The sequence below is a fragment of the Microbacterium sp. CCNWLW41 genome, from assembly GCF_037083505.1.
In genome coordinates this window covers 1-57387 of the sequence record NZ_JBAOJP010000018.1, presented here as the reverse complement: position 1 = coordinate 57387, position 57387 = coordinate 1, and the positions used below count along the sequence as shown (strand labels likewise).

At 73.1% G+C, this 57387-nt stretch carries 49 protein-coding genes; 23 read left to right on the top strand and 26 right to left on the bottom strand.

Annotated elements, in window-relative coordinates; translation table 11 throughout:
- The first annotated feature begins 240 nt into the window (after positions 1-240).
- Positions 241-1350, top strand: a complete 1110-nt coding sequence (locus V6R91_RS35690) for a DUF998 domain-containing protein (protein WP_336399265.1) — start codon at positions 241-243, stop codon at positions 1348-1350.
- 499 nt (positions 1351-1849) lie between these two features.
- On the opposite strand, the gene V6R91_RS35685 is transcribed toward V6R91_RS35690, so the two are convergent.
- Together V6R91_RS35685 and V6R91_RS35680 are read right to left on the bottom strand one after the other, a co-directional pair.
- On the bottom strand, positions 1850-4372 hold the full coding sequence (locus V6R91_RS35685; RefSeq protein ID WP_336399264.1) for a DEAD/DEAH box helicase: 2523 nt from the start codon (positions 4370-4372) through the stop codon (positions 1850-1852).
- A gap of 52 nt (positions 4373-4424) precedes the next feature.
- Positions 4425-4778 (bottom strand): zinc ribbon domain-containing protein YjdM, encoded by a 354-nt coding sequence (locus V6R91_RS35680; protein ID WP_336399263.1) that lies wholly within the window; start codon positions 4776-4778, stop codon positions 4425-4427.
- A gap of 63 nt (positions 4779-4841) precedes the next feature.
- On the opposite strand from V6R91_RS35680, the gene V6R91_RS35675 reads away from it, so the two are divergent.
- Entirely contained in the window at positions 4842-5204 is a 363-nt protein-coding gene (locus tag V6R91_RS35675) for an ArsR/SmtB family transcription factor (protein ID WP_271062482.1), read from the top strand.
- Positions 5201-6829 (top strand): SulP family inorganic anion transporter, encoded by a 1629-nt coding sequence (locus tag V6R91_RS35670; protein WP_336399262.1) that lies wholly within the window; start codon positions 5201-5203, stop codon positions 6827-6829. Before V6R91_RS35675 ends, V6R91_RS35670 begins: the two co-directional genes overlap by 4 nt.
- Positions 6830-6984: 155 nt before the next feature.
- On the opposite strand, the gene V6R91_RS35665 is transcribed toward V6R91_RS35670, so the two are convergent.
- Entirely contained in the window at positions 6985-7662 is a 678-nt protein-coding gene (locus V6R91_RS35665) for a DNA alkylation repair protein (RefSeq protein ID WP_271062480.1), read from the bottom strand.
- A gap of 164 nt (positions 7663-7826) precedes the next feature.
- On the opposite strand from V6R91_RS35665, the gene V6R91_RS35660 reads away from it, so the two are divergent.
- Genes V6R91_RS35660 through V6R91_RS35645 form a run of 4 tightly spaced genes read left to right on the top strand, consistent with a single transcriptional unit; the run spans position 7827 to position 11348 of the window.
- Positions 7827-9593, top strand: a complete 1767-nt coding sequence (locus V6R91_RS35660) for a glycoside hydrolase family 35 protein (RefSeq protein ID WP_336399261.1) — start codon at positions 7827-7829, stop codon at positions 9591-9593.
- A gap of 53 nt (positions 9594-9646) precedes the next feature.
- On the top strand, positions 9647-10303 hold the full coding sequence (locus tag V6R91_RS35655; protein WP_336399260.1) for a hypothetical protein: 657 nt from the start codon (positions 9647-9649) through the stop codon (positions 10301-10303).
- Positions 10300-10860 carry a hypothetical protein gene (locus V6R91_RS35650; protein ID WP_336399259.1) on the top strand — a complete coding sequence of 187 codons (561 nt, stop codon included), beginning with the start codon at positions 10300-10302 and terminating at the stop codon, positions 10858-10860. Before V6R91_RS35655 ends, V6R91_RS35650 begins: the two co-directional genes overlap by 4 nt.
- The gene (locus tag V6R91_RS35645) at positions 10857-11348 is read left to right on the top strand and encodes a hypothetical protein (protein ID WP_336399258.1); all 492 of its coding nucleotides are present in this window, start codon (positions 10857-10859) and stop codon (positions 11346-11348) included. Before V6R91_RS35650 ends, V6R91_RS35645 begins: the two co-directional genes overlap by 4 nt.
- Here the strand turns inward: V6R91_RS35645 and V6R91_RS35640 are convergent.
- Both V6R91_RS35640 and V6R91_RS35635 read right to left on the bottom strand, forming a co-directional pair.
- Positions 11268-12524 carry a hypothetical protein gene (locus V6R91_RS35640; RefSeq protein WP_336399257.1) on the bottom strand — a complete coding sequence of 419 codons (1257 nt, stop codon included), beginning with the start codon at positions 12522-12524 and terminating at the stop codon, positions 11268-11270. The genes V6R91_RS35645 and V6R91_RS35640 overlap by 81 nt on opposite strands.
- Positions 12525-12603: 79 nt before the next feature.
- Positions 12604-13638 carry an FUSC family protein gene (locus tag V6R91_RS35635; protein WP_336399256.1) on the bottom strand — a complete coding sequence of 345 codons (1035 nt, stop codon included), beginning with the start codon at positions 13636-13638 and terminating at the stop codon, positions 12604-12606.
- 167 nt (positions 13639-13805) lie between these two features.
- On the opposite strand from V6R91_RS35635, the gene V6R91_RS35630 reads away from it, so the two are divergent.
- Both V6R91_RS35630 and V6R91_RS35625 read left to right on the top strand, forming a co-directional pair.
- On the top strand, positions 13806-14237 hold the full coding sequence (locus V6R91_RS35630) for a hypothetical protein (protein WP_271061746.1): 432 nt from the start codon (positions 13806-13808) through the stop codon (positions 14235-14237).
- A gap of 322 nt (positions 14238-14559) precedes the next feature.
- On the top strand, positions 14560-17442 hold the full coding sequence (locus V6R91_RS35625; RefSeq protein ID WP_336399255.1) for a helix-turn-helix transcriptional regulator: 2883 nt from the start codon (positions 14560-14562) through the stop codon (positions 17440-17442).
- A gap of 205 nt (positions 17443-17647) precedes the next feature.
- Here the strand turns inward: V6R91_RS35625 and V6R91_RS35620 are convergent, their stop codons facing one another.
- Positions 17648-18718: a siderophore-interacting protein gene (locus V6R91_RS35620; RefSeq protein WP_336399254.1), complete on the bottom strand. Its 1071-nt coding sequence runs from the start codon at positions 18716-18718 to the stop codon at positions 17648-17650.
- 132 nt (positions 18719-18850) lie between these two features.
- Between V6R91_RS35620 and V6R91_RS35615 the strand changes: the two genes are divergently transcribed.
- From V6R91_RS35615 to V6R91_RS35605, 3 genes are all read left to right on the top strand, one after another.
- Positions 18851-19675 carry an ABC transporter ATP-binding protein gene (locus tag V6R91_RS35615; protein ID WP_271061014.1) on the top strand — a complete coding sequence of 275 codons (825 nt, stop codon included), beginning with the start codon at positions 18851-18853 and terminating at the stop codon, positions 19673-19675.
- Positions 19676-19742: 67 nt separating this feature from the next.
- On the top strand, positions 19743-20771 hold the full coding sequence (locus tag V6R91_RS35610; protein WP_271061010.1) for an iron-siderophore ABC transporter substrate-binding protein: 1029 nt from the start codon (positions 19743-19745) through the stop codon (positions 20769-20771).
- 7 nt (positions 20772-20778) lie between these two features.
- Positions 20779-22902, top strand: a complete 2124-nt coding sequence (locus tag V6R91_RS35605) for an iron ABC transporter permease (protein WP_336399253.1) — start codon at positions 20779-20781, stop codon at positions 22900-22902.
- Positions 22903-22938: 36 nt separating this feature from the next.
- On the opposite strand, the gene V6R91_RS35600 is transcribed toward V6R91_RS35605, so the two are convergent.
- From V6R91_RS35600 to V6R91_RS35565, 8 genes are all read right to left on the bottom strand, one after another.
- Positions 22939-23619: a response regulator gene (locus V6R91_RS35600; RefSeq protein WP_067250382.1), complete on the bottom strand. Its 681-nt coding sequence runs from the start codon at positions 23617-23619 to the stop codon at positions 22939-22941.
- Positions 23616-26303 carry a sensor histidine kinase gene (locus V6R91_RS35595; RefSeq protein WP_336399252.1) on the bottom strand — a complete coding sequence of 896 codons (2688 nt, stop codon included), beginning with the start codon at positions 26301-26303 and terminating at the stop codon, positions 23616-23618. Before V6R91_RS35595 ends, V6R91_RS35600 begins: the two co-directional genes overlap by 4 nt.
- Positions 26300-26932, bottom strand: a complete 633-nt coding sequence (kdpC, locus tag V6R91_RS35590; protein WP_231819263.1) for a potassium-transporting ATPase subunit KdpC — start codon at positions 26930-26932, stop codon at positions 26300-26302. The genes V6R91_RS35595 and kdpC overlap by 4 nt, the downstream gene beginning before the upstream one ends.
- 21 nt (positions 26933-26953) lie before the next feature.
- Positions 26954-29143, bottom strand: a complete 2190-nt coding sequence (kdpB, locus tag V6R91_RS35585) for a potassium-transporting ATPase subunit KdpB (RefSeq protein WP_336399251.1) — start codon at positions 29141-29143, stop codon at positions 26954-26956.
- A gap of 1 nt (position 29144) precedes the next feature.
- Positions 29145-30827 carry a potassium-transporting ATPase subunit KdpA gene (gene kdpA, locus V6R91_RS35580; RefSeq protein ID WP_336399250.1) on the bottom strand — a complete coding sequence of 561 codons (1683 nt, stop codon included), beginning with the start codon at positions 30825-30827 and terminating at the stop codon, positions 29145-29147.
- Positions 30827-30916, bottom strand: a complete 90-nt coding sequence (locus V6R91_RS35575; protein WP_067247885.1) for a potassium-transporting ATPase subunit F — start codon at positions 30914-30916, stop codon at positions 30827-30829. The genes kdpA and V6R91_RS35575 overlap by 1 nt, the downstream gene beginning before the upstream one ends.
- Positions 30913-31053 (bottom strand): hypothetical protein, encoded by a 141-nt coding sequence (locus V6R91_RS35570; RefSeq protein ID WP_336399249.1) that lies wholly within the window; start codon positions 31051-31053, stop codon positions 30913-30915. The genes V6R91_RS35575 and V6R91_RS35570 overlap by 4 nt, the downstream gene beginning before the upstream one ends.
- A 138-nt stretch (positions 31054-31191) precedes the next feature.
- Entirely contained in the window at positions 31192-31788 is a 597-nt protein-coding gene (locus V6R91_RS35565; protein ID WP_271061005.1) for a GNAT family N-acetyltransferase, read from the bottom strand.
- A 61-nt stretch (positions 31789-31849) separates the two neighbouring features.
- On the opposite strand from V6R91_RS35565, the gene V6R91_RS35560 reads away from it, so the two are divergent.
- Positions 31850-32650, top strand: coding sequence for a MerR family transcriptional regulator (locus V6R91_RS35560; RefSeq protein WP_336399248.1), 801 nt, complete (start codon positions 31850-31852; stop codon positions 32648-32650).
- Between the two features lie 45 nt (positions 32651-32695).
- Here the strand turns inward: V6R91_RS35560 and V6R91_RS35555 are convergent, their stop codons facing one another.
- Positions 32696-34780 (bottom strand): APC family permease, encoded by a 2085-nt coding sequence (locus tag V6R91_RS35555; RefSeq protein WP_336399247.1) that lies wholly within the window; start codon positions 34778-34780, stop codon positions 32696-32698.
- Positions 34781-34911: 131 nt separating this feature from the next.
- On the opposite strand from V6R91_RS35555, the gene V6R91_RS35550 reads away from it, so the two are divergent.
- Both V6R91_RS35550 and V6R91_RS35545 read left to right on the top strand, forming a co-directional pair.
- Positions 34912-36012 (top strand): VanZ family protein, encoded by a 1101-nt coding sequence (locus V6R91_RS35550; RefSeq protein WP_271061002.1) that lies wholly within the window; start codon positions 34912-34914, stop codon positions 36010-36012.
- A 10-nt stretch (positions 36013-36022) separates the two neighbouring features.
- The gene (locus tag V6R91_RS35545; protein WP_271061001.1) at positions 36023-36724 is read left to right on the top strand and encodes a GTP pyrophosphokinase; all 702 of its coding nucleotides are present in this window, start codon (positions 36023-36025) and stop codon (positions 36722-36724) included.
- 42 nt (positions 36725-36766) lie between these two features.
- On the opposite strand, the gene V6R91_RS35540 is transcribed toward V6R91_RS35545, so the two are convergent.
- Positions 36767-37981 (bottom strand): amidohydrolase, encoded by a 1215-nt coding sequence (locus V6R91_RS35540; RefSeq protein ID WP_336399246.1) that lies wholly within the window; start codon positions 37979-37981, stop codon positions 36767-36769.
- Between the two features lie 119 nt (positions 37982-38100).
- Here V6R91_RS35540 and V6R91_RS35535 point away from each other — a divergent pair, with 119 nt between their 5' ends.
- A complete protein-coding gene (locus tag V6R91_RS35535) occupies positions 38101-39321 on the top strand; it encodes an MFS transporter (RefSeq protein ID WP_336399245.1) in 1221 nt (406 codons plus the stop codon).
- 39 nt (positions 39322-39360) lie between these two features.
- On the opposite strand, the gene V6R91_RS35530 is transcribed toward V6R91_RS35535, so the two are convergent.
- The 6 genes from V6R91_RS35530 to V6R91_RS35505 all read right to left on the bottom strand — a co-directional run bounded on the left by V6R91_RS35530 (position 39361) and on the right by V6R91_RS35505 (position 45411).
- Positions 39361-40362: a LacI family DNA-binding transcriptional regulator gene (locus V6R91_RS35530; protein ID WP_067247905.1), complete on the bottom strand. Its 1002-nt coding sequence runs from the start codon at positions 40360-40362 to the stop codon at positions 39361-39363.
- A gap of 267 nt (positions 40363-40629) precedes the next feature.
- Entirely contained in the window at positions 40630-42291 is a 1662-nt protein-coding gene (locus V6R91_RS35525) for a glycoside hydrolase family 13 protein (RefSeq protein ID WP_336399244.1), read from the bottom strand.
- Positions 42292-42674: 383 nt separating this feature from the next.
- On the bottom strand, positions 42675-43622 hold the full coding sequence (locus V6R91_RS35520; RefSeq protein ID WP_336399243.1) for a 2-hydroxyacid dehydrogenase: 948 nt from the start codon (positions 43620-43622) through the stop codon (positions 42675-42677).
- A gap of 70 nt (positions 43623-43692) precedes the next feature.
- Positions 43693-44400: a phosphoribosylformylglycinamidine synthase subunit PurQ gene (purQ, locus tag V6R91_RS35515; protein WP_336399242.1), complete on the bottom strand. Its 708-nt coding sequence runs from the start codon at positions 44398-44400 to the stop codon at positions 43693-43695.
- Positions 44397-44645: a phosphoribosylformylglycinamidine synthase subunit PurS gene (gene purS / locus V6R91_RS35510; RefSeq protein WP_336399241.1), complete on the bottom strand. Its 249-nt coding sequence runs from the start codon at positions 44643-44645 to the stop codon at positions 44397-44399. Before purS ends, purQ begins: the two co-directional genes overlap by 4 nt.
- Before the next feature lie 229 nt (positions 44646-44874).
- Positions 44875-45411, bottom strand: coding sequence for an adenine phosphoribosyltransferase (locus V6R91_RS35505; protein WP_067247923.1), 537 nt, complete (start codon positions 45409-45411; stop codon positions 44875-44877).
- 200 nt (positions 45412-45611) lie between these two features.
- Between V6R91_RS35505 and V6R91_RS35500 the strand changes: the two genes are divergently transcribed.
- Both V6R91_RS35500 and V6R91_RS35495 read left to right on the top strand, forming a co-directional pair.
- A complete protein-coding gene (locus V6R91_RS35500) occupies positions 45612-47069 on the top strand; it encodes a glycoside hydrolase family 1 protein (protein ID WP_336399240.1) in 1458 nt (485 codons plus the stop codon).
- Positions 47070-47207: 138 nt separating this feature from the next.
- Complete coding sequence (locus V6R91_RS35495; protein WP_336399239.1) at positions 47208-48212, top strand: LacI family DNA-binding transcriptional regulator; 1005 nt, start codon at positions 47208-47210, stop codon at positions 48210-48212.
- Positions 48213-48222: 10 nt separating this feature from the next.
- Here V6R91_RS35495 and V6R91_RS35490 read toward each other — a convergent pair whose 3' ends face one another.
- A complete protein-coding gene (locus tag V6R91_RS35490) occupies positions 48223-48864 on the bottom strand; it encodes a GntR family transcriptional regulator (RefSeq protein ID WP_067247928.1) in 642 nt (213 codons plus the stop codon).
- Positions 48865-48987: 123 nt separating this feature from the next.
- Between V6R91_RS35490 and V6R91_RS35485 the strand changes: the two genes are divergently transcribed.
- The 4 genes from V6R91_RS35485 to V6R91_RS35470 are packed head-to-tail and all read left to right on the top strand — an operon-like array spanning position 48988 to position 54465.
- Complete coding sequence (locus tag V6R91_RS35485) at positions 48988-50277, top strand: NRAMP family divalent metal transporter (RefSeq protein ID WP_231819248.1); 1290 nt, start codon at positions 48988-48990, stop codon at positions 50275-50277.
- 1 nt (position 50278) lies between these two features.
- Positions 50279-51049, top strand: coding sequence for a LamB/YcsF family protein (locus V6R91_RS35480; RefSeq protein ID WP_336399238.1), 771 nt, complete (start codon positions 50279-50281; stop codon positions 51047-51049).
- A gap of 57 nt (positions 51050-51106) precedes the next feature.
- A complete protein-coding gene (locus V6R91_RS35475; RefSeq protein WP_336399237.1) occupies positions 51107-52750 on the top strand; it encodes an urea amidolyase family protein in 1644 nt (547 codons plus the stop codon).
- The gene (locus tag V6R91_RS35470) at positions 52747-54465 is read left to right on the top strand and encodes an acetyl/propionyl/methylcrotonyl-CoA carboxylase subunit alpha (RefSeq protein ID WP_336399236.1); all 1719 of its coding nucleotides are present in this window, start codon (positions 52747-52749) and stop codon (positions 54463-54465) included. Before V6R91_RS35475 ends, V6R91_RS35470 begins: the two co-directional genes overlap by 4 nt.
- 60 nt (positions 54466-54525) lie before the next feature.
- On the opposite strand, the gene V6R91_RS35465 is transcribed toward V6R91_RS35470, so the two are convergent.
- From V6R91_RS35465 to V6R91_RS35455, 3 genes are read right to left on the bottom strand one after another with little or no spacing between them, the layout of a single operon-like run.
- Positions 54526-55575 carry a hypothetical protein gene (locus tag V6R91_RS35465; protein WP_336399235.1) on the bottom strand — a complete coding sequence of 350 codons (1050 nt, stop codon included), beginning with the start codon at positions 55573-55575 and terminating at the stop codon, positions 54526-54528.
- The gene (locus V6R91_RS35460; protein ID WP_336399234.1) at positions 55572-55958 is read right to left on the bottom strand and encodes a DUF1266 domain-containing protein; all 387 of its coding nucleotides are present in this window, start codon (positions 55956-55958) and stop codon (positions 55572-55574) included. Before V6R91_RS35460 ends, V6R91_RS35465 begins: the two co-directional genes overlap by 4 nt.
- Positions 55898-56446, bottom strand: coding sequence for a hypothetical protein (locus V6R91_RS35455; RefSeq protein WP_336399233.1), 549 nt, complete (start codon positions 56444-56446; stop codon positions 55898-55900). Before V6R91_RS35455 ends, V6R91_RS35460 begins: the two co-directional genes overlap by 61 nt.
- Positions 56447-56554: 108 nt before the next feature.
- Here V6R91_RS35455 and V6R91_RS35450 point away from each other — a divergent pair, with 108 nt between their 5' ends.
- Positions 56555-57295: a TetR/AcrR family transcriptional regulator gene (locus tag V6R91_RS35450; RefSeq protein WP_336399232.1), complete on the top strand. Its 741-nt coding sequence runs from the start codon at positions 56555-56557 to the stop codon at positions 57293-57295.
- Positions 57296-57387: the final 92 nt, after the last annotated feature.

Below are 57387 nucleotides of genomic sequence, written 5' to 3'. Positions count from 1 at the left end.
CGCGGTCCCCCGCCGTCCTTCGGTCGGCTCCCGCCAGGCCCGATGCCAGCGCGTCGGACGAGGCCATCGCTCCGCTCCGCTCCGGGTCACCCCTTCCGGTCACCTTCCGGTCGTTGAGCGAGGAGCGCAGCGACGAGTCGAGACGCGGTGACCCGGCGTCGATCGATCAACGGCCGACTCGTCCCCGGGCGCGCCGCGTCGAGGGCGTTCGGCGTCGGCGGTGCGTGCTTCGATGGCCGCATGGACGTGCAGGCGAGGCTCCGACGCGAGGGACAGGCGACCGTGGCGACGGCCGTCTCCTTCGTCGCGGCCGCAGTCGTCGCGGTGCCGGTTCTTCAGGGCGCGCCCCGTCCGCTCAGCGGAGTCGCGTCGCTGAGCACTCCCGCCGCCGTCATCGCCGGGATGACGGCAGCGCTCGCCTTCGCGGTGAGCGCCGTGCGTCACCACCGCGGCGAGACCGCCGCCATGCCGCGCTGGCAGGCGACGGTGTCGAACGTCTCCGCCGTCGCCCTGGCGCTCGCGATCGGCGCGGTGACGGGCTACGCCGTCCTCCTCGCCGGGGCCGTGCTCGCGACGGGATTCCGCGGGCTCGAGCTCTCGCCGCTCGGCGGGGCTCTGCTCGTCGGAGCTGCCGCGGCAGCGGGCGGGCGTGCGGGGTTCCTCGCCGGCGTCGGGCTCCGGACACGGGACCTGTCCGTGCTGCTGTTCGCGTTCCTCGCGATCGGGACGCTCTTCGCGATGCTGACGGCGTCGGATCCACGGTGGTGGGAGCGCAACTTCTCCCAGTTGGGGATCGGACCCGGCGGGTGGGCGTTCAACGGAACCCTGGTGGTCGCCGGTCTCCTCGTCGCCACGGTCGGTTCCTACGTCGGCCGGGATCTGCACCGCCTCTGCGGAGACCCGGATATCGGGCGGATCGGCCGCACCGTCGTGCTGTGGGCGCTGGCGGGCGCGGCTTTGGCGGGCACCGGCATCACGCCGCTGCCCGCCGAGATCGCGACGGCGTCGGCGGTGGACCCGCCGTCGGTCGGGAGCGCGACGGACGTCCGCACGATCGTGCACCTCGCGTTCGCCCTGGCCGCGCTCGTGCTGTTCGCCGCGGCAACGGTCCAGACCGTCCGGGTCCTGCCGCGGCGCCCGCGGTTCCTCGGTGTCACCCAGGGTGGGCTGCTCGCGGTCCTCGCCGCGGGGATCCTGCTCTGGTGGCCCGTCGGCTTCGCCACCGCGACCGTCTTCGAGGGCATCGCCGTGGGTCTCGGGCTCCTCGGCATGACGACCATCGTGCGGGTGCTCGCAATCCTCGCCCCGGAGACCTCTCGCGTCTCCGCGCGCTCGCACCTGCGCGCCTGATCCCGAGTCCGCCGCGCGCGCATCCGTCGCAGCGCCCATCCGGTCGTAGCGCCCGCCGGTCGCAGCGCCCACCGTGCGCCTCGGCACCGCCCGCGCGGAGTTCTGCGTTCGCGGCGGAGGGATCGCGAGAACGCGTCCGCGGGAGCGTGAGTTCTCCGCGCGAGGGTGAGGCATCCGTGTGAGTGGAGATCTGTGTGCGAGGGGGAGGTCTCCGCGGGAGCGTGCATCGCGCGGGTCACTGCATGGATCTGCGGAGTTCTATGTTCGTGGCGGAGGGATCGTGCGGATGTGTCCGCGGGAGGGTGTGACTTCCGTGGGAGGCTGTGACTTCCGTGGGAGGCTGTGACTTCCGTGCGGCTGCGAGATTTCCGCGCGAGTGCGAGCTCTTCGTGGGAAGGGGGAAGATTCCGCGGCAACGACAGATCCCCGCAGCAGCGCCCGCCGTGCCCCGCGCGCCGTGCGCCGTGCGCCGCGCGCTGTCCTCCGGCCGTTCGCCTACTTAGAGGCGGTCGACGGCCGTCAGCGTCACGACGGCCTCGCCGGCCTCGTCCGAGGCGTCCAGGTCGACCTCCGCGGCGATCCCCCAGTCGTGGTCGCCCGCAGGGTCGTCCAGGATCTGGCGGACGCGCCAACGGCGTCCGCCGTCCGTCTCCTCGATGAGGAGCAGCGCCGAACTGCGGGCGTCCGCACCGGTGAGGATCTCGTCGTGCTCGGCGAAGTATCCGTCGAGCGCCGCGTCCCACGCCTCCGCTCCGAACTCCGGGTCCAGCGCCGCCAGGGCGTCGACGTCCTCGCGCGCGGCGAGCTGGACGCGGCGGAACAGCTCGTTGCGCACGAGGATCCGGAAAGCCCGCAGGTTCGTGGTCACCCGCTTCGGCGCCGGCGGCACGACGGGCCCGTCCTCGTGATCGACGGGGTGTCCCGCGACGAGCTCCTCCCACTCGTCGAGCAGCGATGAGTCGACCTGGCGGACCAGTTCGCCCAGCCACTCGATCAGGTCACGCAGATCCTCGGTCTTCAGGTGCTCCGGGATCGTCTGCGACGCCGCACGGTATGCGTCCGACAGGTATCGCAGCACCACGCCCTCCGATCGGGCGACCTTGTACTGGGCGACATATTCCCCGAACGACATGGCCCGCTCGTACATGTCCCGCACGACGGACTTCGGGCGCAGCGCGAAGTCCCGGATCCATGGCTGCGCCGCGCTGAACGTCTCGAAGGCCGCTCCCAGCAGCTCCTCCAGCGGCTTCGGGTACGTGATCTCCTCGAGCGCCTCCATGCGCTCGTCGTACTCCATCCCCTCCGCCTTCATCGCGGCGACGGCCTCTCCGCGAGCGAGGAACTCCTGCTGGCTGAGGACGGCGCGCGGGTCGTCGAGCGTCGCCTCCACGATGGACATCATGTCCAGGGCGAACGACGGGGCATCCGGATCCAGCAGCTCGAAGGCGGCCAGGGCGAACGGCGACAGCGGCTGGTTCAGCGCGAAGTTCGGCGGCAGGTCCACCGTGAGCCGGACGCTCGTGCGCCCGGTCTCCTCGTCGACGACCTGCTCCACGACGCCGGACTCGCGAAGCGTCCGGTAGATCCCGATCGCGCGGAGCGCGAGGATCCGCTGCCGCTGACGGGGTTCATGGTTGTCGTATACCAGCGCGCGCATATTGGCGAAGACGTCGCCCCCGCGACCGATCGCGTTGAGGATCATGGCGCTCGTGATCTGCATGTGCGAGGTGAGCGTCTCGGGCTCGGCGGCGATGAGCTTCTGGAACGAGGGCTCGCCCCAGGAGACGAAGCCGTCGGGCGCCTTCTTGCGGATGATCTTCCGCTTCTTCTTGGGATCGTCGCCCGCCTTGCGGATCGCCGCCAGGTTCTCGGTCTCGTGCTCGGGAGCCTGAGCGATCACGGTGCCCGCCGTGTCGAAGCCCGCCCGGCCGGCGCGCCCGGCGATCTGGTGGAACTCGCGGGCGGTCAGGTGACGCATCCGCGTGCCGTCGAACTTCGTGAGCGCCGTGAGCAGCACGGTGCGGATCGGGACGTTGATGCCGACGCCGAGCGTGTCGGTGCCGCAGATGACGCGCAGCAGCCCGCGCTGGGCGAGCTGCTCGACGAGGCGGCGGTACTTCGGCAGCATGCCGGCGTGGTGCACGCCGATCCCGAGCCGCAGCAGCCGCGAGAGCGTCTTGCCGAAGGACGTCGTGAAGCGGAACCCGCCGATGAGCTCCGCGATCTCGTCGCGCTGCTCGCGGGTGGCGATCTTCGCACTGGCCAGGGCCTGGGCCCGCTCCATCGCGGCGGCCTGGGCGAAGTGCACGACGTAGACGGGGGCGCGGTCCGTGTGCAGCAGATCGTCGATGGTCTCGTGGATCGGGGTCGTCTCGTAGGAGAAGTGCAGGGGAACCGGCCGCTCGACCCCGGTGACGACGGCCGTCTCGCGTCCTGTACGGCGTGTGAGGTCGGCGGCGAGGGCCGTGACGTCGCCGAGCGTGGCGGACATCAGCACGAACTGCGCCTGGGGGAGCGTGAGGAGCGGGACCTGCCAGGCCCAGCCCCGATCCGGGTCGCCGTAGAAGTGGAACTCGTCCATCACGACCTGACCGACGTCGGCCTGCGGTCCCTCGCGCAGCGCCAGGTTCGCGAGGATCTCGGCCGTGCAGCACACGATCGGGGCGTCGGCGTTGACCGCCGAGTCTCCCGTCACCATCCCGACCTTCTCCGCGCCGAAGACGTCGACGAGGGCGAAGAACTTCTCGCTCACCAGCGCTTTGATCGGAGCGGTGTAGTAGGTCCGGCGTCCGTCGGCGAGCGCGGCGAAGTGCGCGGCGATCGCGACGAGAGACTTCCCCGTCCCGGTGGGGGTGGACAGGATGAGGTTCTGCCCGGAGACGATCTCGATGGCGGCCTCGTCCTGTGCGGGGTAGAGGCGGATGCCGGTGCTCTCCGCCCACTCCACGAAGGCGGCGTACACGGCGTCCGGATCCGGCGCGGTGCCGTCCGCCGGACCGAGCAGGGAGGGATCGAGAGACATGATGTCTCGATCCTTTCACGCGCGGTCCTCGCTGCTGCCGCGACGTCGAGGCTCAGGCCTTCCTGACCAGGTCGGATTTCAGGAGCATCGCGCCGAAGCCGTCGACCCTGCCGTCGATGTCGTGGCCGTTGACCGGGTCGATGAGGCGGATCCCGCGTACTTTGGTGCCCTGTTTGATGCCTTGCGGCGACCCTTTGACCTTGATGCCGGTGGTCACGACGACGGTGTCGCCGTCGGCCAGCACATTACCGACGGCATCCTTCACGACGCGCTCGACCGGGGCGGCGTCGGATGCGGCGTCGGACGGCGACCACTCGTGGCCGCACATCGGGCAGACGAGCAGCGCGCCCATCTCGTAGGCGTGCTCGCTGGAGCACCCGGGGCACAGGGGCAGCGTGTCGGACATGCGTCGATCGTATCGCGATATGATGAATCCATCAGACCGGCGAGGACCGGAGGGGGATTCCGAATGCTCAGCGACCCGAACCGCCCGCTCTACGAGGTGAAGGCCGGGCTCTTCAAGGGGCTCGCGCACCCGATCCGCATCCGCATCCTCGAGGTTCTCTCAGCCGCTGCCGAAGTCTCCGTCTCCGAACTGCTCGACGTGATCGATCTCGAGGCCTCGCACGTCTCACAACACCTGGCCGTGCTGCGACGCAACCGGCTCGTCGTCTCCGAACGCCGCGGCAGTCTGGTCTACTACCGACTCGCCTACCCGCAGGTCGCCGACCTGCTGCGGGTCGCTCGCGCCCTGCTCGGCGAGATCCTGCGGACCACGCACGAGCAGCTCGTCGAGCAGGACGGATTGCCGGACATCCCGGTTCGGGCATGAACACCTGGTCCCTGCGGACGCTGCTGCCGTCCGCATCCGACTACCGCGGCCTGCGACGCGCCTGGCGTGGCGATCTGCTCGCGGGCGTCACGGTCGGCATCGTCGCGCTGCCCCTCGCCCTCGCCTTCGGGGTGAGCTCGGGAGCGGGAGCCGAGAGCGGGCTGATCACGGCCATCGTCGCCGGCATCGTCGCCGCGGTGTTCGGCGGTTCGAACGTGCAGGTCTCCGGACCCACCGGCGCCATGGTCGTCATCCTCGCGCCGATCCTGGCCACTCACGGCGCCGGCGCTCTCGCCGCCGTCTGCCTGTTGGCGGGAGCCATCGTGCTCGTCGCCGGGATGCTGCGCCTCGGCCGCGCCGTCGGGTACATCCCCTGGCCGGTGATCGAGGGATTCACCCTCGGCATCGCGGTGATCATCTTCCTGCAGCAGATCCCGACCGCCACCGGTACGACAGCGGGGGAGAGCACGAACGCGGTGGTCGCGGCGGCGCAGTCGCTGGCGTCCGCGTCATGGCCGAAGATCGGCTGGTCGCTGCTGCTGGTCGGGCAGGTCGTCGTGATCATGCTGGTGTCACTGCGGGTGCATCCGCGGTTCCCGGGGTCGCTTCTCGCGATCGTCGTCGCGTCGCTCGTCGCCGGGATCGCCGGGCTGCCGGTCGACACCATCGGCGAGCTGCCCGCGGGACTGCCCGCTCCCGCCCTCCCCGCCGTCGATCCGGCCACGCTGCTCGCCCTCAGCGGCCCCGCGGTCGCCGTCGCCGCGCTTGCCGCGATCGAGTCGCTGCTGTCGGCTCGGGTCGCCGCGACCCTCGCCGACACCGGCCCCTACGACGCCGACCGCGAGCTCGTCGGGCAGGGGCTCGCCTCGCTCGCCGCCGGCCTGTTCGGCGGCATGCCGGCCACCGGAGCGATCGCCCGCACCGCCGTGAACGTGCGCGCCGGTGCCCGCACCCGACTCGCCTCGACCACGCACGGCGTGCTGCTGCTCGTGATCGCCCTCGTCGGTGCGCCCGTGGTGGCGCACATCCCGCTCGCGGCACTCGCCGGCGTGCTGATGGTCACGGCCGGCCGCATGATCGCGCCCTCCACGGTGCGCATCGTTCTGCGCTCCACGCGCGCCGACGCGATCGTGTTCTGCCTCACCGCCGTGGTGACGGTCAGCATCGACCTCATCTACGCCGTGCTGATCGGCCTGCTCGCCGCGGGCTTCTTCGCCCTGCGCCAGCTCGCCCGCACCAGCGGCGTGCACCGCGAGGAGCTTCCCGGCGCCGCGCAGCCCGGTGACGAGCGCATCGCCGTGTTCCGCCTCGAGGGTGCACTCTTCTTCGGCGCCGCCGAGCGGATGCTGGAGCGCGTGGCAGCGTTGCGCGACATCGAGGTCGTCGTGATCCGGATGTCGCAGCTGCAGATCCTCGACGCCACCGGCGCCCAGGTGATCAGCGAGCTCATCGTCTCACTGGAGCGCCGCGGCATCACGGTGCTGGTCAAGGGCATCCCGCCGCAGCACCTCCCGCTCGCCGAGCGCGTCGGCGTGCTCTCGTCGCTGCGGCATCAGAACCACCTCTTCGAGGACCTCGGCACGGCCGTCGCCCACGCGCGCAGCCACATCGGCCGCGCTGTCTGAGCCGCAGCTGGCTGCCGAAACCCCCCTCTTGCCGCCGGGACCCCCTCGGAGACACGCTTCTGCGAGGGGTCCCGGCGGGGGGTCTCGGCGCGGGGAGGGGGTCTCGACGGCAGCGGGGCAGGACGGAGAGAGGGGGTCGGCAGGAGGAGAGCGGATCAGCCCTCGCGGCGGCGGACGATCTCTGCGATCCAGATCGGCGCGAAGGGGGACGTGCAGTTCGGCGGGGTCGGGTAGTCCGCCAGCACCTGGAGGCGCTCCCCGATCGCGATCGCGCGCTCGCGCTGGGACGGGTGATGGATGCCGATCGTCGCCAGGGTCTCGTTCATGGCCCACTGCAGCCGAGCCGGGGCCTCCTTGAGCTCCGCCTCGATCGTGTCCAGCAGGGCGTCCAGATCCAGGCCCTCCGGCTTCTTCGCGACGCGATCGGTCGTGAGGGACCAGGCCGCGGCCCGAGCGTCCGCATCCTCGTCCGTCATCCACCGCTCACGCATCTCCTCGGCGTGCGGGGACTTCTTCGCGATGTAGTTGACGAACCAGTCGTGCCCCTTGGCGCTGTCCGTCGCACGGACCATGGCGTCGAGGTCGTCGGGACCGAACGAGCGGGGCCGGACGAGGAGGAGACCCAGGAGCTGCCCGGCGACGTCGCCCGACGCCCACAGCTCGCGACCCAGGGCGTCGTCGGTGCCGATCCGCTTGGCCAGCGCGCGCATCTTCGTGAGGTTCACGCCGTGGGCGTCGCCGTGCCGCTCGTTGACGGCGCGCGCCTTCGGGTCCTCGAGCGCGGCCAGCTCGGCGAGGGCGGCGTCCAGGGTGGCGAGTGCAGAGTCCGGCATGGCTCCAGCGTACGTCGCGCGCGTGCCGTCCCCGCGGCCGGAACGACGGGTGCGAGGGCCCGGTCCCGCGGGAGGGGATCAGGCTCCGGCCGGGGCCTCCGCGTGCGCAGACGGTCCGCGGATGCAAGGATGGTGACGTCAACATCCCGGATGGAGAGTCGCCCATGACCACGCCGCACACGCCCGTCCTGACCTGGCGGGACGGAACGCTTCTCCGCGACGGGCGACCGCATCGGATGCTCGCCGGCTCCGTCCACTACTTCCGCGTCCATCCGGCTCAGTGGGAGGATCGTCTGCGCCGGCTCGCGGCGATGGGCGCCAACACCGTGGACACCTATGTGCCGTGGAACTTCCACGAGCGCGTCGAGGGGGAGCCCGACTTCGCACAGTGGCGGGACGTCGAGCGCTTCGTCCTCCTGGCCGGCGAGATCGGCCTGGACGTCTTCCTGCGCCCGAGTCCGTACATCTGCGCGGAGTGGTCCAACGGCGGCATCCCGTTCTGGCTGAGCGGGCGGACGAGGGCGCTGCGCACGAGCGATCCGGCGTTCCTCGCCGCGGTCGACGCCTGGTACGACGCGCTGATCCCGCGCCTCGCGCCACTGCAGGCGGCCCACGGCGGACCGGTTGTCGCCGTGCAGGTCGAGAACGAGTACGGATCCTTCGGCAGCGACGCCGCCTACCTCGCGCATCTGCGCGACGGACTGCGCGCCCGGGGGATCGTGGAGCTGCTGACGACCGCGGACGGCACGACGGCGGACATGGTCGCGCATGGCCGGGTGGACGGGGCGATGGGGTCCTTCACGTTCGGCACCGGGGTGGACAGGGCGGTGGCGCTGCGCCGCGGCGACGAGGCGCTGCTGTGCGCCGAGCTGTGGGGCGGATGGTTCGACCACTGGGGAGAGCGGCACCACGTGCGGAGCGCAGAGAGCATGATGTCCACGGTCGACGCGCTCCTCGCGGCCGGCGGCTCGCTCAGCCTGTACATGGCCCACGGCGGCACGAACTTCGGCCTGTGGAACGGGGCCAACCACGACGGCGTGCTCCAGCCGACCGTCACGAGCTACGACTCGGACGCCCCGATCGGCGAGGACGGATCGCTGAACGCCAAGTTCCATGCGGTGCGGGCCGCGCTCGCTCGGTTCCACGAGGGCGGGCTGCCGCCGATCCCGGAGCCGCCCCGCCGCCAGGCGGCCGGCGAGGCGCCGCTGGAGCGGCGGCGGTCCGTCCTCGACCTCGTCGAAGCCCTGCCGACCGCGCTCGTGTCGCCGATCCCGCGCACGTTCGAGGAGCTCGGCGCCGAGGACGGGATCGTCGCATACGAGGCCGACGTGTCGTTCCCGGCGGAGGCGTCCTTGGCGATCGACGGGCTGCACGACCGTGCGGTCGTCTTCCTCGACGGCGCCCGGCTCGGCACGCTCGCCCGCGACCGAGAGGAGACGCTCCCGCTGCCGGCCGAGGGCGGCACCGGGAGGCTCACGATCCTCGTCGAGAGCCTCGGGCGGATCAACTACGGCGCCCGCACGGGCGAGGGCAAGGGCATCCTGCACGGCGTGCGGATCGGCCGCCGGCTCGTCCACGGCTGGACGCACCGGATCCTCCCGCAGGACGCTCCGGGGGTCGAGGCCGCTCCCGCCCCGGAAGCGGGCGACCGCGCCGGCGTCGGGATCGCGGTGTTCGACCGCGGCGAGGCCGAGATCGCCGACGCCTGGCTCGCGTTCCCCGGCGGCGTCCGCGGCATGGTGTGGCTGAACGGCTTCCTCCTCGGCCGCTACGACGCGCGCGGCCCGCAGGTCACGCTCTACGCGCCCGAACCGCTGTGGCGCGCCGGTCGCAACGAGCTGCGGGTCCTGGACGCGGACGGTCTCGGCGCGACCGTGCAGATCCGGGAGGAGCCCGAGCTCGGTCCCGCCGAGGAGTTCATCGGGTCTTGAGGCGGCGCGGACCGGCGCCCGGACTCCGCCGCGTGCCTGGCTAGGCTGGCCCCGTGCGAGGACCGGTGCGCAGCAGGGGGAGGGCGATCGCCCGTGACCTCTCACGTGCGCTGGTCTCGCGCTCGACGCTGCCGGTCGGGATCCTCTGTCTCGTCGCCCTCGCCGCGCTCGCCGCGTTCGTCCTCGCCGGAGGCTTGGCGCCCGCGGCGTCGCGGGCGGCGATCGTCTCGGCGGACACCGAGGTGCGCACGTCCCTGTTCGCGGTGACCGTCCTCGACGCGGAGCTGACGGACGAGGTCGAGGAGCCCGGCTTCGAGGCCGACCCCGGCGAGGAGCTCTTCGTCGTGACGCTCCGGCTGGAGAACCTCACGTCGAGACCGGCCGGGGTCGTACAGTTCGTCGACCGCGTGACGTCGCGCCTGGTCGCTTCGTCGTCGCCGCTGCTGACACCGACGGGCGTCAGCCCGACTCGCGAGGCGCGCGCCTGGCGCACGGACGGCACGACGCGAAGCCCTGTCCTGCAGCCCCGGGTGCCGGCGGAGGTGCAGATCGCGTGGCCCGTGCCGGAAGGCTCGTTCGCCGACGGGAAGGCCGGACTGGACGTCTATGACGCTCGCGAGCGGGCGGGTCAGCTCATCCTCTCGGCGTCGGCGATCACCTGGCAGCGGACCGGGCAGGCGGCCCGGATCGACGTGGAGGTCGTGCCGTGAGGCGGGGCGCGGCGTGGGCGGCGGGGGCGGTGCTCGTGCTCGGGGCCGGTCTCCTGACCGCGGTGACGCCCTCCGTCGATTCCCTGTACGGACCGTTCCTCCGCCACGGCGGCCCCACCGACACGGTTACCTCGCGCACGCTGACCGCGTCGGTCCTCGCGGCGTCGTTCGCGGACGAGATCGTCTCCGCCGACGGCGAATGGTCGGCCGCGGGCAACTGGCTCGTCGTCGAGGTGTCGGCATCGGCGCCGACGACCGAGGAGGATGCGGAGATCCCGTTCGCCGCTCTGCACGTCGACGGCCTGGTCGTCCACGCCAGCGAACGGCCTGAGGACTCCCTGTTGCGGACGCCGCTGCGCGTCGGGACCGACACCGTCGGCGTCCTCGCGTTCGAGCTTCCGGAGGGGGCGCGTGGCGGTCGTGCCGAGCTGCGGCTGACGAGCGAGTACCTGACGCCGGAGCTCGATGACGTGATCGCTCTGGAGATCCCGCTCGACGCGGTCGGAGCGGTGCCGCGCGTCGAGCTGACCGAGCCGCGGGTGGTGGGGGCGCCATGACGTGGTGGCGGCGCCAGCGGCGGGCGATCATCGGGCTGCTCCTCGCGGTCGGCGCTGTCGTGGGCGTGCACGTGTGGCTGGACGTGATCCCCGCCGCCCCCAGGACCTCCGTGCGGACGATCGTCGTCGACGGGCGCGCGGAGGTGCACGGCCACACCCTGTCGGTCGCCGCCAGCCGCTGGGGGGAGTTCGATGCGCCGCGGGGCTCGACGACGCTGACCGTGGTCCTCCACGCCCGCAGCGACGAGGGCGCCGAATCCTGTGGGACCTTCCGCCTCTCGGAGCGCGACGGGAGTCGGCTCTGGCTCGACGCCGGCTCCGCCGTGGACGTGGACATCGACGACGAGGACACGGAGACCGGGTGTCGGGAGGGGAACGGCGGGTACCGCATCCTCACCGTGTTCCTGTTACCCGACGACGCCCGGGGGCCGTTCTGGCTCGACGTCCCCGTCGAGGACGAGGTCGCCCGCTTCCGCATCGATCCGTGAGTCGGTCGCGGGCGCGGCGGTGCGAATGCCGACCCCGGCCTGGCGCCTGCCGACGACCGCGTCGAAGGCGGTCGCCACGAGGGCGACGCGCAGAGGCTCGGCGACGGCGGCGACGGCGACCAGCAGGAGCGGGAAGAACGCGGCCCAGAAGTTCGACTCGTGCCCGCCGACCGCCTGCAGCAAAGCGCGGGTCCCGATCCGTTCCGCCGCCGCCCAGACCGCGTAGGCGGCGGCGAAGAGCCCGAACAGGAGCGGTCCGCCGCGCCAGATCGCCGCGAGCGCGGCCCAGAGATCCTCGAGACGTCGCAGCAGCGTGCGGGACAGCCCTCCCGCCGCTCCCCGCAGGGCTTCGGCCCGGCGGTGCAGCACGGTGGGGGTGGTGTCCAGGTCCGCGCCGAAGATGACGCCGGCGACGGCGAGCCAGGCGGCGGGCACGATCACGGCCGCGGCGACGATGCCGACGAGCCACAGCCCGCCCTCCCAGAGCGCGCCCAACGGGGGAACGGCCGCGGCGATCTGTGCGCCGATCCCTTCCAGCCACTGTGCGCCGGCGCGCCCGGAGAACCATGCGCGCACGCCGGACCACCACTGTCCGACGAGGGTGAAGAGCATGAACGTCCACAGCACCTCGGCGTACGCGGCGAGCACGAGGGCCCAGGAGGGGAGGCGGTCGCGGAAGCGGTCCAGCACGAGTCGGAGCGCCAGCGCCGCCACGAGCACGAGGACGGGCAGCGGCCCGGCGGAGATGAGTCCTCCACGGTCGCCGAGCGCCTCGTCCACGCCGTTGCCGGTCTGCGCGAAGGCCACCGAGCTGGCGACGGCGAAGAAGGCCCTGAGGTCGGCGTCCAGCATGCCCCAGGCGGCATAGAAGAGCGTGAACGGGAGGATCGCGCCGACCACGGAGCGCCCGAAGCTCCGATAGCCTGTGCCGGCGCCCTCCGCGAGGCTGTTCGGGAGGGACGACCGCACGGTCAGGTACATCGCGACGTACGAGACGAGCCGGGCCGCGACGGCCAGGGGGAGCAGCAGGAGCCCGCCGAGCGTCGTGTGGCCCCCGACGAACCCCGCGACCTGCACGAGGACCCGGTGCACGGCCTCGCCGCCGAGGTACCACGCCACGAGCGCCGGTGCGTGCCGGGCGAGGATCCGCCCGAACGTCCGCAGTGCCTGCCGCATGTGCCCACCGTAGCCGGTGCGGTGCGGTGCGGTGCGGTGCGGTGCGGTGCGGTACGGCGGGGTGCGCCCGTGATCCGCATCAATCCTCGTCGCGCAGCTCGGCCCTGATCCGGCGGAGGTCCTCGGTGAGAGAGCCGATGAGGACCCAGTGGGCGGAGGACGGCGGCCGCAGCGAGAGGGGCGAGGTGAGCGCGGGGATCGTCGAGGTCAGGGCCTCCGGCTCGGGCGCGATCTCGGCGAGCTGCACCGCCAGGCGCACGTCGTGCCCGGCGCGGCGGAGCTGCTCGGCGATGGCCGCGACCGCCGGCTCCTCCGGCAGCGCGTCGTCGTAGTGGTCGAGATAGGCGCGGGTCATCCCGATCACCTGGGTCACGACGGGGCCGATCCGATCCAGGAGCGCGCGCAGGGCGGCGAGCTCCTCGCGGTGCCGGGATCCGCGCGGGTTGAAGGCCAGCGACTCCTCGCCCGCCGCGAGGGAGGCGTCGGCGGCGGCCTTCATCGGGCGCAGCAGCCGCGCCTCCAGCATGAGCTCCTGGAGCCGGGCGGGGCCGGTCGTCTGCGGGAGCGCCTCCGCCAGGCGGTCCAGGCTCGCCGCCACCTCTCCGCCGAGGAGCGCCAGGTCGCGGCGCGCCGGCGCGACGAGCACGGGCGCCACCACGAGGAGGTTCACGACGAGGCCGACCGCGGCGCCGATGAGCGTCTCCACGATGCGGGCGACGGCGTAGTCCGGACTCGACGACCCGAGCGCCAGCACGAGCATCGCCGAGATCGCCACCTGGTTCGCGGTTCCCGGGGTCGCCTTGAACGCCCACGCGACGATCATGGCGACCACGACGGCCAGCAGAACGATCCAGCTCCATCGCCCGAGCACGAGGCTGAGGGCCATCGCGATGACGACGCCCAGGATCACCCCGAAGCTGCGCTCCATCGCCTTCGCGAACGACTGGTTCACGCTCGGCTGGACGACCAGCAGCGCGGCGATGGCGGCGAACACGGGAAGCTGCCCCGGCACGACCCAGCCCGCCAGCAGCCACGCCGCGATGGTCGCCGCGGCCGACTTGACGACCTGCAGCAGCGGGCCCCGGCGGGCGCTGCGGATCGCGGTCATGCGCATGCCTCCACGCTAGTGCGCCGGCCCCGGCCGCGCCCGTCTCCGGATCCGCGGGCCGGGTCGTCTGAGGCGCCCGGAGCCGAAGATAGGGCATCCGCCCGATCCTGCACGGGGGCCTTAGCGAGGAGCGTAGGGGTGTCGAAGAAGAGAAGAAGCAGAAGGAGAAGGCCGTGGATGTGCACCCCTACCTCAGCTACCGCGTGACGACCCTCGAGATCGAGGAGGCCGCCCGTCGCGCCGAGCGTGCCCGGATGGCCGCCGAGCACGCCGACCAGATCCTCACCACGGAGCGGTTCGGGACCCGCCTGCGCCGCTGGCTCGGCCGGGACTCCGCCGTGCGCCGCCCGGCCGGGCGTGAGGCCGCACCGGGTGCGCCGGTGTCGCCGCGGGCGTCGGCGGTTCGCGCGGCGTCCTCGCGTCCGGCCGCTCCCGCGTCGGACCCGCGTGCGGTTTCCCGATCGACGCCTGCCCGCACCTCCGACCACATCGCCGGAGCCGCGGCGCCGGCCGCGGCCGTCGCCGGATCCGGGGCCTTCACCGCCGGATCCGAAGCCTCCGCGGAGTCCTCCGAGCGTGTGCCGTGCGGCGTCGGGGCGGCGTGACCCCGATCCGTGACGCGGACTCCGAGACCGACGTGCTCAGGGATGGCACGTCCGGTCGCATCCCTCGCGGGATGCGACCCCGGTCGTCGTCCCGGGGCGGTCCGGACCTGAGCCGCCCCGGGACGACGTCCCACTCCCCGTCCTCCCGTCCTCCGCAATCCCCGAAACCCCCTCGACCTGCCGAGACCCCCTCTGAGATCGCGGTGTGGGAGGGGGTTTCGGCGGGGGAAGGGGGTTTCGCGTGACGACATCGGGGGACGACCATCGGTCTGCTGTCGGCGGAGCCGGCCCCGATGTCGGTGGCTGGTGGGACGATGATTCCATGTCCCTCAACGCTCCCGCCGCCGACATGGTGGGCCGCGATGCCGAGCTCGAGCGGCTGATCACCGCCCTCGGGCGGGCTCGCGCGGGCGAGAGCGCCTCCGTCCTCGTGGCGGGCGAGGCGGGGATCGGGAAGTCGCGGCTGCTCCGCGAGTTCCGCGACGCGGTGGGCGATCAGGCCGCGGTGCTCACCGGGTGGTGCCTCGACTACGGCTCGACGCCGGCGCCCTACGGTCCGGTGCCCGCCATCCTCCGGGGCCTGCTCGCCGAGCTGGGCGCCGAGGCGGCGGACGCCGCCGGACCGGGCCGCGATGCACTGGGACTGCTGCTCCCGGAGCTCGGCGGCACGCCCGTGGACCGCACGGTCACCGGGCCCGAGGGGCTGCGCGAGGCGATCGCGAACCTGTTCGAGGCGGCCGCCGCGCGGACGCCCGTGGTCGTGCTCATCGAGGATCTGCACTGGGCCGACGCCGCGACGCTGTCCCTCCTCTCCTTCCTCCTGCGCGTCCTGGCGGGACGACCGGTGCTCTTCGTGCTGACCTGCCGGATCGACGACGTGCGCCGCGGCGGTGCTGTGCGCCGGTTCCTCGTCGAGGCCGAGCGTGCCCGGCTGCTGGAACGGCTCGCTCTCCAGCGTCTCGGCCGTGCCGCGGTGCGGCGGCTGTTGCAGGCGTTGTCCGGGCCGGTCGACGAGGCGGCGCTGCAGCGGCTGCTCGAACGCAGCGAGGGCGTGCCGTTCTTCGTCGAGGAGCTCGCCTGCAACGCACAGGGGCCCATCCCCGACTCCCTCCGCGATCTCCTGCTGGCCCGCTTCGATCTGCTCTCCGACGACGCCAAGCGCGTCGTCCGGACGGTGTCGGGATCCGACGGCGCGGTGCCCCACGCACTGCTGGCGAGCCTGGCGGGCTTCGACGACGAGCGGCTGGACGAGGCGGTCCGCGAGGCGACGACAGCGGCCGTGCTCGCCGTCCGCGGTGACGACAGCTACGGATTCCGCCACGCGCTGCTCCGCGAGGCCGTGCACGACGATCTGCTGCCCGGGGAGCGGGCCCGTCTCCACCGGGCCTATGGCGAGGCGCTGGAGGCGATCGCCGCCGAGACCGCGGTCTCGCTCGCGCCCGCCCTGGCGTTCCACTGGCATCAGGCGCACGACGCCCGCCGGGCTCTGATCGCCGCCGTCGAGGCGATGATGCAGGCCAAGGCCAGCTACGCGTTCTCCACGGCGGCGCGGTTCGGCGAGCTGGCCCTGGAGCTGTGGGAACAGGTCCCCGACGCCGCGGAGGCGGTGGGGCTGGAGCGGATCACCCTGCTCGCACGCCTCGGGTCGATCCTGCGCAACGCGGGAGACGGCGAGCGTTCGCTGGCGGTCGTCAACCTGGCGCTCGACGAGGCGGACCCGTCCGCCACCGACCCCGCGGTGTACGTGCGGCTGCTGCGCGACAAGGCCCACTATCTGCAGAACCTCGGCCGTCCCGGGCCGATCGAGCTGTTCTCGCAGGCGCTGCAGGAGATGGAGGGCCGTGTCGACGACGACCGTCTGCGTGCCATGCTGCTGAACCACCTCACAGGGCGCCTGATGATCACGGCCCGCGTCACCGAGGGCCTCGAGCGGGCGGACGAGGCGGCCGCACTGGCGGAGCGCTGCGGACTCGAGGGCCCGCTGTCGGTGGCGTTCAACCTGCGCGGGACGATGCGCGTGCAGATCGGCAAGGTCGACGAGGGGATGGCGGACTTCCGCTCCTCGTGGGAGCACGCCGTCGACAGCGACGCGCGCCTGCGGTACTGGGTGAACTACTCCGACATCCTCGCTCTGCTCGGGCGCTACCGGGAGGCGGTCGAGATCGCGGAGGCGGGTGTCGAGCACGCGCGCAGTCTCGGGGTCGGCCGCTCGACGGGATCGCTGCTCGCGCACAACATGATCGAGCCCCTCATCGACCTGGGCGAGATCGCGCGCGCGGAGGAGATCCAGGAGAAGGACGTCTCCTTCCGCACCCTGCACCTGAACCGCGTCTACGCCACCATGTCCCGGATCCGGCTGCTCGCCTGGCGCGGACGGATCGCCGATGCCGAGGCGCTGCTCGCCGAATGGCGCGCGACGATCGAGTCCATCTCCCGGCTGGAATCGCAGACCTGGTACTCCCACCGTGCGATCGAGCTCGCGATCGCGATCGGCGGGGGCGATTTCGCGCGTGCCGTCGAGGCGGCCCGTCTCGTGGTGGCGGACGAAGGACCGTCCCACGCACACCGCCGCCGACCGCTGCTGGACGCCGCCTGGGCGGTCGCGCAGCTGCGTGACTGCGACGACGACCAGGCCGCGGAGCTGGCCCGAGAACTGCGTTCCGCGTGGGAGCGGATCCCGGAGGAGCTGTGCGGCACCGCGCGGGTCGTGTCGCTGGCCCTGGCGTTCCCGGACCCGGTCGGGCTCCGCGAGGCCGTGCGCGCGGCGGACGAGGGCGAGGTCCCGGCGATCTATCGTGTGATCGCACGGATCGAGCTCGCCCGCGTCCTCGCCGCCGAGCGCGGCAGACCTGAGCGGGCCGAAGCTGCGGCGGTGCTGAGCGAAGCCGCGGACCTCGTCGACGCCCTCGGGCACGTCGGTCTCGCTCGTGAGGTCGCCGATCTCGGCGCCGCCTCCGGCCTGCTCGGCGCGGGGTCCGGCGGTCGCGAGAGCGAGGCCGGCGGGGGCATCGAGCTCACCGCCCGCGAGCGGCAGGTCCTCGAGCTGATCGCCGAGGGCCTCAGCAACCGCCAGATCGGGGAGCGCCTCTTCATCAGCGTGAAGACGGCGAGCGTCCACGTCTCGGCGATCCTGCGCAAGCTCGGCGTCTCGTCGCGGACGGAGGCGGCCGTCGCCGCCGCCAGACTCACCGCCGACGCCCGCTGAGCCCCGTCCACTGCGCGGGATCCTCACCCCGAAGGACCCCGTCCCGTAGGACCCCGTCTCTGTGTCGCCCGTCGCCCGTTCGGGTGCGCGAGTCCGTCGAGACCCCCTCGGCCCGACGAGACCCCCGCTGAGAACGCGATGTGGGAGGGGGTTTCGGTGGGGAGAGGGGGTTTCGGCGTGGTGGGCGGGGAAGAGACGGGGCGGGTCAGTTCTCCGCGCGGCCGTGGCGCCAATAGCCCATGAAGGCGATCGAGCGGCGGTCGATCCCGAGGTCGCGGACGAGATGGCGGCGGAGGGCGGTGATCGTGCCCGCCTCCCCCGCGAGCCACGCGTACTCCCCGCCGGCGCTCTCCTCCGGCACCTCCCACAGGATGTCGTCCGGGTCCGGCTCGCTCAGAGCCTCGTCCGTCCCGACCGCACTGGCGCTCATCCCGCTCACCCCGACTTCGGCCCCGCCGGCCGCGATCGCGTCGACTGCGCCGGCCCCGGCCGTGCCAGCCGCGACGCCCTCGGGCCCCACAGCACCCGAACCGGCCGCGGCCGCGCCAGCCCCGGCCGCCGCTCCGGCGCCGACGAGCGCCCGGGCGCGGCGGCGCTCAGCCCGTTCCTGGCCCCACGCGTGGACGGCGGCGCCGAGGCGGACGCCGTGCGCCGCGCTGCCGCGGGCGAGCCAGGTCACACGCACGCCGTCCGGCGCGCTGAGCGGGAGCTCGTCGGCCTCGGCGGGCACCTCGACCAGCACGTCGCCGCGCACGTGCGGGGGGAGCGTCTCGACGATCGCGCAGATCGCCGGGACCGCGGTCTCGTCGCCCGCGATCAGGACGGTGTCCGCGTCCCCCGGGCGCCATTCGAATCCGCCGCGCTCCTCGGCGCGGGCGTCGGGGCCGACGACGACGAGAGGCTGTCCGGGCGCCGCGGCGGACGCCCAGGCGGAGGCCGGCCCCTCGGTGCCGTGGAGGACGAAGTCGACGTCGATCTCGCGCTGTGCGGGCCGCACCGCCCGCACCGTGTACGTCCGGATGGGATTGCGCTGCTCGTCCGGGAGCGTCCGCCAGCGCGCGTACCACTCACCGAGCGGCGCCGTCTCGTCGAACTGGCCGACGTCGGTGACCGTGCCGTCCTCGAACGGGATCATGAGCTTGATCCGCTGGTCGAGGCCGTCGGTGCCGAAATGGACGAGGTCCTCGCCGGTCAGCGTCACGCGGGTGAAGTGCGGGCTGAGCGCGGTCACACGGGAGACGGCGGTCCGGAAGCTGCGGTAGGGCTGAACGGTCACGGTTCCACTATAGGCACCTATAGGTTAGGCTTCCCTAACGTGACCGACACCCAGACCTCGACGCCCGAGCCCGCGCACCGCGTCGGCTCCGCGGCACCCCGGCGTCCGGCACCGCTCGCGGAGGCCGGGCCGATCGCCCCCGGCGACCTCAGCGCGGAGGCACTCGCGCTGCGCTACGGACGGACCCCGGTCGTGCACGACGTGTCGCTCCGGCTCCGCCCGGGCCTCGTCACCGCGCTCATCGGCCCGAACGGCAGCGGCAAGTCCACGGTCCTGCGGGCGATCGCGCGTCTGCACCGGATCGAGTCCGGCCGTGTGCGCGTCGGCGACGACGACGCCTCGACGCTGTCGGCGCGCGCCTTCGCCCGCACCGTCGCCATGCTGTCCCAGTCGCGCCCGCACCCGTCCGGCCTCGAGGTGCGCGACGTCGTCGCACACGGCCGCCACCCGCACCGGGGGCGGTTCTCGGGACTGACCGACGCGGACCGCGACGCGATCGAGCGGGCCCTCGCACTCACCGGCCTCACCCGGATGGCGCATCGCCCCGTGGACGAGCTCTCCGGCGGCGAGCTGCAGCGGGTCTGGCTGGCGACCTCCCTCGCGCAGAGCACGGGGATCCTGCTGCTCGACGAGCCCACGAACCACCTCGACCTGCGCTACCAGATCGAGACGCTGGATCTCGTCCGCGACCTCGCCGACCGGGGCACGGCCCTCGGCGTGGTGCTGCACGACCTGGACCACGCGGCGTCCGTGGCGGATCACGTCGTGCTCATGCACGAGGGGCGGGTGCTCGCGGCCGGCACGCCGGCGGAGGTGCTCACCGGCGAGAACCTCTCGCACGCCTACGGCCTGACCATCGACACGGTCCATGACGCCGACACCGGCCGGGTGCGCGTCATCCCGCGCGGACGCCACCACGAACGGCTGCGGCCCGTGCGCGCCGCGGTCCCCGCCTGACCCCGACCCGACTCTTCCCGACACCCGACCGCATCCGAACCCGCGGATGCCCCGAGCTGGAGCCCTCATGCGCAAACCCCTCGCCCTCCTCGCCGTCCTCGGCGCCGTGACCCTCGCCCTCGCCGGATGCGGGACGACGTCCGTCTCCCCGCAGGATTCGGACGCCCCGGCCGCGGCCACGGCCGCCGGCTGCGCCGACGACACGACCAAGACCTCGACGGGCCCGGTCGAGGTGACCGACGCTTTCGGCCGCACCGTCTCTCTCGACAAGCCCGCCGAGCGCGTGGCCGTGCTGGAGTGGCAGCAGATCGAGGACGCCCTGACGCTGTGCGTGACTCCCGTCGCCGTCGCCGACGCCGAGGGCTTCGCCACCTGGGACACGGCGGAGAAGCTCCCCGAGGGCGTGACCGACGTCGGCACCCGGCAGGAGCCGAACCTGGACACGCTGGTCAGCGCGAAGCCGGACCTCGTCATCGTCGAGGCGAACACGCGCGATGACGCGATCATCGGCCAGCTGGAGAAGTACGGGATCCCGGTCCTCGCCACGATCGGCGCGGACGCCAAGGACCCGATCGCGCAGATGCTGTCGACGTTCGACACCATCGCGCAGGCCACCGGTCGCGAGGAGCGCGCCGAGGTCGTGACCGAGGAGTTCGAGAAGCACCTGAAGGACGCGGAGGCGAAGGTCGCAGACGCCGACCCGGCGGTGACGGAGTTCGTCTTCCTCGACGGCTGGGTGGACGGCGGCAACGTGGCCCTGCGCCCGTACGGCGACGGATCCCTCGTGGGCGCCATCGGCATCCGGCTCGGTCTCACCAACGCCTGGACCGGCGAGACGGACCCGGCCTACGGCCTCGGCACCACCGACATCGAGGGCATGACCACGATCGGCGACGCCACCATCCTGCACACCGGCACGGAGGCCGGTGCCGAGGACGACTTCCTCACCGCCGCGGCGAAGAACCCCGCCTGGTCGTCGATCCCGGCCGTGAAGGAGGACCGCGTGCTCGCGTTCCCGTCGGGGATCTGGATGTTCGGCGGGCCGCGCTCGGCGCAGCAGATCATCGACGCGTACGTCGACGTCATCACGAAGTGACCCGCGCGTGCCGCAGCCAGACGAGTCCGCCGCGGTGAGCGGGGGCGCGGTCCTGTCCGCACGCCGCCCGGCTCCCGCAGGACCGGAGGGGCCGGGGGAGGGGGAAGGCACGGACGCCGCGGCGTCCGGCCCCCGGCCCGGCTCCCTGCTCGCCGGGGTCGGCGTGCTGCTGGGCCTGGTCGCGGTGCTGATCCTCGTCGGCGCGTGGCACCTGACGCAGGGCACCAGCGGCGCGGCCCTCGTGGACGCGGACCTCTTCCTCGGCTCACGGCTGCCGCGGCTGGCGGCCGGGGTCGCGGTCGGCGTCGCGCTGGGCGCGGCGGGGGTGCTCATGCAGTCCCTGTCGCGCAACGCCCTGGCCTCGCCGGACACCCTCGGGGTGACCGCGGGGTCGTACCTCGCCGTCACGGCGGTCGCCGCGTTCGGGATCTCCGCGCCGGTGTGGGCCTCGGGCGGGGTCGCGTTCGCCGGAGGTCTCGGCGCGGCGGCGCTCGTGCTCGGGCTCGCCGGCGGCGCGGGATCCTCGACCACGCGCCTCGTGCTCGCCGGATCCGCGCTCGCGCTGGCGTTCCAGGCCGGCACCTCGACGCTGCTGATCCTGTTCCAGGAGGAGACGAAGGGACTGCTCGCCTGGGGCAGCGGCAGCCTCTCCCAGCTCGGCATCGACGCGTTCCTCCAGGCGGCGCCGGTGGTGCTCGTCGCGCTCGCGCTCGCCCTCGTCCTCGCGCGGCGGCTCGACGTGCTCTCCCTCGGCGACGACACCGCGTCCTCCCTCGGCATCCCGGTCCGCTCCACCCGGATCATCGGGATCCTCCTGTCGGTGGTGCTCACCGCCACGGCCGTGACCCTCGCGGGGCCCATCGGCTTCGTCGGGCTGTGCGCGCCGGTGCTCGCGAGGCTGCTGTCGCGGCTGGTCCCGGCGCTCGGCAGGCACATGCTCCTCATCCCGACGGCGGGGCTGCTGGGCGCGGTCGTCGTGATCCTCGCGGACGCGGTGCTGCGGGCCCTCATCGGCGCCGAGGGCGCCCTCGCGGTGCCGACCGGTGTGGCCACCACGGTCCTCGGCGCGATCGTCCTCGTCCTCATGGCGCGGCGCCTGCGGGACTCGGGACCGACCCGCCAGCCGCCGAGCATCCGCTCCGGCGTGCGCAGCGCAGGCCGGTTCCGCATCGTGCTCGTGCTCGGCGTCGTCGCGCTCGCGGCGGTCATCCTCATCGGGCTGCTGCTGGGGAGCACGGCCCTGCTCACCGGCGACATCGCCCTGTGGCTGCAGGGGCAGGCCCCGCCGCAGATCGCCTTCGCGCTGGACGAGCGCTCCCCCCGTGTGATCGCCGCGGTCACCGCCGGCGCGGCCCTCGCCCTCGCCGGCGCGCTCACCCAGGCGGTCAGCCGCAACCCGCTCGCCGACCCGAGCCTGCTCGGGATCACGGGGGGCGCCGGGCTCGGCGCGGTGCTCGTCGTGACCAGTGCGGCCGCCTCCACGTTCGGCATGCTGGTCGGCGCGGTCGTGGGCGCGCTCGCCGCCTTCGTGCTCGTGTACCTCCTCGCCTGGCGCGGCGGGATCAGCGCCGACCGGTTCATCCTCATCGGGATCGGGATCTCCTACGCCGCCGTGGCGCTGACGACGTTCGTGCTGCTGCGCAGCGATCCGTGGAACACCCCGAAGGTCTACACCTGGCTGTCCGGGACCACCTACGGGCGGATCTGGGAGCAGGTGATCCCGCTCGGGATCGCCCTGCTCATCGCGCTGCCGCTCGTCTTCGCGCAGCGCCGGGACCTCGACGTGATCGCGCTGGACGAGGACACCCCGCGCCTGCTGGGCGTGGGGCTGGAGCGCTCCCGGCTCCTCCTGCTCGTGGTCGCGGCGCTGCTGGCGGCCCTGAGCGTGGTCGCGGTCGGCGTGATCGGGTTCGTGGGGCTCGTCGCCCCGCACGCCGCCCGCGCTCTCGTGGGCGCGCGGCACACCCGGGTGATCCCCGTGGCCGTCCTCCTGGGCGCCGTGCTCGTCGGGGCCGCCGACGTGCTCGGGCGGACGGTCATCGCACCCGCGCAGCTGCCGGCGGGGCTGATCGTGGCGTTGCTCGGCGCACCGTACTTCGTCTGGCTGCTCTGGCGCTCGCGCGACGTCTGACGCGACGCGGGCGCCGGCACGGCCGCGGCGGATCGCTCAGGACGGATCGAGGACGAGCCGGTAGCCCATGCCCTGCTCGGTGAGCAGGTGCACGGGCGACCCGGGCACCCGCTCGAGCTTCTTGCGGAGCTGCGAGAGGTACAGCCGCAGATAGCCGGTGTCGGCCACCTGCTCGGTGCCCCAGATCTCCCGCAGCAGCTCCTGCCGCGTGACGAGGGAGCCCGGGTGGCGGGCCAGGTGCTCCAGGATCCGCCATTCGGTGGGGGTGAGGTGCACCCGCTCGCCGGCGCGCGTCACGGTCTTGGCGGACAGATCCACCTCCACGTCCCCGAAGGACACGACCGCCTCCGCGGGAGCCGTCGTCCGGCGCCGGGCGAGGGCGCGCAGCCGCGCCAGGAGCTCGTCGATCTGGAACGGCTTGGTCACGTAGTCGTCGGCTCCGGCGTCCAGGGCCTCGACCTTGTCGGCGGATCCGGTCCGTCCGGAGACCACCAGGATCGGCACGTCGCTCCACCCGCGGATCGCCTGGATGACGCCCATGCCGTCCAGCCGCGGCATCCCCAGGTCCAGCAGCACGATGTCCGGCCGCGACTGCACGGTGGCGGTCACGGCCGCGGCGCCGTCCGGCACCGCCACGACGTCGTACCCGTGCGCGGCCAGGGTGATCCGCAGCGCGCGCACGAGCTGGGGGTCGTCGTCGGCGACGAGCAGCTTCATCGTCCCTCCTCGGGGTCGGGGGATGCGCGGTGGTCCAGGGGCCGTAGCGCTCCGAGGCGCGACGCGCCGGGTCCGGCGGCCAGGGTCGCGTCCCCATCCTCGCCGGCTGACGGGCGAGGGGACGACCCGGTCTGATCCTCGCGAGCCGTGGCCAGGGGCAGGGAGACCACCATCGTCAGCCCGCCGCCGGGGGTGTCCTCCGCCGCGAGCGTGCCGCCCATGCCCTCGGTGAACCCGCGGGACAGGGCCAGGCCCAGGCCGAGGCCCGTGGCGTTGTCGGTGTCGCCGTGGCGCTGGAAGGGGAGGAATGCGCTCTCGCGACGGTCCTCGGGGATGCCCGCGCCGCGGTCGACGACCCGGATCTCCGCCCGGGCGCCGAGGCTGCTCGTCGAGACGTGCACCCGGGTGCCCGCCGGGGCATGCCGGACGGCGTTGGTGAGCAGGTTCACCAGGACGCGGCGGAGCAGGACCGGATCGGCCCAGAGCGGCGCGAGGTCGGCGTCGAGCGCGAGCTCGATCTCATCCGGACCGAGCGACAGCTCGTCCAGGGCGGCGAGCACGATCCCCGCGCCGTCGACCGGTCCCCAGGACACGGCGAGCACCCCGGCCTCGACCCGGCTGACGTCGAGGAGGTCCGTCACCAGCCGGGAGAGGGTGTCCAGGCTCTCGTCCGCGGTGGCCAACAGCTCCGCACGGTCCTCAGGCGACAGCCCGTGCGTTCCGCGCAGCCCGCCCACGGCCGCCATCGCGGCGGCGAGGGGGCGCCGCAGGTCGTGACTGAGCGCGGACAGCAGCGCGCTGCGCACGCGGTCGGTCTCGGCCAGCACCTCCGCCTCGCGGGCGGTCTCCCGCAGCTCCGAATGCTCGATGGCCGCCGCGAGCTGGGCGACGATCGCGTCGCGCAGCCGCCGGCCGGCGGCGTCGAGCGGGTCGCCGTGCAGCTCCAGCGTCGCCCGCGGCTGTCCGTCCGCGCCGCGCCCGACCGGGACGGAGGTGGACCGGCCGTCCGGGAGGGGCTCGCCGTCCCTGGCCAGGATCGTCCCGTCCGCCGCGACGAGGCGCACGCCGCTCAGGCCGAACGCCTCGCGCATCCGGCTCACCAGCGCCGTCGGTGCGCTGTCGCCGCGCAGCACGTTCCCGGCGACACCGGCGAGCAGCTCCGCCTCCGCCGCGGCCCGCTGCGCCGCGCGCGCCCGGCGTGCCGCCTGGTCCACGACGACGCTGACGAGCACCGCGATGACGACGTACAGGACGAGCGCGAGGGCGTGCAGCGGATCCGCGATCGTGACGGTGAACAGCGGCTCGACGAAGAGGAAGTCCAGGGTCAGGCCGGAGAGGACCGCGGCGAACAGCGCGGGGCGCAGTCCGCCGACCAGCGCCACCACGACGACGAGCAGCTGGTAGGCGAGCACGTCCGAGGTGATCGACGCCTCCGAGCGCAGGGAGAACAGGAGCCAGGAGAGCAATGGCCCGCCGACGAGCGCGATCGCGAGCCCGAGGATCTGCCGCCGCCACCCCAGCGCGCCGCCGGTGATACGCGGAAGCCGGCCGTGTCCGCCCGCCGCGGCATGCGTCACGATGTGCACGTCGATCGCCCCGGCCAGGCGGATGACCTCCGCCCCGATCCCGGGGCCGGTGAGAGCCGCGGAGAACCGGCCTCGGCGGCTCACACCGATCACGAGCTGCGTCGCGTCCACGGACTGGGCGAACTCCACCAGGGTCCGCGCGACGTCGTCTCCGACGAGCTGGTGCATCGTCCCGCCCAGGGACTCGACGAGGGCGCGCTGAGCCGTCAGGGCGCCCGGCGCGTCCGCGCGCAGGCCGTCCTGCGTGGACACGTGCACCGCGAGAAGCTCGCCGCCGGCGGCGCGGGCGGCGATCCGCGCTCCGCGTCGCAGGAGCGTCTCCCCCTCCGGGCCCCCGGTGAGGGCGACGACCACGCGCTCCCTGGCCTGCCACGCGCCGTCGATCCCGTGCTGGCTGCGGTACGAGCGCAGGGCGCTGTCCACCTCGTCGGCCAGCCACAGCAGGGCGAGCTCGCGCAGCGCCGTGAGGTTGCCGAGACGGAAGTAGTTCGACAGCGCGGCGTCGATCCGCTCGGCCGGATAGACGAGCCCGGCGGAGAGGCGGTCCCGCAGCGACTCCGGCGCCAGGTCGACGACCTCGATGCCGTCGGCGGCCCGGACCACCTCGTCGGGCACCGTCTCCTGCTGGGCGATGCCGGTGATCTTCTCCACGACGGCGTTCAGGGACTCGATGTGCTGCACGTTGACGGTCGTCACCACGTCGATCCCGGCGTCGAGGAGGTCCTGGACGTCCTCCCAGCGCTTGGCGTGCCGGGAGCCGGGGGCGTTCGTGTGCGCGAGCTCGTCGACCAGCGCCAGCTCCGGAGCCCGGGCGAGCACGGCGTCGAGGTCCATCTCGTCGAGCACGACGCCGCGGTGCGCGACCGTCCGCCGCGGGATCTCCTCCAGCCCCTCGGCCTGCGCGCGCGTCGCGGCGCGCCCGTGGGTCTCCAGGACCGCGACGACCACGTCCTGTCCGCTGTCGCGCAGGCGCCGGCCCTCCGTCAGCATCTCGAACGTCTTGCCGACGCCGGGGGCCGCGCCGAGCAGGACGCGCAGGCGACCGCGCGGCCGCCCGCCGGGGCGCCCGCGCGGCGGCGATCCGCCTGCGTCGGTCATCGGCCCTCCCGGTCCTGCGCGTCGAGCGCGGTGTTGAGCTCCAGGACGTTGACCCGTGGTTCGCCGAGGAATCCCAGGTCTCGATTCTGCACCCGCGACTCGACGAGCGCGCGCACGTCGTCGGCGGCGATCCCGCGTGCCTCGGCCACACGGGGGACCTGCAGCAGCGCGTACGGGAGGCTGATGTCCGGATCCAGGCCGGAGCCGGAGGCCGTGACGGCGTCGGCGGGGACGGCGTCCTCCGAGACCCCTTCGCGGACGGCGATCTCGGCCCGACGTGCGGCGATCGCCTCGACGAGCTCCGGATTCGTCGGGCCCAGGTTGGATCCGCTCGACGACGACGGGTCGTAGCCGTCGCCGGCGGCGGAGGGGCGGGGGAAGAAGGACGAGAGGTCGTCCTCGGCGGGGAGCTGCCCGATCAGCGCGCTGCCGACGGGCTCCTCCCCGCCCGGCCAGCCCCCGGTCCGCTCCCCGGCGGCGTCGACCTGCGAGCCGTTCGCCTGCCACGGGAAGACGAGCTGCCCGATGCCGGTGAGAGCGAGCGTGTACCCGACGCCGAGCAGGAGCGTGAGCACGAGCATGGCCCGCAGGGCCACGGCCCCGGTGCGGACGGAGGTGCGGAGGTTCATGGGAGACCTTTCGGAGAGGGGTCAGAAGCCGGGGAAGAGGCTCACGACGAGGTCGATGAGCTTGATGCCCACGAACGGGACGATGACGCCGCCGATGCCGTACACGAGGAGATTGCGCCGCAGGATCTGCGCGGCGCCGGCCGGCCGGTAGCGCACGCCGCGCAGGGCGAGCGGGATGAGGAACACGATCACGATCGCGTTGAACACGATCGCGCTGGTGACAGCCGAGGCGGGGGAGTGCAGGCCCATGATGTTCAGCGCGCCGAGGCCGGGGAAGGCCCCCATGAACATGGCGGGGATGATCGCGAAGTACTTCGCGATGTCGTTGGCGAGCGAGAACGTCGTGAGCGCGCCCCGGGTGATGAGCAGCTGCTTGCCGATCCGCACGATGTCGATGAGCTTGGTGGGGTCCGAGTCGAGGTCCACCATGTTCCCGGCCTCCTTGGCGGCGGAGGTCCCGGTGTTCATGGCGACGCCGACGTCGGCCTGGGCGAGCGCCGGCGCGTCGTTCGTGCCGTCCCCCGTCATGGCGACGAGGCGCCCGCCCTCCTGCTCCCGGCGGATCAGCGCGAGCTTGTCCTCGGGCGTGGCCTCGGCGAGGTAGTCGTCGACGCCCGCCTCGGCGGCGATGGCCTTCGCCGTCAGCGGGTTGTCCCCGGTGATCATCACGGTGCGAATGCCCATCCGGCGCAGCTCGCCGAAGCGCTCGGCGAGCCCCTCCTTGACGACGTCCTTGAGGTGCACCACACCCAGGACGCCTCCGGTCGTCGCTCGCTCGACGACCGGGGCCGCGACGGCGACGACGAGCGGGGTCCCGCCGGAGGCGGCGATCTCGTCCGCGAACCGGGCCGCCTCGGCAGCGGCCGCGTCCTCCGCCCCGCCCTCCTCCGCCAGCCAGGCGCGGATCGCCGAGGCGGCGCCCTTGCGGATGCGTGTGCCGTCCGGCAGGTCCACGCCGCTCATCCGCGTCTGCGCCGTGAACGGCACGGCGACCGCGTCCTCGGGGGCCTGGACGGCGACCCCGCGCGCGGCGGCGAGCTCCACGATGGAGGCTCCCTCGGGCGTCGGGTCTGCGAGGGAGGACAACGCGGCCGCCCGCAGCAGCTCCTCGGCGGACCCGTCGCCGACGGGGCGCACGTCCGTCGCCCGCCGGTTTCCGTAGGTGATGGTGCCGGTCTTGTCCAGCAGGAGCGTCGTGACGTCGCCGGCCGCCTCGACCGCGCGCCCGGACATGGCCAGGACGTTGCGCTGCACGAGCCGGTCCATGCCGGCGATGCCGATGGCCGACAGCAGCGCTCCGATGGTGGTGGGGATGAGGCAGACGAGCAGGGCCACGAGGACCGGGATCCCCACGGGGGAGGACGAGTACGCCGCGATGGGGCCGAGCGCGAGCACGACCACCAGGAACACGATGGACAGGCTCGCGAGCAGGATGTTCAGCGCGATCTCGTTGGGGGTGCGCTGGCGGTCGGCGCCCTCGACGAGCGCGATCATGCGGTCGACGAAGGTCTCCCCCGGCTGGGACGTGATGCGCACGACGATCCGGTCCGACAGCACGCGCGTCCCGCCGGTCACGGCGCTGCGGTCGCCGCCGGACTCGCGCACGACCGGGGCGCTCTCGCCCGTGATCGCCGACTCGTCCACCGTGGCGATCCCGGAGACGATGTCGCCGTCGCCGGGGATCGGCTCCCCCGCGGTCACGACGACCACGTCGCCGAGCCGCAGGTCCGCCGACGACACCTCCTCGGTCGCGGCGTGCGCGGCGTCCGGATCCGTCGCCTCGTCGTAGTCGACGACGCGGCGCGCGGTCGTGCTGGTCCGGGTCTTCCGCAGCGTCGCGGCCTGCGCCTTGCCGCGGCCCTCCGCCACGGACTCCGCGAGGTTCGCGAACAGCACCGTGACCCACAGCCATCCGGCGATCGCGGCCGTGAAGCCGGCGGGCACCGCGGCTCCGCCGGACGCGTCCGAGCCGAGGAACGGCTCGGCGATCGCGAGCACGGTGGTGAGGGCCGCGCCGGCCCAGACGAGCAGGATCACGGGGGTGCGCAGGAGCCGCGCGGGGTTGAGGCGGCGCAGCGCGCCCGGGAGAGCGGCGACGAGCTGCCGCGGCCCGAACGCGCGCGGCGTGCGGGAGGAATGGTCCGGCGCGGACGGTTCTGCGACGGACGAGGGGTCGGGGACCGGGGCGCGGTCGGTGTCGGTGAGGGTCATGTCAGACGAGTCCTTCGGCGAGGGGCCCGAGCGCGAGCACGGGGAAGTAGGTGAGGGCGGTGACGATGACGGTCACCGCGGCGAGGAGCCCGGCGAACTGCGGGCGATGGGTCGGCAGGGTGCCCGCGGTCTCCGGGACCCGGTCCTGCGCGGCGAGCGAGCCGGCCAGCGCGAGCACGAGCACGATCGGCAGGAACCGGCCGAGGATCATCGCCACACCGAGCGCCGTCGCGAGCCACGGCGTGCTGGCGGTGAGTCCCGCGAAGGCCGAGCCGTTGTTGTTGGCGGCCGAGGTGAACGCGTAGAGCACCTCGCTGAGACCGTGCGGCCCCGGGTTGAGGATGCTGGTGGACACCACCTCCTCGCGGATGCCGGGGAGGGCGAAGCTCAGGGCGGTCCCGCCGAGCACGAGGGTCGGCACGACGAGGATGTAGAGGCTCGCGAGCGTGATCTCCCGCGGGCCGATGCGCTTGCCGAGGTACTCCGGGGTCCGTCCGACGAGCAGCCCGCCGACGAAGACGGCGAGCACGGCGAGCACGAGCATCCCGTAGAGTCCGGATCCGACGCCGCCGGGGGCGACCTCGCCGAGCATCATGTTGAGCATCGGCATCATGCCGCCGAGCGCCGTGTAGGAGTCGTGCATCGAGTTCACGGCGCCGGTCGAGGTGAGCGTGGACGCGCTGCCGAACAGCGTGGACCCGAAGATCCCGAACCGCTGCTCCTTGCCCTCCATGGCGCCGCCGGCGAGCGCGGGGGCCGCGCCGTTCCCCGCCGCCTCCAGCGCGGTCAGCGCGGCGGTCGAGACGAGGAAGATCCCGGCCATCACCCCGGCGATCGCGTACCCCTGGCGATCGTCGCCGATCATCCGGCCGAAGGCGCGGGGAAGCGAGAACGGGATCGCGAGGATCAGCAGGATCTCGACGAGGTTCGTCCACGGCGTGGGGTTCTCGAACGGGTGCGCGGAGTTGGCGTTGTAGAAGCCGCCGCCGTTCGTGCCCAGGAGCTTGATGACCTCCTGGGAGGCGACCGGGCCGCCCGGCAGCGCCTGCGTGCCTCCGGAGAGGGTCTGCATCTCGGTGAACCCGGCGAGGTTCTGCGCGACGCCGCCCGCGAGCAGCACGAGGGCGCCGAGGACCGCGACCGGCACCAGGAGCCGGACGAGGCCCCGGATCAGATCGACCCAGAAGTTCCCGATGGTGCCGCTGCCGCGCCGCGCGAAGCCGCGCACCAGCGCGACCGCCACCGCGATCCCCACGGCGGCGGAGGCGAAGTTCTGCACCGTGAGGCCGGCGAGCTGCACGAGGTGCCCCACGGTCTGCTCCGGCGAGTAGGACTGCCAGTTGGTGTTCGCGACGAACGAGGCGGCGGTGTTGAACGCGATGGGCTCGGGCACGGGCGGAAGGCCCAGCGAGAGGGGGAGCACGGCCTGCGCGCGTTGGAGCAGGTAGAGCAGGATCAGCCCGACGACCGAGAACGCGAGCAGGCTCCGCGCGTAGGAACGCCAGGTCTGCTCCGCCGTCGCGTCGACGCCGATGAGCCGGTAGATGCCGCGTTCGACGCGCAGGTCCTTCGCCCCCGTGTAGATGCGGGCGATGGCGTCGCCCAGGGGGCGGTAGAGCAGGACGAGGGCGACGAGGAGCACGCCCGCCTGCAGAATGCCGAAGCCGATGGTAGCCGCGTCCATCAGAACCGCTCCGGGGCGATGAGTGCGACGAGGAGGTAGCCGATGGCGGCGACGGCCAGGACGGCGGCGAGGATCTGCAGGACGATCATCCGCGCTCGCCTCCGTCCACGGCTTCGCGGCGGGTGGGGCGGCGGGCGGGAGCGCCGATGCGCTCCGCGCCCCTCGCCGCCATCGCGACGAGCAGGAACAGCGCGAGCGTCAGCGCCAGATAGAGGAGATCGAACACGGATCGATCTCACTGCCCGGGCGGGCCGCGAACGGCGATCCTCACGGAATCCCTACGGCGGCCGGGCGGACCCATGCGGATCCCTGACAGCGGGCCCGGTCCCGGCCCGCTGGGCACGGACCGGCGCGGAGACGGCGGTCAGCGCGCGGGTGCGGTGGGCCAGTCCTCGGCGAGCACGGCGTAGTCCATGCCGTCCATCCACTCGCCGGACCGGTGCAGCGCCGTGCGCCGGCTGTGCTCCTCGCGACGCATCCCGATCCGCTCCATCAGCCGCCACGACGGCTCGTTCGCGGCGAAGCACCCCGCGTGCACGCGGCGCAGCCCCAAGGGTCCAAAGCAGGCGTCGATCACCGCGCGGACGGCCTCGGTGGCGTAGCCGCGCCCGGCGTGGGCGGGATCCAGCACCCAGCCGAGCTCCGCCTGCGTGCCCCGCGCCGCGTCGACGATCTCGGCCTGCGCCCAGCCGTCCTCGATGCGCACCATCAGGTCGCCGACGATGACGGGGTCCTCCCCGGGCTCGCGGCGCACGATGACGAACGTCGTCGCCAGGCGCTCGGGGTCCGAGTACGTCTCGTGGAACGCCGCGCGGGTGGCCGGCGCGCGACCCAGCCACCGGTTCACCTCCGGGAGCCGGCGGTACGCCCAGACGGCGTCGAGGTCGGCGGGGGCGCAGCGACGGATCTCCAGGCGCTCGGTGCGCAGGGGCCAGGGCTCGGCGGCGGTCGATGAGGTCACGGCGCCAGGCTATCGACCGGCAGGGACAGACGCGGGTGTCCCGACGTGGCAGTCTCGATGCATGCCCTCCGCCGCCGATCCCGACGAGCTCGCCACGGTCGGCGCCGTCGCGGCGTCGCTCGGCGTGACGGTGCGGACCCTGCACCACTGGGACGCCATCGGACTCGCCTCGCCGTCGCGGCGCACGTCCGGCGGATACCGCGCGTACGACCCGGCCGATGTCGCGCTCCTGCGGCGCATCGTGCTTCTCCGCGAGCTCGGCGTGCCCCTCGCGGGCATCCGGACCCTGCTGTCCGCCGGGGCCGACGAGCGCCGTGCGGAGCTCACGCGGCGCCGCGCGGAACTGGACGAGCGGATCGCCCGGCTGCAGGAGGTCGCCGCGGCGGTCGACCGGCTCATCGCCGCCGACGCCACCGGCCCGCTCCTTCCCGCCGACGAGGCGACGGAGGTGTTCGGCGAGGACTGGGACCCGGCGTGGACGACCGGGGCGCGCGAGCGCTGGGGGGATTCCCCGCAGTGGGCCGAGTACGCCGAGCGGGCGGCCGAGCGGGACGCCGACGACTGGCGGGCCGTCGTGGGCGAGCTTGAGGGGGTGCTGACGGCCTGCGCGGAGGCGTTCCGTGCGGGCGTCCGGCCCGAGGAAGATCGTGCCGCCGCGCTCGTGGAGCGGCACAGACAGGCGATGAGCGGCTACTTCCACTGCACGCCGTCGATGCACGTGATCATGGCGCAGACCTTCTCCGGGGAGCACGCCGCACATTACGACGGCTACGCTCCCGGTCTCGGGGAGTGGCTGCGCGCCGCGGTCGAGGCGTCCGCCCGCGCCCGCGGCATCGATCCGGCCCGCGCGCGGTGGGAGTGACGCCGGGTCCTCCGGAGCCGGTCGACCCGCCGGAGACGTTCCCGGTCAGCCGGCGTCGGGCGGGCCCGCGGGGCGCTGAGCGCGCCGGCCCGACGAGCCGTAGGCGGCGACCGGGCGCCCGGCGCGCTCCTGCCCGGGCACGGGCCGGGACCGTCGCCCGTAGATCAGCTCGGACGAGTCCAGCAGCCACGGCACGAGCGTGATCGTCACGCCGTGCACGAGCATGAGCTGGTTCGCCATGCGGCGCGCGCGCCGGTTGTGCAGCAGGCTCTCCCACCAGTGGCCGACGATGTACTGCGGCAGGTAGACGGTCACCACCGACGGCCCGTGCTTCGCCCGGTACTCGCGGATGAAGTGCTCCACCGGCTGCGCGTACGTCCGGTACGGCGAGTCGACGATCACGAGCGGCACGGGGATCCGGTGCCGCTGCCACTCGCGCTGGAGCTGGGTGCCGTCCTCCGGCGTGAGGGCGACGTGCAGGGCCACGGTCTTGTCGTGCTTGGCCGCGATGGCGTAGTCGAGCGCTTTGACGACGGGCTTCTGCAGCCGGTTCACCAGGACGATCGCCACATCTCCCGCGGATCCGAAGTGGGTGGCGTCGTCGACGGCGATCTCGTGCTCCACGTCCCGGTAGTAGCGCTTCACCCCGACCATGAGGACCGCGAGCACGGGGATCGCGAAGAACACCATCCACGCGCCGTGCGTGAACTTCGTGATCGTCACGATCAGCAGGACGAGGACGGTGAGCGTGGCGCCCGCGGAGTTGATGACGAGGCCGGTGTAGGCCGAGCGGCGCAGCGGCGCGGCCTCGGCCACGGTCTTGGCGCGCGTGCCCCGCAGCACGCGGCGCCAGTGCCGCACCATCCCGATCTGCCCGAGGGAGAAGGAGACGAAGACGCCGATGATGTAGAGCTGGATCAGGGTCGTCAGGTTCGCCTGGAACACCACGAGCACGGTGACCGCGGCGATGCCGAGGACGATCATCCCGTTGGAGAAGACCAGCCGGTCGCCGCGGGTGTTCAGCGCCTTGGGGGCATAGCCGTCGCGGGCGAGCACCGCCCCGAGGAGCGGGAACCCGTTGAACGCGGTGTTGGCGGCGAGCAGCAGCACGCACGCGGTGGCCGCCTGGATGAGGAAGAAGGGGATGCTCCCGCCGCCGAAGGTCGCCGCGGCGACCTGGGCCATGAGGCTGGGCTGCGGGTTCGCGCAGTCGAACCCGACGAGCGCGCACGGGTCCTCCGCGTAGTGCACGCCCGAGATGAGCGCGAGGGCGGTGAGGCCGGCGAACAGCAGCGCGGCGATCGCGCCCATCATCGCGAGGGTCGTCTGGGCGTTGCGGATCTTCGGCATCCGGAAGGCGGGCACGCCGTTGGACACGGCCTCGACGCCGGTCAGCGCCGAGCAGCCGCTGGAGAACGCGCGCAGCACGAGCAGGATGACGGCGGCCTGGCTGAGGTCCTCCGCCTGCACCGCGAACTCGGCGCTGGAGGCGACCGGTGCGTCGCCCAGGACCGTGCGGACCAGCCCCGTCATGATCATGACGGCGACCGATCCGATGAAGACGTAGGTGGGGATCGCGAACACGGTGGACGCCTCCCGCACGCCGCGGAGGTTCACGATCACGATGAGGATCACGAAGCCGACCGCGAGCTCGACCCGCCACGGGTTGAGCTCCGGCACGGCGGAGATGATGTTGTCCACGCCCGACGCGATGGAGACGGCGACCGTGAGCACGTAGTCGACGAGCAGCGCCGCCGCGACGACCACCCCGGGGATCTCGCCCAGGTTTGTCGACGCCACCTCGTAGTCGCCGCCGCCGGACGGGTACGCCTTGATGAGCTGGCGGTAGCTGAGCACCACGACGACGAGGAGGAGCACCACCGCCCCGGCGACCAGCGGGGTGAACGACAGGACGGCCATGCCGCCCACGAGCAGGATCATCAGCAGCTCCTGCGGCGCGTACGCCACCGAGCTCAGCGCGTCCGACGCGAAGATCGGCAGCGCCATGCGCTTGGGGAGCAGCTGCTCGTCGGCCTGCTCGGAGGTGAGCGGGTCTCCCAGGAGGATGCGTTTGGCCAGCTGCGGGGCGTCCGCGCTCTCACGGCTCTCATTTGCCACGAGCGGCGACATTACGCCTGCGCGCGGCGGGGTGCAATGCGGGATCCGTGCGTTTCCCTCACGATCCGCTCACGGTCCGCGGCGTGCCGCCCCGGTGCGTGCCACGGGCATGGGCGGTCGCCGTGGCCGCGTAGGCTCGACGGGTGCAGGATCAGGTGCTTCTCGGCTTCCTCGCGACGGGCATCGGCCTGGTCTTCGGCGTCCTCCTCTTCGTGCCGTTCGTGGCGATCAGCTACCGCCGTCGTGGGCGGCTGACGATCGGGCGCCTGGTGCTCTGGCTCGCGGCGCTGATCTACTTCTGGGCGATCTGGACGTACACCCTGCTGCCCCTGCCGGATCCGGACGGCATCCGCTGTGTGGGAGCGATCCTGGACCCGATGTCGGTCGTGCGCGACGTGCAGAAGGCGTTCGCCCGGTCGGCCCACCCGTTCACCGACCCCGCGATCCTGCAGCTCGCGCTGAACGTGCTGCTGTTCCTCCCCTTGGGGTTCTTCCTGCGGGTGCTCGGAGGACGGGGCGTCGTCACCGCGCTCGCCGTCGGGTTCGGGCTGTCGCTGTTCATCGAGACGACGCAGCTCACGGGCGTCTGGACGATCTACCCGTGCGCCTACCGCTTCTTCGACGTCGGCGATCTCATGACGAACACGGCCGGCGCCGTGCTCGGCTCGCTCCTGTCCCTCGTCGTGCCCGCCCGGCTGCGGGGCTCCGCGGCGTCGCCGGATGCGGATCGGCCGCGCCCCGTGACGCGAGGGAGGCGCCTGCTGGCGATGCTGTGCGATGCGATCGGCTACAGCATCGTCGCGTTCGGCGCCGGGGTGGTGATCCTGCTCGCCCGCCTCTACCTCCTCGGCGAGTCGACGGCGCAGGGCGACGACGGCCTCACGACGCTCATCGGCACCGGCGGCACCAGTCTGGTGTGGCTGATCTGGATCCTCGTCACGGGCCAGTCGCCGGGGGATGCGGCGGTGCGGCTGCGGTATCGCGGCGGACCGCTCCCGGCCCCGCTCGCGCGAGTCCTGCGCTGGGCGGCCGGCGTGGGCGGGATCTCCGCGCTCGCCCTCGTCGGCGCGGCGGGGGAGGCGTGGGTGTGGCCGCTGATGGCCCTCGCCGTGGTGCTCGCGCTGTTCACCCGCGGCGGGCGGGGACTGCCCTGGCTGGTGTCCCGGCAGGAGCTGACGGATGCCCGCGAGCAGGCTCGTTCGCCCAGGACGAACGCACAGCCGAATCAGATCACGGGTGCGTAACGTCGAGCGCATGAGCACGGTCCCCGTCGACGATGCGCTGAACGAGACCTTGAACGAGGCGCGGGAGCTCCGCGACGAGTTCCAGCGTTTCCTCCACGAGTACGAGTTCGGGATGCGCGAGATCGAGACGAAGATCTCCATCCTGCGCGACGAGTTCACCCACCATCACTCGTACAACCCGATCGAGCACGTGAAGAGCCGGCTGAAGTCTCCGGACAGCATCGTGGAGAAGGTGGCGCGGCGGGGGATCGAGCCGGACTTCGACTCGATCCGCACGCACATCACCGACATCGCGGGCGTGCGCGTGACCTGCAGCTTCGTGGCCGACGTCTACCGCCTCTTCGACCTCCTGACCGCACAGGACGACGTGTCGGTGCGGATCGTCAAGGACTACATCGCCACGCCGAAGCCCAACGGGTACCGGAGCCTGCACGCGATCCTCGAGGTCCCCGTCTTCCTCTCCACCGGGCCGATCACGGTGCCGGTCGAGGTGCAGTTCCGCACCATCGCGATGGACTTCTGGGCGAGCCTGGAGCACAAGATCCACTACAAGTTCGCCGGGGCCGTGCCCGCGCACCTCGTCGACAGCCTCACGTCCGCCGCCGAGGCGGCCAGCGCGCTGGACGCCCGCATGGAGCAGCTCCACCACGAGGCGCACGGGACCCCGGTCGGAGCCCTGCCGTCCCCCCGGCCCCGGATCGTCCAGGTCTGAGGGCTCCGGCCCCGCGCAGGATCAGCCGACGAGCTCCCGGGATCAGCCGAGGAACTCCCGCGCGGCGACGGTGAGCGCCTTCACGCCGACCTCGATCGTCGGATGGATCTCCACGGCGAAGTACGGCGAGTGGTTGGTCGCGATGGCGCTGTCCAGCGTGCCGCTGGCGACGGCCTCGGCGAAGCGCGCCGGATCGATGCCGCCCCAGAACCAGAACACCAGCGGGACCCCCGCGTCGCGGGCGAACCACGAGACGTCCTCGCTGCCGGTGAACAGACCGGGATCGATGACGTTGTCCTCCCCGAACGCGGAGCGGAACGCGCCGATGGCGCGCTCCGCGGCGTCGGCGTCGTTGATCGTGGCGGGCAGGGTGTGCAGGGTCTCGATGGTGGGCTCCGCCGTCGCGCCTGAGGCCAGCGCCTCTGCGCGCACGATCCGCTCGACGCTCGCGAGGACCTTCTCGCGCAGGACCTCGTCGGGGTAGCGCAGGCTCAGCTCCAGTGTGGCCTCGGCGGGGATGATGTTGTTCTTCGTCCCGGCATGGATGGATCCGACCGTCACCACGGCGAGGTCGTGCGGGTCGACCTCCCGGGAGACGACCGTCTGCAGGCGCATCACGGTCGCGGCGGCCATCACCACCGGATCGACCGTGGAGTGCGGCCGCGAGCCGTGGCCGCCGCGGCCGTGCAGGGTCACGGTGAGCCCGTCGGACGCCGACATCTGCGGGCCGGGGCGCACGCCGATGACCCCGGCGGGCAGGGGCGTCACGTGCTGGCCGATCACGACGTCCGGACGCGGGAAGCGGTCGAGGGCGCCGTCGTCCAGCATGGCCCTGGCGCCTGCGCCGAACTCCTCCGCGGGCTGGATCACGACGACCAGGGTGCCCGACCACTCGTCCTTGGAAGCGACGAGCTGCTCGACGGCGCCGATCATGGCCGTGACGTGCATGTCGTGGCCGCAGGCGTGCATGACGCCGACCGCGTGCCCCTCGGCGTCCAGCCCGGTGGCCGTGCTGGCGTAGGGGAGCCCGGTGAGCTCGGTGACGGGGAGGGCGTCCATGTCGGCGCGCGCCCAGACGACCGGCCCGTCGCCGTTGCGCAGGACCCCGATCACGCCCGTGACGCCGATCCCCTCGGTCACGTCGAGGCCCAGATCGCGCAAGTGTCCGGCGGCGATCGATGCGGTGCGCGTCTCCTGGAACGACAGCTCGGGATGGCGGTGCAGGTCGATGAACAGCGCTTCGAGATCGATCGTCATGCCGCGAGCCTATCGCCGGGGCGTGGCACTGGCGCCTGCGGCGGATCGTGCCGACGCGCGCGTCGAGCGAGGAGGGAAGTCCGTCTGCGCGTGTCCGAGGTCTCTGCTTGGATGAGCTGGTGCAGAAGACACCCGAGGTGCGGACGGCCGGGACCGGGGCCCTCCTCTGGCTCGCCGTGGCCACGTTCTCGATGGGCATCGACGGGTATGTGCTCGCGGGTCTGCTGCCGCAGATCTCCGAGGATCTCGGCGTCACCGAGGCCGCGGCCGGGCAGCTCATGTCGGTCTTCGCGCTCACGAGCGCCGTCGCCGGTCCGGTGCTGGGCGCCCTGACCGGACGCTGGGAGCGCAAGGGGACGATCCTCGTCTCGCTCGCGGTGTTCGTGCTGGGCAACCTGATCGTGGCGATCGGGCCGACGTACGCGTGGGCCATGGCCGGACGCATCGTGTCCGCGCTGGGCGGCGGCCTGCTCAACGCGATGGTGGCCGCCTACGTGATCGCCAAGGCCCCGCCCGAGCGGCGCGGGCGCGCGCTGGCTCTCGTTCAGGGCGGGTGGCTCGCGGCGACGGCGCTGGGCGTGCCGATCGGGCTCGTCGTCGGGCAGACGGGATGGCGGATCCCGCTGTACATGGTCGTCGTCGTGGGCGCGGCGGCGCTCGTCGGCATCGCGCTGAAGGTCCCGCATCTGCGCCTGCCGCCGCTGAGCCTGCGTGCATCGCTGCGTCCTCTCGCCGAGCCGAAGATCCTGTTCGCGTTGCTGATCCCGGCCGGGCTGATGTGCGCGAGCTACTTCTGCTTCACCTACGCGGCACTGATCTTCGAGCCGCGGATCGGCGCGGGGCTCGGGATGGTCGCGGTGCTCTTCGGATACGGGATCGTGAGCCTCGGCGGGAACCTCGTGTCGGGGTGGATGACGGATCGCACCACCCCGGTGCGCGTGATCACGACGATCATCGTCGGGGTGCTGGCGGTCGCGGTCCTCGGGTCGTTCGGCCTGCTGCTGCCGGGGGTGCTCGGTGCGGCGGCCGCCGTGCTCTGGTTCCTCTTCACGGCGTTCTTCAACGGCGGGTCCGGGGTGGCGCTGCAGGCGCGGCTCGGGGCGATGGCGCCGGAGTCGGCGGCGTTCGTGCTGGCGCTCAACACGAGCGGCATGCTGCTGGGCAGCGCCCTGGGCAGCGCGAGCGGCGGGCTGGCCCTCGCGACGGGGGTGCCGCCGGACGGGCTGCTGCCGTTCTCCGCCGGGATCCTGGCCGTCACGCTCCTGCTGCACGTCGTCAGCGTCCGCTGGTCCGCGCGCGACGACGAGCGCGAACGCCGACTGCTGCCCGCCGGCTGCTGACCGGGCACGCCGGCCGCGTTCCGGACACGCCGGAGAGGCTCAGCGGCGGGTCGTCGTTCCGCGGACCACCAGCTCGAAGGGGAGCGCGGTCGGACCGGCGGTGCCCGGCTCGGCGAGCGTGCGCAGCAGCGCCTCGGCGGCGCGGCGACCCTGGAGCAGCGGGAACTGGTCGACCGTGGTGAGCTGGAAGAACCCGCCCAGCTCGTGTCCGTCGATCCCCACGACGGACAGATCCTGCGGGACGCGGTAGCCGAGGTCGCGGGCCGCGAGGATCGCGCCGATCGCCATCTCGTCCGACGCGGCGAAGATCGCGGTCGGTCGGCGCCCAGGGCGTCCGAGGAGCTGCTTGGCCGCGCGGAAGCCGCCCTCGACGGTGAAGTCGGCCGGCTCGAGGAACGTCGGTCGCGGGGTGATCCCGGCGCGTTCCAGCGCCTTCTCGAACCCCTGCCTGCGCTGCGTGGGGATGTGGAAGTCCAGATCGAACTCCGGGCTCGCGCCGATGTGCGCGATGTCGCGGTGCCCCAGGCTGAGGAGGTGCTCCGTGGCCAGCTCGGCCACGGCCAGGTCGTCGACGGTGAGCGTCGTCAGCGACGGGTTCGGCCCGCCGATCGCGATCACCGGCAGCGCGAGATCCCGCAGTCTCTGGGTCTCCTCCTCGTCCAGTTCGATGGACACCGCGATGAGGGCGTCCACGCGTTGCCGGCGCAGGAACGTCGAGAAGACGTCCCTGCGCACCTCCGCGTCCGCGGTGATGTTGTACAGCGTGATGTCGTAGCCCGCCTTCATGAGCGTGCTCGACACCCCCGACAGCACGGTGCTGAAGAACCAGCGGTCGAGGTACGGCACGATCACGCCGACGTTGCGGGTCCGCCCGGACGCGAGGCTGGAGGCCCGCGACGACACGACGTAGCCGAGCGCGTCCGCCGCCTCCTGCACCTTCGCGCGTGCGGCCTCGGACACGTGGCCGCGCCCGCTGAGCGCCCGTGACACCGTGGCGGTGGAGACGCCGGCCCGCCGTGCGACCTCGTCGATGCTCACCACGTCCGGTCCCCGTCCGCTCGCCGCCCGCCGGTGCCGTGTCGGCCGCCGCGCTGTCCGTCCGGGAGGTGCCGTCCCGATCTGCACACTCGGTCCCGATCTGCACAGGTTTCGGTGAAGAACCTCCGCGAATCGGGCCGACGTCCGCGGATCGGGACCCCGTTCCGGGGGCGCTGACCCGGGACCGGGCCGCCGGACCGCACGGGTGCCCCGGGACCGCGCGACGGCTCGGCGGTCCCGGGACGACGGTGTGGTCCGGCGCTCACGCGGTCAGCCCCGCACGTACCACGCGGCGGTGTTCGGCGGCAGTGCGGTGCCGGAGAACGGCTCGCTCTGCACGACGAAGCGCGCATCGGCGGGCAGCTCGATCGGGTCGTCGCCGAGGTTCGCCGCCACGTGCAGGTCCCCGCGGCGGAAGGCGACGGCGTTCGGGTCCAGGTCCTCCCACACGAGGCTTCCCGCGCCGAGGCCGCGCTCGCGGCGCACCCGCAGCAGCTCCTGGTACAGCGAGAGGGTCGATCCCTCGACGCCCCGCTCGACGTCGCGCGCGTACTCGGCCCACTCCGGCGGCTGGGGGAGCCACGAGGCACCGGTGTCGTTGAAGCCGTAGGCAGGGGCATCGGCGACCCAGGGCAGCGGCACCCGGCAGCCGTCGCGGCCGTAGCGCTCGCCGTTGGTGCGGAACCAGGTCGGGTCCTGCCGGAACTCGTCCGGGATCTCCATCGCCTCAGGGAGGCCGAGCTCCTCGCCCTGGTACAGATAGGCGGATCCGGGCAGGGCGAGCATGAGCGTGGTCGCGGCCCGGCCACGGGACAGGCCGATCGCGCGGTCCGGCTTTCCGGGCGAGTTCGGGCCGATCCCCTCGCCCTGCGGGTTGTCCGCCGTCAGCGCCAGGCGCGAGGCATGCCGGACGACGTCGTGGTTGGAGAGGACCCACGTGCTGGGGGCGCCGACCGCGCCGAACTCGTCCAGCGACTCGCGGATGACGTCCCGCAGCGTGCTCGCGCCCCAGGGGGTCATCAGGTAGGGGAAGTTGAAGGTCTGGTGCATCTCGTCCGGACGCACCCACAGCGCCGTCTTGGCGAGGGTGGGCAGCCACGCCTCGCCGCACAGCGCGCGGTCGCCGTCGTACTCGGCGAGCACCGTGTGCCAGTCGCGGTAGATCTCGTGGACCTCGTCCTGCCCCCAGTACGGCACGTTCTCCTCGCCGCCGCCCATCGAGTCGGCGTCGGCGACGGGGGCGTAGTCCGGAAGGCCCGCCTCCTTGACCATGCCGTGCGCGACGTCCACGCGGAAGCCGTCGACGCCCCGATCCAACCAGAAGCGCAGGATAGAGCGGAACTCCTCGCGCACCTCCTCGTTGGTCCAGTCGAAGTCGGGCTGGGTGGCGTCGAAGATGTGCAGGTACCACTGGCCGGGCGTGCCGTCGGCCTCGGTGATCCGCTCCCACATTCCGCCGCCGAAGACCGACTCCCAGTTGTTGGGCGGGAGCTCCCCGTTCTCGCCGCGACCGTCGCGGAACACGTAGCGGGCGCGCTCGCGGCTTCCCGGTCCCGCCTTCAGCGCGGCCTGGAACCACGCGTGCTGGTCGGAGGAGTGGTTGGGCACCAGGTCGACGATCACGCGGATCCCGCGGGCGTGGGCCTGCGCGAGCATCTCGTCGAAGTCGGCGAGCGTGCCGAACAGCGGATCGACGTCGCGGTAGTCGGCCACGTCGTAGCCGGCGTCGCGCTGCGGGCTGGTCATGAAGGGGCTCAGCCAGATCGCGTCGATCCCGAGATCCTTCAGGTCGTCGAGGCGGGACGTGATGCCGGGGAGGTCCCCGATCCCGTCGCCGGAGGCGTCCGCGAAGGAGCGGGGGTAGATCTGGTAGATGACGGCGGACCGCCACCACTCGGAACCGGGTGCGGATTTCTGCTCGAGCTCTGCCATGCGCCCAGGCTAGTGCAAACGCTTACACACCCGCCAGCAGGCCCGTCGAATCGGTTCGGGCCGGCGTGCGGGGTGCAGGTTCCGCGGTTCGTTCCAGCGGGGTTCTGCCGCTCCGGCGGAGGATGCGGTGGGATTGCTCCGCTGTTGCGGTGGTTCTCCGCGCGAGGGCGCACGTGTGCCTCGGACCTTCTCGGCTTTGGATCGGCGGGCGGGGCGGCCCGGTCCTGACGGAGCTCTGCGCCTCCGGCGGAGGCTGCGGTCGGTTCGGTCCGCCGTTGCGGTGGTTCTCCGCGCGAGCGGAGGTGCCCGGCAGTCGCGGCCGACGCCGGGCCGATGCCGCACCACGGCATGTCGGGTCCCGGATCAGGAGGGCGGGCGGGACGTCAGTCGCCGAGGACGACGTTGATCGGCGGCTCGCCCGCGAGCATCCGCTCGATCTGCGTCTTGACGAGGCGCGCGATCCGGGGGTTCATCGCCGTGGACGCCCCGCCGACGTGCGGGCTGATCAGCAGGTTCGGTGCGGACCAGAGCGGGTCGCCGTCGGGGATCGGCTCCTGCTCGAAGACGTCGAGCGCGGCGCGGAGCCGTCCGGATTCGAGCTCGGCGCCCAGCGCCGAGGTGTCCACGATCGATCCGCGGCCCACGTTGACGAGGAGCGCGCCGTCCGCCAGACGGCGGAGCAGCTCCGCGTCGAAGAGGTGCCGTGTCTCGTCCCCGCCCGGGAGGCTGAGGATGACGATGTCCGCGTCGGGCAGGAGCGCAGGGAGCTCGTCGATCCCGTGCACGTCGATCGCTCCCAGGCCGTCGACGTCCTCCCGGCGGGCGGTGCGCGCGACGGCGGACAGCTCGACCTCGAACGGGGCCAGGCGCCGGGCGATCGCCGTGCCGACGCCGCCGAAGCCGACGAGGAGCACGTGCCGGTCGGCCAGGCTCTCCGCGAAGACCGGCGACCAGCCGCCCTGCTCCTGGGCGCGCACGAACCGCGGGAGCTGCCGCTGCGCGGCGAGGGTCAGGGCGAGGGCGAGCTCGGCGGTGGAGGTCTCGTGCACGCTCGCGGCGTTGGCGAACGGGACGCCGGCGGGCAGATGGTCGGAGACCCCCTCGTAGCCGATCGACTGGCCCTGGACGAGCCCGACCGACAGCCCGGAGAGGGCGGCGAGCGCCCCCGACCCGCCCATGTACGGCGGCACGACGATGTCGAGCCGTGTGGCGGGAGGGGCGTCCCGGAAGTCCCAGATCCGCAGGTCCACGTCGTTCTGCCACTCGGCACCTGGCAGGGCGCGGAGGTTCGCGGCGAGGCGTTCGGTGGGGACGGTCACGACGAGGCTCACCCTCCCGAGCGTAGCCGCCGTTGCGGAGACCGAGGAGGCGATGGCGATCGACCGCGCGTGCCGAGGTGCGTCAGGCGGCGACGCGGGCGACGGCGGCGATGGCGCTCGTGAAGAAGCCCAGCCCGTCGACGCCGCTGCGCATGGCGGCGGCGGTGTCCGGGCCGAAGCCGGGCTCGGTGGCGTGCTCCGGGTGCGGCATCAGGCCGACGACGTTGCCCGCCGCGTTGGTGATGCCCGCGATGTCGCGCAGCGACCCGTTCGGGTTCATCCCGGCGTAGCGGAACGCCACGAGCCCCTCGCCCTCCAGGCGATCCAGGGTCTCCTCGTCGGCGATGTAACCGCCCTCGCCGTTCTTCAGCGGGATGACGATCTCCTGGCCGGCGGCGAAAGCGCTCGTCCAGGCCGTGTCGGCGTTCTCGACCGTCAGCTTCTGGTCGCGACGGACGAAGTGCTGGTGGTCGTTGCGGATCAGGCCGCCGGGCAGCAGGTGCGCCTCGACGAGCATCTGGAAGCCGTTGCAGATCCCGAGGATCGGCATGCCGGCGGCGGCGGCCGCCTTGACCTCGGTCATGATCGGCGACAGGGCGGCGATGGCGCCCGAGCGGAGGTAGTCGCCGTAGCTGAAGCCGCCCGGGAGGACGAGCGCGTCGACGCCCTCCAGATCGTGCGAGCCGTGCCACAGCGCGACCGGCTCGGCGCCGGCGATCCGCACGGCGCGCTGCGCGTCGCGGTCGTCCAGCGAGCCCGGGAAGGTGACGACTCCTATCCGGACGCTCATTCGACGACCTCGACGCCCACGACGTCCTCGATCACGGAGTTGGACAGCACCTCGGCGGCGACGCGGCGCGCCTCGACGAGCACGTCCTCGGTCACCTCGCCGTCGACCGTCAGCTCGAAGCGCTTGCCGATGCGGACGTCGGTGAACGCGTCCACGCCCAGGCGGGCGAAGGCGCCGCTGACGGCCTTCCCCTGCGGGTCGAGCAGTTCGGACTTGGGCATGACGTCGACGACGATGGTGGGCATGAACGGCTCCGGAAGTCGCGGGCGGGAGGGCGGGGCCAGTCTATCGCGCGGGATGCGCGACGCCCGCTCGCCGCCGACGGTCCTCCGCGGCCCCGGTCCTGTACCGGTCCTCCGCGGCCCGATCTGCACAGGAGAACCCGTTCTGCACAGGTACGGCGGGCCTGACGTGTGCGGATCGGGACGGAGTGTGCGGATCGGGCAGCGCGGCGCCGCCGGAGCGAAGCGCGGGTCAGGAGGAGCGGAAGACCGTGTGCACGTCGCCGATGACGTCGCGACCGCCGAGGTCCGCGATCTCGAAGAGCACGGAGACGCCGGCGACCCGGTGTCCGAGCTCCTCGATGATGCGGCGACCGGCGGCGAGTGTGCCGCCCGTCGCGAGCACATCGTCGATGAGGAGGATGCGGGATCCGGCGGGCAGGTCGTCGTGCATCTCTATCGTCGCGGTGCCGTACTCCAGCGCGTAGTCGACGGACGCGGCCGGCTGCGGGAGCTTGCCCGCCTTGCGGATCGGGACGAAGCCCGTTCCCGCCGTGATCGCGGCGGCCCCGGCGAGGATGAATCCGCGCGCCTCGACCCCGGCCACGACGTCGAAGCGCCCGGCGAACGGTGCCACGAGAGCGGCGGTCGTCGCCCGCAGCGCCTCCGCGTCCGCGAGCAGCGGGGTGATGTCGCGGAAGACGATGCCCGGCTCCGGATGGTCCGGAATGGAGCGGATGAGGGCTTCGGCGCGCGCGAGCGCGTCGGGGGCGGGTGCGGCGGAGGTCACCGATCCAGCGTAGGGGGTCGCGTCGGCCGCCCGATGTCCGGCCGCCCGGATCCTGGGCCGTGGCCCGACCGGGTCCCCGGGAGCCCGCGGTCGTCGAGGGTCGCCGGGACCTTCCGGAGTCGGCCGTGGTGGTACCGTGGGAGCGCTCTCAACGATCGGCTCCCGGCGCGACGCCCGCACTGGCCATGAAGGAGGACCGCATGTCCCGCTCGTTCCCCGCCGGCTTCCTCTTCGGAGCGGCCACGGCCGCCTACCAGATCGAGGGGGCGGCGTTCGAGGACGGCCGGACGGCCTCGATCTGGGACGCGTTCGCCCGCGTCCCCGGCGCGGTCGCGAACGGCGACACGGGCGACGTCGCCTGCGACCACTACCACCGGACGGACGAGGACATCGCCCTGATGCGCGAGCTGGGCCTGCAGTCGTACCGGTTCTCCACCTCCTGGGCGCGGGTGCGTCCGGACGGCGGCGCGCCGAACCCCGCCGGGATTGCGTTCTACGACCGGCTGGTGGACGGCCTGCTGGCGAACGGGATCGTGCCGTGGCTGACGCTCTACCACTGGGACCTCCCCCAAGCGCTGGAGGAGCGGGGCGGATGGACCGCGCGCGACACCGTGGACCGCTTCGTCGAGTATGCGCTGACGATGCACGACGCCCTGGGCGATCGGGTCGCGCACTGGACCACCCTCAACGAGCCGTGGTGCTCGTCCTTCCTCTCCTACACCGCCGGGGTCCACGCCCCGGGCCGCCGCAGCGTCCGCGACGGGCTGCTGTCCTCCCACCACCTGCTGCTCGCCCACGGCCGGGCGCTCCAGGAGCTGCGCCGACGCGATCCCGCGCTCAGTCTGGGCCTCACCCTGAATCTCACGGTGGCCGATCCCGCCGACCCGGACGATCCCGCCGATGCGGACGCCGCCCGGCGGATCGACGGCCAGTTCAACCGCTGGTTCCTGGACCCGATCCTGCGGGGCGCGTATCCGGCCGACGTGGTGTCCGACATCCGGGACGCGGACGCGGACGCCGTGTCCGCGTTCGAGGAGGCGGTCCTCCCGGGCGACCTGGCCACGATCGCGACGCCGCTGGACGTGCTGGGCATCAACTACTACCACGGCGAGCTGCTGTCGGGTCATCCGCAGCCCGGAGGCGACCGGGACGTCCACGACCCGGGCGCCGGCGTGACGCGGCCGACCGGCTCGCCGTTCCCCGCCGCCGAGGGCGTGCACTGGGTCGAGCGGGGGCTGCCGCGCACCGGCATGGACTGGGAGGTGCAGCCCGAGGGACTCACCCGGCTCCTGCAGCGCGTCGGGAACGAGGCCCCCGGCCTGCCGCTCTACGTCACGGAGAACGGATCGGCGTACGACGACGTCGTGGTGGAGGAGCCGGGCGCCGGAGGGGCGACGGGGGCGACGGGGGCGAAGCGGGTCCCCGATGAGGAGCGGACGCGGTTCCTGCGCGCGCACGTCGCGGCGACGTGGGACGCGCTCGAGTCCGGCGTCGACGTCCGCGGCTACTTCGCCTGGTCGCTGCTCGACAACTACGAGTGGGCGTGGGGGTACGAGAAGCGGTTCGGGATCGTCCACGTCGACTACGACACGCAGGAGCGGATCGTGAAGGACTCCGGCCGCGAGTACGCGCGGATCATCGCCGCCCGCGCGATCTGATCCCCGGCGCGGTCCGCTCCTTGCCGAGTGGTCAGAAACTGTGGCCAAAACGACCGTGAACCCACAGAAACTGACCACTCGGCAGAGGCGCGGCGACGGGGCCCGCGTGCGCCAGAATGGAGGGATGAGGGGCACGCCATGAGCGCGTCGAGGGCGACGATCGAGGAGGTGGCGGCCGCGGCCGGAGTGTCGCGGTCGACCGTGTCGCGCGTGGTCAACGGGTCCAGCGCCGTGAGTCCGTCCGCGCTCGCCGCGGTGACCGACGCGATCGCCCGGCTGCAATACACGCCGAACCGCGCGGCGCGTTCCCTGGCCAGCCGCCAGACCCACGCGATCGCGCTGGTGGTTCCGGAGGACACGTCGCGCTTCTTCGGGGACCCGTTCTTCGCTGCGGTCGTCTCCGGGATCAGCGCGCGCATCGCGAAGTCGGACTACCTCCTGAACCTGCTCATCGCCAGCGACGACCCCGGCGACAAGATGACGAGCTTCGTACGCAACGGCGGCGTGGACGGGGCGATCATCGTCTCGCATCACACGAGCGACACCTTCGTGGACCGCATCGCGGAGAGCGTGCCGGTCGTCTTCGGGGGCCGCCCGAGCCGTGCGCGACCGACCGACTACGTCGTGGACGTGGACAACGTCGCGGGCGGACGCGACGCCACCGCGCACCTCGTCGCGCGCGGGCGGCGGCGCATCGCGACGATCACCGGTCCGCTGTCGATGCCCGCCGCGCAGGACCGGCTCCAGGGCTTCCGGGACGCCCTCGGGACGGCCGGGCTCGCACCGGCGGCGGTGGAGGACGGGGGCTTCAGCGAGGAGGGCGGCGCAGAGGCGGTCCGTCGCATCCTCACCGCGCCGGGGCCCCGCCCGGACGCGATCGTCGCGGCGAGCGACCTCATGGCGCGCGGGGCGCTCTCGGTGCTCCGCGCCGCGGGGCTGCGGGTGCCGGAGGACGTGGCGCTCATCGGGTTCGACGACTCGCACGCGGCGGCGGCAGCGGATCCGCCGCTGTCCACCGTCCGCCAGCCCATGCATGCGCAGGGGGAGATCATGGCGGGCATCCTGCTCGACGTGCTGTCGGGCGGGGAACCGCCCCGGGTGAGCATCCTGCCGACGGAGCTCGTCGTCCGATCCTCGTCCTGAGCGCGTCGCGTCAGGAGCGCCCCATCCGCGCGAAGGCGCCCAGCACCGTCCGCTCCGACTGGAGGAGATACTTCTCCAGTTCGCGCACGCCGGCCTCGGGGCCGTCGGCGAGGAACGCGGTGAGCACCGCGCGGTTCTTCCGCACGAACGGCTCGTGCAGGGCCCGGGGGTCGTCGATCTCGAGGAAGGCCAGACGCAGCTCCGCGGCGACGTCGCGATACGTGCGCGCGAGCCGGGGGCTGTCGGCGAGCGCGACGATCGCGTCGTGGAACGCCATGTTGGCGCTGCCGACCGCCCGCCAGTCCTCGCTCGCGATGTTCGCCTCCGCCTCGGCGACGGCATCGGACATGCGCTGCACCGCGGGGTGCTCGGGCTCGGAGGCGCGCAGCGCCGCGCACTCGATCGCGCGGCGCGCACGGTAGATGTCGACGACGTCGGCGATGGACGGGGAGGCCACGGACGCGCCGCGGTGCGGGACGTGCTCGATCAGGCCCTGCTCGGACAGGACCCGGAACGCCTCGCGGAGCGTGTTGCGCGAGACGCCCAGGCGTTCGGCGAGCGCCGACTCGGACAGCCGGGAGCCCGGGGCGAACTCGCCGTCGATGATGCGTCGTCGCAGCTCGTCGGCGAGCGGGCCCTGATGCGTCGTCACCCCCACATGCTAGGCGAGCGGTCGGACGGCGGTTGGATCTGCCCCTAATATTGTTGAACAATCTGGGCGCATCTGTTCTACACTCGGACGAAACCGCCCCACCGACGACGTTGGGAACCACGTATGTCCGATTCCTCCCCGCAGACCTCCGCCGCCTCCCTCGCTCCCGAGGAGCACGCGCGCGCCGCCGCCGCGAAGAAGCGCGCCGGCCGCAGCGCCGTCATCGGCGCCATCTTCCTCATGGCCACGAGCGCCATCGGACCGGGCTTCATCACCCAGACCGCGACGTTCACCGCCACGATGGGCGCCGCGTTCGCGTTCGCGATCCTCGTCTCCGTGCTCGTGGACATCGCCGTCCAGCTCAACATCTGGCGGATGATCACCTCGTCCGGCAGACGCGCCGGGGAGCTCGCGAACAGCGCCATCCCGTTCTCGGGTCACGTCATCGCCGTGCTCGTGGTGATCGGCGGCCTCGCGTTCAACATCGGCAACATCGCCGGCGGCGGGCTGGGCCTGAACGCCCTCCTCGGGATCGACCCCAAGATCGGCGGGCTGATCACCGGTGCGCTGGCCATCATGATCTTCCTCATCAAGAAGGCGGGCCGTGTCATGGACGTGGTCCTCGTCGTCCTCGGCGTCGGGATGATCGTGATGACGGTCGTCGTCGCGATCATCGCCCAGCCGCCGATCGGCGACGCGCTCCGGCAGACGATCGTGCCCGACCAGCTCAACTTCGCCACGATCACGACGATCGTCGGCGGCACCGTGGGCGGCTACATCACCTACTCCGGGGCGCACCGCTACCTCGCGTCGGGGCACGTCGGCCCGGAGGCGGCCGGTCCCGTCATGCGCGCCGCGGCGAACGGGATCCTCGTCACCGGCATCATGCGGTACGTCCTGTTCCTGGCGATCCTGGGCGTCGTGGCCAGCGGCGTGGCACTGGATCTGTCCAGCCAGGCCGCCAACCCCGCCGGCCAGGCGTTCGGCGCGGTCCTCGGCGAGGCCGGGCTGCGGATCTTCGGCGCCATCTTCTGGGCCGCGGCGATCAGTTCCGTCATCGGCGCCGCCTACACGTCGGCGACCTTCCTGTCCACTTTCCACCAGCGCTTCCTCGGCGGGTGGTCGCTGCAGTGGGCGACCGTCGTCTTCATCGTGGTCTCGCTCGTCGTGTACCTGCTCATCGGCACCGCCCCGGCCGCGATCCTCGTCTTCGTGGGCGGCTTCAACGGCCTGATCCTCCCCATCGGGCTGACGGTGTTCATGTACATCGGGTGGTTCCGTGCCGATCTGCTCGGTGTGACGCGCTACCCGCGCTGGCTGCTCGTCGCCGGTACCCTCGTGACCGCCCTCACCTGGTACATGGGCGCCGTCTCGATCGGCCCCATCTTCGCCTTCCTCGGAATCGGAGCCTGACATGCCCGTGATCGACCTCAACTCGGACCTCGGCGAGAACGTCCCGGACCGGATCGTCAGCGACGACGCGAGCATGCTCGCGATCGTCACGAGCGCGAACGTCTCGTGCGGCTTCCACGCCGGCAGCCCCGAGGGGATCCGGGAGACGCTGGTCGCGGCCGTCGCGCACGGCGTGACGATCGGCGCGCACCCGGGCTATCGCGACTACGAGAACTTCGGGCGCACCGCGGTGGACATCGACTCCGCGACCCTGCAGGCGCACGTCGAGTACCAGCTCGGCGCGCTGGACGGGCTCGCCCGCGGCGCGGGCGGCGCCGTCGCCTACGTGAAGCCCCACGGCGTGCTGTACAACACGATCGCGCGCGACGAGCGCCAGGCGAAGGACGTCGTGGCTGCGATCCGGGCGATCGACCCGGATCTGGTCCTGCTCGGCCTCGCGGGGGGAGTCGTGCTGGAGGTCGCCGAGCGCGCGGGGCTCCGCGTCGCGGCCGAGGCGTTCGCCGACCGGGCCTACCAGCCAGACGGGCAGCTCGTCTCCCGCACGCAGGAGGGCGCCGTGCTGCACGATCCGGCGGCGGTCGCGGCACGCATGGTGCGGCTGGCGGAGGAGGGCGTGATCCGGGCGGTCGACGGCACGGACGTCCGCGTCGAGGCGCAGTCCATCTGCGTCCATGGCGACAGCCCCGGCTCCGTCGCCATGGCCGCGGAGACCCGTCGTCTCCTGGAGCAGGCGGGCGTCGCCATCGCGCCCTTCGCCGGATCCGCGTCCTGACATGGCCGGCACAGAGCACCCGGGCACGGACCGCCTGGGGATGAGGCGCGGTTCCTGATGCGCATCCTCACCGCCTCCGACCGCGCCCTGCTCGTCGAGGCCGCCGACCTCGACGAGGCGATGCGGCTGAACCTCGCCTGGGCCGAGGTCCCGGGGATCGCGGAGCTCGTCCCGGGCGCGCGCACCGTCCTCGTCCGGTTCGACCCGGCCCGCACGACGGCGGACGCGCTCGCCGCGGTGCTCGCCGACACGGCCGTGGACGCCGCGCACGTGCCGCACGTCGGGGAGGCGACGATCCCGGTCCGGTACGACGGCGAGGACCTGGCGGACGTGGCGGACCTGCTGGCCGTCTCGGCCGAGGAGGTCGTGGCGCGCCACCTCGCGGCGCAGTGGCAGGTGGCCTTCTCCGGCTTCGCCCCCGGCTTCGGGTACGCGGTGGGGTCGGATCCGCTGTTCGACGTGCCGCGACGGTCGTCCCCGCGCACGCGCGTGCCGGCGGGGTCCGTCGCGCTCGCCGGGCACTTCACCGGGGTCTACCCGAGGGAGAGCCCCGGCGGTTGGCAGCTCATCGGGCGCACGGACGCGGTCATGTGGGACATCGACCGGGACCCGCCGGCGCTGCTCGCACCGGGGACGCTCGTGCGGTTCGTGCGCGCGGACCGGGAGGCGGCCGCCGGGGCCGGGGCTGCCGCCGGGGCCGGGACTGTCGCCGGGGCCGGGGCCGGGGCCGCCGCCGGATCGGGCGACCGCCGCACGACCCGGGAACGGATGCACGACGGGTCCGGGGTCCTGGAGGTGGTCCGGCCCGGGCTGCAGACGCTCGTGCAGGATGGGGGGCGTCCGGGCCACGCCGCGCTCGGGGTCTCCGCGTCGGGCGCCGCGGACCGCACGGGGTTGCGGGACGCCAACCGCGCCGTGGGGAATGACGCGGGCGCGGCGGCGCTGGAGATCGTCGGGGCGGCGCAGCTGCGCTACCGCGGGCCCGCGACCGTCGCCGTGGTGACGGGGGCCGTGTCGGAGCTCGTCCGCACCGCCGCCGACGGCGGCAGGGCGACTCTCCGCCACGGAGTCCCCTTCGCTCTCGACGACGGGGACGAACTGCACCTCGGGCACCCGGTGCGGGGGCTCCGTCAGGTCGTGGGCGTCCGCGGCGGCGTGGCGGCCGAGCCGGCCCTCGGCAGCAGTGCGGCCGACACCCTCGCCGGGCTGGGGCCGGCGCCCTTGCGCGCCGGGGATGCGGTGCGGATCGGGGATCCCCGCCGCGCCCCGCACGCCGTGGATCCCGCGCCGGTGCCCCGGGCGCTCCCCGCCGCCGGCGAGGTCGTCGAGCTGGGCATCACCTGGGGTCCCCGTGACGACTGGTTCCGTCCCGACGCGCTCGACACGCTCCTCGGGCAGGAGTGGGAGGTCACGCCGCGGTCGGACCGCGTCGGCATCCGGCTGCGGGGCGCGGTCGCGCTCGAGCGCGCGGTGCCGGGGGAGCTTCCGAGCGAGGGCGCGGTGACCGGTGCGATCCAGGTCCCCCCGGACGGGCAGCCGGTCCTGTTCCTGCCGGACCACCCGCTCACCGGCGGCTACCCGATCATCGGGGCGGTCGTGGACCGCGATCTCGATCTCGCCGGGCAGCTGCCGCCCGGCGCCCGCATCCGCTTCCGCGCGGCGCCGCGCCGCGGCGCATCGTCCGAGGAGGACCCGTCATGAAGAAGATCCTGATCGCGAACCGCGGCGAGATCGCCGTGCGCGTCGTCCGCGCCTGCGCCGAGGCCGGGTACGCCTCGGTCGCCGTGTACGCCGACCAGGACGCCGATGCGATGCACGTGCGGCTCGCCGACGAGGCGGTGGGCCTGGCGGGCTCCTCCGCCGCGGAGACGTACCTGTCCGTGCCGGCGCTGCTGAGGGCCGCGGCCGTTGCCGGCGCGGACGCCGTGCACCCCGGGTACGGCTTCCTGTCCGAGAGCGCCGCGTTCGCACGGGCGGTCGAGGACGCGGGGCTCACCTGGATCGGCCCGACGCCGGAGAGCATCGACGCGCTGGGGGACAAGATGACCGCCCGGCGCATCGCCGAGCGGGTGGGAGCGCCGCTGGCGGCGGGGACCGACCGGCCGTTGCGCGGTCCGGCCGAGGCGGTGGCCTTCGCCGAGGAGCACGGCCTTCCCATCGCGATCAAGGCCGCGTACGGCGGCGGGGGCCGGGGGCTCAAGGTGGTCCGGGACGCCGCGGAGGTGGCGGAGGCGTTCGAGGCGGCGACGCGCGAGGCGGTCGCCGCCTTCGGGCGCGGGGAGTGCTTCGTCGAGCGCTTCCTCGAATCGCCCCGCCACATCGAGGTGCAGGTGCTCGGCGACGGTCGAGGGACGGTGGTCGTGGTCGGCGACCGCGACTGCTCCCTGCAGCGTCGCAACCAGAAGCTCGTCGAGGAGGCTCCGGCGCCGGGGCTGTCCGACGCGCAGCGGGACCGGATCCACGAGGCCGCACGCCGGATCTGCGCGGAGGTCGCCTATCGCGGCGCGGGGACCGTCGAGTTCCTCCTCGCCGCGGACGGGACGATCTCGTTCCTGGAGGTCAACACGCGCCTGCAGGTCGAGCACCCCGTGACGGAGGCCGTGACGGGCGTCGATCTCGTCCGCGAGCAGTTCCGGATCGCCGAGGGCGACGGGCCCTCGTTCACCGAGACCCCGCTCTCCGAGGGGCACGCCTTCGAGTTCCGGATCAACGCCGAGGATCCCGGCCGCGGCTTCCTGCCGAGCCCCGCGCGGGTCGACCGGCTGCGGGTGCCCGGCGGGCCCGGCGTGCGCTGGGACGCCGGTGTCGAGGCGGGGGACACGATCCCTGCCGCCTTCGACTCCCTGATCGCCAAGCTCGTCGTGCACGCGCCCTCGCGGGACGCGGCTCTGGTCCGGGCCCGCCGCGCCCTGCGGGAGCTGGACATCGAGGGGCCGGCGACCGTAGTCCCGTTCGACCGGCTCGTCGTCGACGCCCCCGAGTTCGCCACCGACGGATTCGGCGTGCACACGCAGTGGATCGAGACGGAGTTCCTCCCGCGGTCGGAGGCGCAGCAGCGTCCGGAGCCCGCCGAGGAGAGCGGGATGCGGCGGTTCGCCGTTGAGGTGGACGGCCGCCGGATCCGGGTCGGGATCCCCGAGGCGCTGCTCGCGGGCCTCGCCGGGGCGGCGGGTCCTGCGGAGCCCGGACCGGTCCCGGGACCGGATCCCGCGCGACTGGCCGCCCCCGCGCCCGGCGTGCTCGTGCGCTGGCTCGTGGCCGACGGGGCGGAGGTCGCCGCGGGGGACCCGGTCGCCGTGCTGGACGCGATGAAGATGGAGACGACCGTCGTGGCGCACCGGGCCGGCGTCCTGCGTCGCGAACTCCAGGAGGGGGACGCGGTCGCCGCGGACGAGGCCGTCGCCGTCATCGACTGACGTCCGAGGGCGCGGGAGGGGATCCCCGAGGGGCACTCCCTCCCGGCCCTGCCTGCGCGGTCAGCCCCCCAGGGACCGCAGCAGGTCTCCGCCGAACAGGGCGAAGGCCGTGACGCCGGCGGAGAGGATCACGACGCCCGTGGTGGCCGCGACCGCCATCAGGGAGATCCCCCGACCGCCCAGACGCTGCCCGCCGAGGCCGATCGCGACACCCGACCGAGCCGCCAGGGCCCCTGCCGCGTCGTCACGGTAGCGGGCGGTGCGATCGGCGAGGCGCCGGTGCAGCTCCTCGGCCATCTCGATCGTCCGACGCATGACGTCCGGCCGGTCGAAGCGGGTGCCGCCCGGAAGGTACACGTAGGCGCGGTCCTCGACGAGCTCCAGCTCCGCGCCGGAACCGAGATCCTGCACGCGCGCCATGAGGTCGGGGGTGAACACGTACAGCGCGTCCTGCTCGTAGCCCTCGGGGACCAGCAGGAGGAACGTCTTCGCGAAGTCGCCCTCCAGCTCCATCCGCGCTCCGCGCAGACCGAGCGTCGGCACGATGCTGCGACGCCGGTTGCGCAGCACGATGTGCGGCACCTTCGACGGCAGCGGCAGCTCCACGAACCCGAACGGGCGCTGCATGGTCGCGCCCTGGTCGCGCGTGCCGACGGAGTGGACCACCCCCAGCTCGAACGGGATCCGCGGATCGTCGGACGCGATCACGCCGCGCTCGACGGGGCGCGTGATCCGGGTGAACGCCGCGCCCCGGCGCCCGACGCGCTCCAGGGAGTCCGCATACGCCCAGTCGTTCGTCCAGGCGAAGAGCGCCAGCTTCGCCCGCCGGGACAGGCCGACGGCGAACCAGACGAACCCAACGGCGCCCAGCAGGCCGTAGAACACGGCGAAGACGGCGATCAGGGGCGCCCGATCGAGCAGACCGATCCGCCCGAGGCCCCACATCGCCGCGACGACCGCGGCCGTGAGCGCGAGGACGCCGGTCAGGATGACGAAGAAGCGCCGGATCAGGGGGATCCCCGCGATCCGCTCGTACCGCAGGATGGGCCCCAGCCCGGGAGAGCGCTCCAGGGCGGAGAGGTCGACCCGGATCGGCTCGGGTGGAGTCATCCGATCCGCCAGGGGAGGGTGGCCCAGGGGCCGTTGCGCTTGGCGGTCCCCGCCGCCCGGAAGTCCGGCCACCCGTCGCCGAGCTTCTCGAACGTCTTCTCGCCGAGCTTGCCGTCGCTCCAGTGCATCACGCGCCCGGTGATGTAGCTGAGCCCGAAGTCGGCCCAGGACGAGAAGGCCGGGCGGCCGGCGACGTTGATCCGATGGATGATCTCGCGCGCCTCGGCGACGTCGGCGAAGCCCAGGGCGACACCCCAGGTGGTGAGGGCCACGGCCTGCCCGAGGGCGTACCCGTCGAGGGTCCGCACGAAGACCTCGGGCGTCACGATGTCCTTGCCGACGAGCTTGCGGACCTGCTGCTCGATCTGCTCGATGGCGGCCACGAACGTGCGGGCGTCGCGCTTGTCGCCCCCGCCTCGACGATCGCCGCCGTCCACTCGCGGCTTTTGGGCACGCGGCCCAGGCGCTGCGCGGTCTCGTCGCGGATGGCGAGGCAGGTCACCCACACGTCCCGGCGACGCCGATCCGTGGTGAGCCGCTCGATGTTCGCCAGCCAGTCCTCCCGGGTGTGCAGCCCCCACTGGTCGACGAGGTGCTTCTTCTCGACATCGGTGAGCGCCGAGGCGGTCGGGTCGTTCCACGGGCCGGACGGGAGGTTCGTGATCTGCAGGAACCCGAGGGCGATCTCGTTCGCCTCCCGGTCGTCGGTCGAGAACGCCTCGGACGGCTTGACCTTCGACGCGGGCAGAAGCCAGATCACGATGACGACCAGCAGGATCGCGCCGAGGATCGCGTACACCCACCATTGCCCGAAGAGCCATTGGATCAGGCTGCCGAGGTCGTTGAGGTCGAGGCGGGCGGTGCCGTGCATGCGGACTCCTTGCGAGGCTGGGGGCTCTCTTAGATTGAACGAATATTCAGTGAGTAACGTAGCGGGTACGTCCGCAATCCCGAAACGGATGGAGGGAGGCGCACCGGCATGGCACGTTCCGCCGAGCACAACCGCCGCGCCCGCGAGCGCTCGCGGCAGAGCATCATCGAGGCCGCGATCGACGTGTTCGCCGAGCGCGGGGTCGACGGCGCCACTATCTCCGACATCACCGGCCGCGCCGGGGTCGCGCAGGGCCTGGTCAACTACTACTTCGGCGGCAAGGACCAGCTCGTCGCCGCCGTCATCGATCTGTGGTTCGACGCTCTCGTCGGGATCGCGCGGGTGCGCGGCACCGCCGACGAGAGGCTGACCGCCGTGATCGACTCGGCGCTCGCGATGACCGCCGTCGCCCTGCCGCTGCAGCGGGTCGTCCTCGCGATCCAGCAGCAGCCGTCCACCCGGCGGATGTTCGCCGAGTCCGAGGCGCGTCACGCCGACGCCGTCACGGCCGCGGAGGACGCCGTGCGCGAGATCTTCCGGGAGCGCGGCGCCGCGGACCCCGCGGTGGAGGAGATCATGCTGCGGAGCCTCCTCGAGGGGATCCTCGGAAAGTGCATCGTGTACGGCGACTCGTATCCGCTCGAGTCCGCGCGCGGCTGGGTGCACCGCCTGTACGGCCTGCCCGAGCCGACGAGCCCGCTGCCGCTGGCGCTCCTTCCGATCGGCGAGGGCGCCGGGGTCTCCGCGGCGACGATCCCGCCGTCGGCGCCGGATGCGGCGGCGTCGGATGCGACGCCGCCGGCGGAATCCGGGTCCGCGGGCGAGCCGCGCCCGCGCACCGCCCCCTGACCCGGCCCGCCGCCCTGTGGGTGCGGTCCGCTGCGCGATGGCCTCGTCCGTCGCGCGGTCCCCCGCCGTCCTTCGGTCGGCTCCCGCCAGGC

Excerpts from the sequence above, each read along its gene's own strand:
- V6R91_RS35690 (WP_336399265.1), top strand. The coding sequence starts at position 241 with ATGGACGTGCAGGCGAGGCTCCGACGCGAGGGACAGGCGACCGTGGCG.
- V6R91_RS35685 (WP_336399264.1), bottom strand. The coding sequence starts at position 4,372 with ATGTCTCTCGATCCCTCCCTGCTCGGTCCGGCGGACGGCACCGCGCCG.
- V6R91_RS35680 (WP_336399263.1), bottom strand. The coding sequence starts at position 4,778 with ATGTCCGACACGCTGCCCCTGTGCCCCGGGTGCTCCAGCGAGCACGCC.
- V6R91_RS35675 (WP_271062482.1), top strand. The coding sequence starts at position 4,842 with ATGCTCAGCGACCCGAACCGCCCGCTCTACGAGGTGAAGGCCGGGCTC.
- V6R91_RS35670 (WP_336399262.1), top strand. The coding sequence starts at position 5,201 with ATGAACACCTGGTCCCTGCGGACGCTGCTGCCGTCCGCATCCGACTAC.
- V6R91_RS35665 (WP_271062480.1), bottom strand. The coding sequence starts at position 7,662 with ATGCCGGACTCTGCACTCGCCACCCTGGACGCCGCCCTCGCCGAGCTG.
- V6R91_RS35660 (WP_336399261.1), top strand. The coding sequence starts at position 7,827 with ATGACCACGCCGCACACGCCCGTCCTGACCTGGCGGGACGGAACGCTT.
- V6R91_RS35645 (WP_336399258.1), top strand. The coding sequence starts at position 10,857 with ATGACGTGGTGGCGGCGCCAGCGGCGGGCGATCATCGGGCTGCTCCTC.
- V6R91_RS35640 (WP_336399257.1), bottom strand. The coding sequence starts at position 12,524 with ATGCGGCAGGCACTGCGGACGTTCGGGCGGATCCTCGCCCGGCACGCA.
- V6R91_RS35635 (WP_336399256.1), bottom strand. The coding sequence starts at position 13,638 with ATGCGCATGACCGCGATCCGCAGCGCCCGCCGGGGCCCGCTGCTGCAG.
- V6R91_RS35625 (WP_336399255.1), top strand. The coding sequence starts at position 14,560 with ATGTCCCTCAACGCTCCCGCCGCCGACATGGTGGGCCGCGATGCCGAG.
- V6R91_RS35610 (WP_271061010.1), top strand. The coding sequence starts at position 19,743 with ATGCGCAAACCCCTCGCCCTCCTCGCCGTCCTCGGCGCCGTGACCCTC.
- V6R91_RS35600 (WP_067250382.1), bottom strand. The coding sequence starts at position 23,619 with ATGAAGCTGCTCGTCGCCGACGACGACCCCCAGCTCGTGCGCGCGCTG.
- V6R91_RS35595 (WP_336399252.1), bottom strand. The coding sequence starts at position 26,303 with ATGACCGACGCAGGCGGATCGCCGCCGCGCGGGCGCCCCGGCGGGCGG.
- kdpC (WP_231819263.1), bottom strand. The coding sequence starts at position 26,932 with ATGAACCTCCGCACCTCCGTCCGCACCGGGGCCGTGGCCCTGCGGGCC.
- kdpB (WP_336399251.1), bottom strand. The coding sequence starts at position 29,143 with ATGACCCTCACCGACACCGACCGCGCCCCGGTCCCCGACCCCTCGTCC.
- kdpA (WP_336399250.1), bottom strand. The coding sequence starts at position 30,827 with ATGGACGCGGCTACCATCGGCTTCGGCATTCTGCAGGCGGGCGTGCTC.
- V6R91_RS35575 (WP_067247885.1), bottom strand. The coding sequence starts at position 30,916 with ATGATCGTCCTGCAGATCCTCGCCGCCGTCCTGGCCGTCGCCGCCATC.
- V6R91_RS35560 (WP_336399248.1), top strand. The coding sequence starts at position 31,850 with ATGCCCTCCGCCGCCGATCCCGACGAGCTCGCCACGGTCGGCGCCGTC.
- V6R91_RS35555 (WP_336399247.1), bottom strand. The coding sequence starts at position 34,780 with ATGTCGCCGCTCGTGGCAAATGAGAGCCGTGAGAGCGCGGACGCCCCG.
- V6R91_RS35545 (WP_271061001.1), top strand. The coding sequence starts at position 36,023 with ATGAGCACGGTCCCCGTCGACGATGCGCTGAACGAGACCTTGAACGAG.
- V6R91_RS35540 (WP_336399246.1), bottom strand. The coding sequence starts at position 37,981 with ATGACGATCGATCTCGAAGCGCTGTTCATCGACCTGCACCGCCATCCC.
- V6R91_RS35525 (WP_336399244.1), bottom strand. The coding sequence starts at position 42,291 with ATGGCAGAGCTCGAGCAGAAATCCGCACCCGGTTCCGAGTGGTGGCGG.
- purQ (WP_336399242.1), bottom strand. The coding sequence starts at position 44,400 with ATGAGCGTCCGGATAGGAGTCGTCACCTTCCCGGGCTCGCTGGACGAC.
- purS (WP_336399241.1), bottom strand. The coding sequence starts at position 44,645 with ATGCCCACCATCGTCGTCGACGTCATGCCCAAGTCCGAACTGCTCGAC.
- V6R91_RS35500 (WP_336399240.1), top strand. The coding sequence starts at position 45,612 with ATGTCCCGCTCGTTCCCCGCCGGCTTCCTCTTCGGAGCGGCCACGGCC.
- V6R91_RS35495 (WP_336399239.1), top strand. The coding sequence starts at position 47,208 with ATGAGCGCGTCGAGGGCGACGATCGAGGAGGTGGCGGCCGCGGCCGGA.
- V6R91_RS35485 (WP_231819248.1), top strand. The coding sequence starts at position 48,988 with ATGTCCGATTCCTCCCCGCAGACCTCCGCCGCCTCCCTCGCTCCCGAG.
- V6R91_RS35480 (WP_336399238.1), top strand. The coding sequence starts at position 50,279 with ATGCCCGTGATCGACCTCAACTCGGACCTCGGCGAGAACGTCCCGGAC.
- V6R91_RS35475 (WP_336399237.1), top strand. The coding sequence starts at position 51,107 with ATGCGCATCCTCACCGCCTCCGACCGCGCCCTGCTCGTCGAGGCCGCC.
- V6R91_RS35470 (WP_336399236.1), top strand. The coding sequence starts at position 52,747 with ATGAAGAAGATCCTGATCGCGAACCGCGGCGAGATCGCCGTGCGCGTC.
- V6R91_RS35465 (WP_336399235.1), bottom strand. The coding sequence starts at position 55,575 with ATGACTCCACCCGAGCCGATCCGGGTCGACCTCTCCGCCCTGGAGCGC.
- V6R91_RS35455 (WP_336399233.1), bottom strand. The coding sequence starts at position 56,446 with ATGCACGGCACCGCCCGCCTCGACCTCAACGACCTCGGCAGCCTGATC.
- V6R91_RS35450 (WP_336399232.1), top strand. The coding sequence starts at position 56,555 with ATGGCACGTTCCGCCGAGCACAACCGCCGCGCCCGCGAGCGCTCGCGG.